Source organism: Dactylosporangium sp. NPDC050688, assembly GCF_040654515.1.
Lineage (GTDB): Bacteria > Actinomycetota > Actinomycetes > Mycobacteriales > Micromonosporaceae > Dactylosporangium.
In genome coordinates, this window is record NZ_JBFAIC010000032.1 from 56090 (window position 1) to 113760 (window position 57671).

General features: G+C 69.7%; 48 protein-coding genes, 1 tRNA gene and 1 pseudogene (2 of these 50 running past the window's edge). 15 read left to right on the forward strand and 35 right to left on the reverse strand.

The annotated features are described in order from the left end of the window. The 6 genes and pseudogenes from AB0H83_RS27630 to AB0H83_RS27655 all read right to left on the reverse strand — a co-directional run. Positions 1–785: pseudogene (locus AB0H83_RS27630) on the reverse strand (serine/threonine-protein kinase); its annotated part reaches 16 nt to the left of the window's first position; the annotation flags it as partial. Between the two features lie 13 nt (positions 786–798). Then, positions 799–2319, reverse strand: coding sequence for a penicillin-binding protein 2 (locus tag AB0H83_RS27635; RefSeq protein WP_360099384.1), 1521 nt, complete (start codon positions 2317–2319; stop codon positions 799–801). Beyond that, positions 2316–3803 carry an FtsW/RodA/SpoVE family cell cycle protein gene (locus AB0H83_RS27640; protein WP_360099479.1) on the reverse strand — a complete coding sequence of 496 codons (1488 nt, stop codon included), beginning with the start codon at positions 3801–3803 and terminating at the stop codon, positions 2316–2318. The genes AB0H83_RS27635 and AB0H83_RS27640 overlap by 4 nt, the downstream gene beginning before the upstream one ends. 56 nt (positions 3804–3859) lie before the next feature. Next, the gene (locus AB0H83_RS27645; RefSeq protein WP_360099386.1) at positions 3860–5263 is read right to left on the reverse strand and encodes a BofC C-terminal domain-containing protein; all 1404 of its coding nucleotides are present in this window, start codon (positions 5261–5263) and stop codon (positions 3860–3862) included. Continuing rightward, complete coding sequence (locus AB0H83_RS27650) at positions 5260–5739, reverse strand: FHA domain-containing protein (protein ID WP_033359880.1); 480 nt, start codon at positions 5737–5739, stop codon at positions 5260–5262. Before AB0H83_RS27650 ends, AB0H83_RS27645 begins: the two co-directional genes overlap by 4 nt. Before the next feature lie 89 nt (positions 5740–5828). Then, positions 5829–6605 (reverse strand): DUF3662 and FHA domain-containing protein, encoded by a 777-nt coding sequence (locus tag AB0H83_RS27655; protein ID WP_344508403.1) that lies wholly within the window; start codon positions 6603–6605, stop codon positions 5829–5831. 159 nt (positions 6606–6764) lie between these two features. On the opposite strand from AB0H83_RS27655, the gene AB0H83_RS27660 reads away from it, so the two are divergent. The 3 genes from AB0H83_RS27660 (at position 6765) to AB0H83_RS27670 (ending at position 9138) form a co-directional block, all read left to right on the forward strand. Next, positions 6765–6850, forward strand: a tRNA-Leu gene (locus AB0H83_RS27660). Between the two features lie 405 nt (positions 6851–7255). Continuing rightward, positions 7256–8329, forward strand: a complete 1074-nt coding sequence (locus tag AB0H83_RS27665; RefSeq protein ID WP_360099389.1) for an NAD-dependent epimerase/dehydratase family protein — start codon at positions 7256–7258, stop codon at positions 8327–8329. A gap of 2 nt (positions 8330–8331) precedes the next feature. Next, entirely contained in the window at positions 8332–9138 is an 807-nt protein-coding gene (locus AB0H83_RS27670) for a WecB/TagA/CpsF family glycosyltransferase (protein ID WP_360099481.1), read from the forward strand. Positions 9139–9239: 101 nt separating this feature from the next. On the opposite strand, the gene AB0H83_RS27675 is transcribed toward AB0H83_RS27670, so the two are convergent. The 5 genes from AB0H83_RS27675 to AB0H83_RS27695 all read right to left on the reverse strand — a co-directional run bounded on the left by AB0H83_RS27675 (position 9240) and on the right by AB0H83_RS27695 (position 12502). After that, a complete protein-coding gene (locus tag AB0H83_RS27675) occupies positions 9240–9512 on the reverse strand; it encodes a hypothetical protein (protein ID WP_360099391.1) in 273 nt (90 codons plus the stop codon). Positions 9513–9659: 147 nt separating this feature from the next. After that, positions 9660–10628, reverse strand: coding sequence for an adenosine deaminase (gene add / locus AB0H83_RS27680; protein ID WP_360099393.1), 969 nt, complete (start codon positions 10626–10628; stop codon positions 9660–9662). Between the two features lie 136 nt (positions 10629–10764). Beyond that, positions 10765–11274, reverse strand: coding sequence for a hypothetical protein (locus tag AB0H83_RS27685; RefSeq protein ID WP_360099395.1), 510 nt, complete (start codon positions 11272–11274; stop codon positions 10765–10767). 152 nt (positions 11275–11426) lie between these two features. Beyond that, a complete protein-coding gene (locus AB0H83_RS27690) occupies positions 11427–11654 on the reverse strand; it encodes a DUF397 domain-containing protein (RefSeq protein WP_360099397.1) in 228 nt (75 codons plus the stop codon). After that, a complete protein-coding gene (locus AB0H83_RS27695; RefSeq protein WP_360099399.1) occupies positions 11654–12502 on the reverse strand; it encodes a helix-turn-helix transcriptional regulator in 849 nt (282 codons plus the stop codon). The genes AB0H83_RS27690 and AB0H83_RS27695 overlap by 1 nt, the downstream gene beginning before the upstream one ends. A gap of 350 nt (positions 12503–12852) precedes the next feature. Here AB0H83_RS27695 and AB0H83_RS27700 point away from each other — a divergent pair, with 350 nt between their 5' ends. Then, positions 12853–13113 carry a hypothetical protein gene (locus tag AB0H83_RS27700; protein ID WP_360099401.1) on the forward strand — a complete coding sequence of 87 codons (261 nt, stop codon included), beginning with the start codon at positions 12853–12855 and terminating at the stop codon, positions 13111–13113. 43 nt (positions 13114–13156) lie between these two features. On the opposite strand, the gene AB0H83_RS27705 is transcribed toward AB0H83_RS27700, so the two are convergent. Next, positions 13157–14014, reverse strand: coding sequence for a PASTA domain-containing protein (locus AB0H83_RS27705; protein WP_360099403.1), 858 nt, complete (start codon positions 14012–14014; stop codon positions 13157–13159). A 151-nt stretch (positions 14015–14165) separates the two neighbouring features. Here AB0H83_RS27705 and AB0H83_RS27710 point away from each other — a divergent pair, with 151 nt between their 5' ends. Next, entirely contained in the window at positions 14166–15662 is a 1497-nt protein-coding gene (locus tag AB0H83_RS27710; RefSeq protein WP_360099405.1) for a hypothetical protein, read from the forward strand. A gap of 375 nt (positions 15663–16037) precedes the next feature. On the opposite strand, the gene AB0H83_RS27715 is transcribed toward AB0H83_RS27710, so the two are convergent. After that, on the reverse strand, positions 16038–17513 hold the full coding sequence (locus AB0H83_RS27715; RefSeq protein ID WP_360099407.1) for a glutamate--cysteine ligase: 1476 nt from the start codon (positions 17511–17513) through the stop codon (positions 16038–16040). 278 nt (positions 17514–17791) lie between these two features. Beyond that, on the reverse strand, positions 17792–18370 hold the full coding sequence (locus AB0H83_RS27720) for a YceI family protein (RefSeq protein ID WP_360099409.1): 579 nt from the start codon (positions 18368–18370) through the stop codon (positions 17792–17794). A 96-nt stretch (positions 18371–18466) separates the two neighbouring features. On the opposite strand from AB0H83_RS27720, the gene AB0H83_RS27725 reads away from it, so the two are divergent. Further along, positions 18467–18949, forward strand: coding sequence for a MarR family winged helix-turn-helix transcriptional regulator (locus tag AB0H83_RS27725; protein ID WP_360099411.1), 483 nt, complete (start codon positions 18467–18469; stop codon positions 18947–18949). A 242-nt stretch (positions 18950–19191) separates the two neighbouring features. Here the strand turns inward: AB0H83_RS27725 and AB0H83_RS27730 are convergent, their stop codons facing one another. The 12 genes from AB0H83_RS27730 to AB0H83_RS27785 form a co-directional block, all read right to left on the reverse strand. Then, on the reverse strand, positions 19192–21543 hold the full coding sequence (locus tag AB0H83_RS27730) for a helix-turn-helix domain-containing protein (RefSeq protein WP_360099413.1): 2352 nt from the start codon (positions 21541–21543) through the stop codon (positions 19192–19194). Positions 21544–21607: 64 nt separating this feature from the next. Then, positions 21608–23896 (reverse strand): MMPL family transporter, encoded by a 2289-nt coding sequence (locus AB0H83_RS27735; RefSeq protein WP_360099415.1) that lies wholly within the window; start codon positions 23894–23896, stop codon positions 21608–21610. Positions 23897–23944: 48 nt separating this feature from the next. Continuing rightward, complete coding sequence (locus AB0H83_RS27740) at positions 23945–25102, reverse strand: acyl-CoA dehydrogenase family protein (protein WP_360099417.1); 1158 nt, start codon at positions 25100–25102, stop codon at positions 23945–23947. Between the two features lie 12 nt (positions 25103–25114). Continuing rightward, positions 25115–26617, reverse strand: coding sequence for an acyl-CoA carboxylase subunit beta (locus AB0H83_RS27745; RefSeq protein ID WP_360099419.1), 1503 nt, complete (start codon positions 26615–26617; stop codon positions 25115–25117). A 163-nt stretch (positions 26618–26780) separates the two neighbouring features. Then, positions 26781–28301, reverse strand: a complete 1521-nt coding sequence (locus AB0H83_RS27750; protein ID WP_360099421.1) for a chaplin family protein — start codon at positions 28299–28301, stop codon at positions 26781–26783. A gap of 236 nt (positions 28302–28537) precedes the next feature. Then, positions 28538–29527 (reverse strand): hypothetical protein, encoded by a 990-nt coding sequence (locus tag AB0H83_RS27755; RefSeq protein ID WP_360099423.1) that lies wholly within the window; start codon positions 29525–29527, stop codon positions 28538–28540. A gap of 134 nt (positions 29528–29661) precedes the next feature. Next, complete coding sequence (locus tag AB0H83_RS27760) at positions 29662–30555, reverse strand: hydroxymethylglutaryl-CoA lyase (protein WP_360099425.1); 894 nt, start codon at positions 30553–30555, stop codon at positions 29662–29664. Continuing rightward, complete coding sequence (locus tag AB0H83_RS27765) at positions 30552–31904, reverse strand: biotin carboxylase N-terminal domain-containing protein (protein WP_360099427.1); 1353 nt, start codon at positions 31902–31904, stop codon at positions 30552–30554. Before AB0H83_RS27765 ends, AB0H83_RS27760 begins: the two co-directional genes overlap by 4 nt. 81 nt (positions 31905–31985) lie before the next feature. Beyond that, positions 31986–32609: a TetR/AcrR family transcriptional regulator gene (locus AB0H83_RS27770; protein ID WP_360099429.1), complete on the reverse strand. Its 624-nt coding sequence runs from the start codon at positions 32607–32609 to the stop codon at positions 31986–31988. 52 nt (positions 32610–32661) lie between these two features. After that, positions 32662–35460, reverse strand: coding sequence for a hypothetical protein (locus tag AB0H83_RS27775; RefSeq protein WP_360099431.1), 2799 nt, complete (start codon positions 35458–35460; stop codon positions 32662–32664). Next, positions 35450–37237, reverse strand: coding sequence for an HSP90 family protein (locus AB0H83_RS27780; RefSeq protein ID WP_360099433.1), 1788 nt, complete (start codon positions 37235–37237; stop codon positions 35450–35452). Before AB0H83_RS27780 ends, AB0H83_RS27775 begins: the two co-directional genes overlap by 11 nt. Positions 37238–37280: 43 nt before the next feature. Beyond that, positions 37281–38498, reverse strand: a complete 1218-nt coding sequence (locus tag AB0H83_RS27785; RefSeq protein ID WP_360099435.1) for a hypothetical protein — start codon at positions 38496–38498, stop codon at positions 37281–37283. Positions 38499–38559: 61 nt separating this feature from the next. On the opposite strand from AB0H83_RS27785, the gene AB0H83_RS27790 reads away from it, so the two are divergent. The 3 genes from AB0H83_RS27790 to AB0H83_RS27800 all read left to right on the forward strand — a co-directional run bounded on the left by AB0H83_RS27790 (position 38560) and on the right by AB0H83_RS27800 (position 42987). After that, the gene (locus AB0H83_RS27790; protein WP_360099437.1) at positions 38560–39447 is read left to right on the forward strand and encodes an ADP-ribosylglycohydrolase family protein; all 888 of its coding nucleotides are present in this window, start codon (positions 38560–38562) and stop codon (positions 39445–39447) included. A 149-nt stretch (positions 39448–39596) separates the two neighbouring features. Beyond that, complete coding sequence (locus AB0H83_RS27795) at positions 39597–42047, forward strand: glycosyltransferase (RefSeq protein ID WP_360099439.1); 2451 nt, start codon at positions 39597–39599, stop codon at positions 42045–42047. Further along, positions 42037–42987: a hypothetical protein gene (locus tag AB0H83_RS27800; protein WP_360099441.1), complete on the forward strand. Its 951-nt coding sequence runs from the start codon at positions 42037–42039 to the stop codon at positions 42985–42987. The genes AB0H83_RS27795 and AB0H83_RS27800 overlap by 11 nt, the downstream gene beginning before the upstream one ends. 59 nt (positions 42988–43046) lie before the next feature. Here the strand turns inward: AB0H83_RS27800 and AB0H83_RS27805 are convergent, their stop codons facing one another. Next, positions 43047–43904 carry a sulfurtransferase gene (locus AB0H83_RS27805; protein WP_360099443.1) on the reverse strand — a complete coding sequence of 286 codons (858 nt, stop codon included), beginning with the start codon at positions 43902–43904 and terminating at the stop codon, positions 43047–43049. Positions 43905–43908: 4 nt separating this feature from the next. Continuing rightward, positions 43909–44676: an SGNH/GDSL hydrolase family protein gene (locus tag AB0H83_RS27810; RefSeq protein WP_360099445.1), complete on the reverse strand. Its 768-nt coding sequence runs from the start codon at positions 44674–44676 to the stop codon at positions 43909–43911. 150 nt (positions 44677–44826) lie between these two features. Here AB0H83_RS27810 and AB0H83_RS27815 point away from each other — a divergent pair, with 150 nt between their 5' ends. Together AB0H83_RS27815 and AB0H83_RS27820 are read left to right on the forward strand one after the other, a co-directional pair. Then, positions 44827–45252 (forward strand): CBS domain-containing protein, encoded by a 426-nt coding sequence (locus AB0H83_RS27815; protein ID WP_360099447.1) that lies wholly within the window; start codon positions 44827–44829, stop codon positions 45250–45252. 31 nt (positions 45253–45283) lie between these two features. After that, positions 45284–45697: a SufE family protein gene (locus AB0H83_RS27820; protein ID WP_360099483.1), complete on the forward strand. Its 414-nt coding sequence runs from the start codon at positions 45284–45286 to the stop codon at positions 45695–45697. A 6-nt stretch (positions 45698–45703) separates the two neighbouring features. Here AB0H83_RS27820 and AB0H83_RS27825 read toward each other — a convergent pair whose 3' ends face one another. After that, on the reverse strand, positions 45704–47107 hold the full coding sequence (locus AB0H83_RS27825; RefSeq protein WP_360099449.1) for a VWA domain-containing protein: 1404 nt from the start codon (positions 47105–47107) through the stop codon (positions 45704–45706). Positions 47108–47746: 639 nt separating this feature from the next. Here AB0H83_RS27825 and AB0H83_RS27830 point away from each other — a divergent pair. Beyond that, the gene (locus AB0H83_RS27830) at positions 47747–48592 is read left to right on the forward strand and encodes a hypothetical protein (protein ID WP_360099451.1); all 846 of its coding nucleotides are present in this window, start codon (positions 47747–47749) and stop codon (positions 48590–48592) included. A gap of 18 nt (positions 48593–48610) precedes the next feature. On the opposite strand, the gene AB0H83_RS27835 is transcribed toward AB0H83_RS27830, so the two are convergent. Further along, positions 48611–49138, reverse strand: coding sequence for a tetratricopeptide repeat protein (locus tag AB0H83_RS27835; RefSeq protein WP_360099453.1), 528 nt, complete (start codon positions 49136–49138; stop codon positions 48611–48613). Here AB0H83_RS27835 and AB0H83_RS27840 point away from each other — a divergent pair. From AB0H83_RS27840 to AB0H83_RS27850, 3 genes are all read left to right on the forward strand, one after another. Then, on the forward strand, positions 49128–49889 hold the full coding sequence (locus AB0H83_RS27840; RefSeq protein ID WP_360099455.1) for an arginase family protein: 762 nt from the start codon (positions 49128–49130) through the stop codon (positions 49887–49889). The two genes, AB0H83_RS27835 and AB0H83_RS27840, sit on opposite strands and share 11 nt — an antisense overlap. A 91-nt stretch (positions 49890–49980) precedes the next feature. Continuing rightward, positions 49981–51687 carry a VWA domain-containing protein gene (locus AB0H83_RS27845; protein ID WP_360099457.1) on the forward strand — a complete coding sequence of 569 codons (1707 nt, stop codon included), beginning with the start codon at positions 49981–49983 and terminating at the stop codon, positions 51685–51687. Beyond that, entirely contained in the window at positions 51687–52202 is a 516-nt protein-coding gene (locus AB0H83_RS27850; RefSeq protein WP_360099485.1) for a YbaK/EbsC family protein, read from the forward strand. The genes AB0H83_RS27845 and AB0H83_RS27850 overlap by 1 nt, the downstream gene beginning before the upstream one ends. An 89-nt stretch (positions 52203–52291) precedes the next feature. On the opposite strand, the gene AB0H83_RS27855 is transcribed toward AB0H83_RS27850, so the two are convergent. From AB0H83_RS27855 to AB0H83_RS27875, 5 genes are all read right to left on the reverse strand, one after another. Beyond that, positions 52292–52468: a hypothetical protein gene (locus tag AB0H83_RS27855; protein ID WP_360099459.1), complete on the reverse strand. Its 177-nt coding sequence runs from the start codon at positions 52466–52468 to the stop codon at positions 52292–52294. Positions 52469–53025: 557 nt separating this feature from the next. Next, positions 53026–53274, reverse strand: coding sequence for a DUF2188 domain-containing protein (locus AB0H83_RS27860; RefSeq protein WP_360099487.1), 249 nt, complete (start codon positions 53272–53274; stop codon positions 53026–53028). 860 nt (positions 53275–54134) lie between these two features. Then, entirely contained in the window at positions 54135–56099 is a 1965-nt protein-coding gene (locus tag AB0H83_RS27865; RefSeq protein ID WP_360099461.1) for a DUF3732 domain-containing protein, read from the reverse strand. Further along, on the reverse strand, positions 56096–56617 hold the full coding sequence (locus AB0H83_RS27870) for a three component ABC system middle component (protein WP_360099489.1): 522 nt from the start codon (positions 56615–56617) through the stop codon (positions 56096–56098). Before AB0H83_RS27870 ends, AB0H83_RS27865 begins: the two co-directional genes overlap by 4 nt. Positions 56618–56625: 8 nt before the next feature. Next, positions 56626–57671: the 3' portion of an ABC-three component system protein gene (locus AB0H83_RS27875; protein ID WP_360099463.1), read on the reverse strand. Its footprint extends 157 nt past the window's final position; 1046 of the gene's 1203 nt are visible here — the last part of the coding sequence; its start codon lies beyond the right edge, outside the window — the gene reads right to left on this strand; the stop codon is at positions 56626–56628.

Genomic DNA, 57671 nt, shown 5'->3' on the forward strand with positions numbered 1-57671 from the left:
GCGAGGGCGGCCGCGCTGGGCCAGCGCGCCGACGGGTCCTTGGCCATCGCGCGCTCGACGAGCTGCGCGATCGGCGGCGGGATGTCGGCGGGCAGCGGCGGCGGCATGTCCCGCACGTGCCGCATCGCGATCTGCAGCGGGTTGTCGCCCTCGAACGGCCGCTGGCCGGACAGGCACTGATAGGCGACCACGCCGAGGGCATAGACGTCGGACAGCGGCGTGGCCTGCGCGCCGGAGGCCTGCTCCGGCGAGATGTACGACGCGGTGCCGAGCACCGATCCGGCGGCTGTGAGTTGTGCCACAGCAGCCGATCGGGCGATGCCGAAGTCGGTGAGGACGAGCGTGCCGTTGGGCCGCACCAGCAGGTTGCCGGGCTTCACGTCGCGGTGGACGATGCCCTTCTCGTGCGCGGCGTGCAGCGCGTCGGCGGCCTGGGCGACCAGCGCCATCGCCCGCGCCGGGGTGAGCCGGCCGACCCGGGACAGGGTGCGGGAGAGCGCGTCGCCCTCCACGTACTCCATGATCAGGAATGCGGTGCCGTTCTCGCTGCCGTAGTCATAGATGTCCACCACGCCGGGGTGGTTGATGGTGGCCATCGTGCGCGCCTCGCCGCGGAAGCGCTCGGCGAAGCCGGGCTCCTCCAGCAGTGCGGGCAGCAGCACCTTGATCGCGACCGTGCGCCCGAGCACCTCGTCGGTGCCCCGCCACACGTCACCCATCCCACCGCCGGCGATGCGCTCGTCCAGGCGGTAGCGCCCACCCAACGTGGTGCCGGCGCTCAACATGTCGCGCACCTCATTATTTGATGCCCTTTTCGTCCGCGTATGCCTTCATGACCAGGCCGGCAATGCGAGCCGCCTCCGCGCTGCCGCCCTTGCCAGCGTTCTCGAGGAAGACCGCGACCGAAACGACCGGCTTACCGTCCTTCATTGCGAAGCCGATGAACCAGCCGTGGTCCCCGGCATCGTCACCGTCCTCCGCCGTTCCGGTCTTACCACCCACCTGCAAACCCGGGACGGCAGCGCTGCGGCCCGTGCCGTCACGGGAGGTGACGACGCTGAACATCATCTGCTGCAGGTTGGCGGCCACGTCGCCACTGATCGGGCGGCGCAGCTCCTTCGGGTCGGTGCGGTCGGCGTTGGACAGGTCGGCGTTCTGCAGACGGTCGACAATGTAGGGCTGCATCTCGCGCCCGCCGTTGGCCACCGTCGCCGCAATCATGGCGCCTTGCAGCGGAGACATCTTCACTTCCCGCTGTCCGATGCTCGACTGAGCAACGGCCGGCGGGTCGACGACGTTGTTGGCGCCTGCGGTCATCGGGCCGGTGTGGCTCGCCGCGACGTTGCAGTAGTTCTTGTCCTGGTCCTCGATGAAGCGCGGCTCGGTCTCGAAGCCGAACGCCTGCGCCATCGCCTTGAGCCTCTCGGCGCCGATGCGCTCCACGCCCATCCGGGCGAAGACGGTGTTGCACGAGACGGTGAGCGCCTGCTTGAGCGTGAGCTGCTCGGGGCAGATGCCTTCGTGGGCGTTCTTGATGCGGAACGAGGAGGTCTGCGGCGGCTGGTAGAACTCGCCGCCCTGCACGGTCGCGTCGGGCGTCAGCGACGAGTCGACGGACATCGCCGCCGCCGCGGTGATGATCTTGAAGGTCGAACCGGGCGGGTAGATCTCCTGCACCGCACGGTTGAGCATCGGCTTGGCCGGGTCACTGTCGAGTTTCTTGTAGTTGGCCCCGGCCGCGTTGATGTCGTGGGTACTCAGCAGGTTGGGGTCGTAGCTCGGCAGCGACACCTCGGCGAGCACGGCGCCGGTCTCCGGGTTGAGGGCGACGACCGCGCCGCTCTTCACCTTCAGCTTGTTGTTGCCCAGCTGGGTGTACGCGGCCTCCTGCGTCGCCTGCGACAGCGTCAGCAGCACGTTGCCGCCGGCCGGGTCCTTGCCCGTGAACAGCCCGGCGATCCGGTCGGCGGCCTGCTTGTCGGAGGTGCCGACCAGGAAGTCGTTGTTGAGCTTCTCGAGGGCGGTCGCGCCGAGGTTCACCGGCTTGAAGCCGACGACGTGCGCGTACTTGTCCTTGAGCGGGTACGTGCGGAGGAACTTCAGCGTGTCGCCGGTCTCCTGCGAGTCGGCGATCGCGATGCCCTGCGCGTTGATGATCTTGCCGCGGGCACGTTCGTACTCGCTGGCCTGGACCCGTCCGTTACGCGGGTGCGTCCGGTAGTCGTCGGCCTTGACCACCTGGCGGTAGTTCAGATTCACGAACAGCATCGCGAACAGCACCAGCGCCACGACGCCGACCCGGCGCAGTGGGGCGTTCATCGCACGACCTCCGTGGGAAGCTCTTGGATCTGGACCGGCGCGCCGCCCCCACCACCGGTGGACACCCCGCCGAGCCCGATCGACGGCGCACCGCCGGCCGGGCGCCGCGACGCGTCGGAGATGCGCAGCAGCAGGCCGATCAGCAGCCAGTTGGCCACCAGCGACGAGCCACCCGCCGAAAGGAACGGCGTGGTCTGCCCGGTCAGCGGGATGAGCTGGCTGATGCCACCCACAATGACGAACACCTGCAACCCCAGCGTGAACGCGAGGCCACCGGCGAACAGCTTGCCGAACGAGTCCCGCACGTTGATCGCGGCCCGCAGGCCCCGCTCGACCAGCAGCAGGTAGGTCACCAGCAGGGCGGTCAGGCCGAAGAGCCCGATCTCCTCGCCGAGGCCGGAGAAGATGAAGTCGGTGCGGACCTCGGGCACCTTGGTCGGCTGACCGGCGCCCGGCCCGGCCCCGGTCAGGCCGCCGGTGCCGAGCCCGAGCAGCGACTGGACCAGCTGGTAGCCCTTGTTGTCCGCGTCGGCGAACGGGTCGAGCCAGGTGGTCGCGCGCTCGGAGAAGTTCAGGAACGGCCCGCCGACGGTCTTGCCGAGGAAGTACGCGAGGAACGCGCCGCCGAGGAAGAAGCCCAGACCGATGATCAGCCAGCTGACCCGTACGGTGGCGATGTACAGCGTGACGACGAACATCCCGAAGTACATCAGCGAGGTGCCGAGGTCCTTCTCGAAGATGAGGACCATCAGCGACAGCAGCCAGACCAACACGACCGGGCCCAGGTCGCGGCCGCGCGGGAAGTCGATGCCGAGGAACCGCTTGCTCGCCATCGACAGCACCTCGCGCTTGCGCACCAGGTAGTAGGCGAAGAAGACGAGCAGGCAGATCTTGGCGAACTCGCCCGGCTGGATCGAGAAGCCGGGGAACTTGATCCACAGCTTGGCGCCGTTGATCGAGGAGAACCGCGCCGGCAGGACTGCCGGGATCAGCACCAGCACGATGCCAGCAAGGCCCAGCGTGTACGCGTACCGCGACAGCGACCGGTGATCGCGCACGATCAGCATCAGGATGATCGCGCCGATGATGGCGGCCGCGGTCCAGCCGAGCTGGCGGAAGCCGTCGCCGCCGAAGACGCTCAGGTCGGCGCGCAGCGGTGCCTTGGTGCGGGCCAGGTCCAGCCGCCGGAGGAACGCCACGCCGATGCCGTTGATCAGGGCGACCGTCGGCAGGATCACCGGATCGGCGTACGGCGCCAGGAAGCGGATCGCGAGGTGCGCGACCGCGAAGATGACCGCGAGGATCGCGATCTGGACCCAGAAGTCGGGCGTGACCTCGCCGATCGCGTTCCCCTCGACGACCGCCGCGTAGACGACCAGGATGGCGGCGACGAACAGCAGCAGCCCCAGCTCGACGTTGCGTCGGGTGTGCGGCCGCGGCGCACCAGCCCCGCCACCCGGGTCGGTGGGTGACGGGGAAGGGATGGCTGTTGCGGTCACAGCAGAATTCCTCTTGGCCTCGCGGTCAGGGTCATCTCAGATCAGCAGCTGGCGGTCGGGTCGGGGGTCTCGGGCGCCATCGTCGGCGGCGCCTCGGTGCTCGCCGGCGCGGACGTCGGTGCCGCGGAGCCGTTGAGCGTCACGCCGGGCGCTGCCGCGCTGGTCGCGCTCACGCTCGGGTCGGCCGACGGGTCACCGGTCGGGCACGCCTGCTTCCGCGACGGGTTGTCGGGGTCGGTCAGCGCCGCCAGCTTGTCCTTGGCCTGGTCCAGGCTGTCCACCTGGATGCCCTGCCGGACGGTGCTCTGCGCCGCCGGGGTCAGGTCGTCGAGCTTGAGCTCGCTCGACTCGTAGACCTCGGACAGCTCGATCCAGGCAATCTTGCCGGGAACACCCTTGAAGATCGCGACGGTGCCGTCGTCCGTGGCGCCCACGTAGTAGCGGGACTGGGTGACGCTCCAGCCGTACCAGAGACCGCCGCCGAGCACGCCGAGCAGCACCACGAGCAGGAGCACGGTGCGCACGGGGTGACGCTTGGGCCGGGCGGCGTCGTCCCGAGCGTTGGTCGCGGTGCGCGCCCGGGCCTCCTCGTCGGGCTCCGGCACCGGCGGGCGCGGCGCGGCGAGCGCGGCACCCCGGGCCGAGGACATCGACTGGTCGGCCGAGGTGGCCATGCCGCGGTCCTGGGCGGCCGCACCGCCGACGATCGGCCGCTCCTCGACGATGTCCTCGTCGGTGACGTCGGCGACGATCACGGTGATGTTGTCGGGACCGCCACCGCGCAGCGCGAGCTCGATGAGCCGGCCGGCGCACTGGTTGGGATCGACGTACTCCCGCAGGGTCGACTCGATCGTCTCCGCGCTGACCACGCCGGAGAGCCCGTCGCTGCAGAGCAGATAGCGGTCGCCCGTCTTGACCTGGCGCACCGAATACTCGGGGTCCGCGTCGCGGCCGTCGAGAGCCCGGGTGAGCAGCGAACGCTGGGGATGACTGTTGGCCTCCTCCAGGCTGATCCGGCCCTCGTCGACGAGCATCTGGACGTAGGTGTCGTCCTTGGTCACCTGGGCGAACTCCCCGTCACGCACGATGTACGCGCGGGAGTCGCCGATGTGGACCATGCCCATCTTGCTGCCGGAGAACAGCATGGCGGTGAGGGTGGTGCCCATGCCTTCCATGGCCGGGTTTTCCTCGACAGCGTCCCGGATCTGCTGGTTCGCCAGGTCGACGGCGCCGCGAAGCGTGTCGATCATGGCATTTCCGGGTACATCTTCGTCGAGCGGCGCCATGGTGGCGATGACGATGTTGCTGGCGACGTCACCGGCGGCCATGCCGCCCATGCCGTCGGCCACGGCAAGCAGCCGCGGTCCGGCATATACGGAGTCCTGGTTGCCACTCCGAATCAGACCGCGGTCGCTGCGGGCCGCATAGCGCAAGGTGAGGGTCATGGCCGTAACTCGAGTGAAGTGCGGCCGATGCGAATCGGCACGCCGAGGGGGACGGGGGTAGGGGCGCCGACCTTGGTCTTGTCGAGGTAGGTGCCGTTGGTGGAGCCGAGATCCTCGAGGTACCACTGGCCGGCGCGGGGCACGAGGCGGGCGTGCTTCGCCGAGGCGTAGTCGTCGGTGATCACCAGAGTCGAATCTTCGGCCCGGCCGATCGTGATCGGCGCTTCGCCGAGCGTGATCCGGGTGCCCGCCAGCGAACCGGCGGTGACGAACAACTGGTGGGCGGTCTTGCCGCGCTTCACCTTCGCAGGACGGCCAGGAGCCGTCGCCGCACCAACCCCCCGGGGTGCGGCGACGATCCGGCTCGACCGGGAGCCCGCGAACAGGTCCCGCCGGATCACTCCCACGACCGTGAACACGAAGATCCACAGCAGCACGAGCAACCCGTAGCGGGCGACCGTAATGACAAATTCCATCTACGACCTATCAGGGGCCTGCTGAAGGCCCGGTCGAGCAGGTGCACTCATCCAGATCCGCCTAACGTCGACCACGTGGTGCAGGAACTTCAGCCATCCACGCGGTAGGTGAGCGTGGTCGTGCCGAGCTGGATCATGTCACCGGGATTCAGCGCGACCGCGGAGACGCGTTGACCGTTGACCATCGTGCCGTTCGTCGAGCCGAGATCGGTGAGCACCACCTGCGCACCGTCAAAGTCGAGTCGCGCGTGACGACGCGAGATGCCGACATCTGGCAGGCGCATGTTGGCCTGGTCGCCCCGGCCGATCACGGTCGAGCCGATCGACAGAGGGTAGCTGCGCCCGTCGCCGGACACCAGTCGTACGTTCCGAGCCGGCCCACCGGGCCCACCGGGACCCGGCCCATAGCCACCACCCTGGTTGTATCCGCCGTACGGGTCGGGCGCGGCCTGCGGGGCCACCTCGCCGCCCGTGTAGACCTCGGCGGTCACCCGGAACATGCCGGTGTCGAGGCCGTCACCCCGCTCGATCTCGACGATCACGTCGCCGTAGACGGTCCACCCCTGCTCGCCGATGAACTCCGCCTGCGACTGGGCGAGCTCCTGGGCGAGCGCGGCGGCATACGGCGCCAGCCGACTGTGGTCATAGGGCGAAAGGTCGATCACGTAGCGATTCGGCACGAGCGTGCGCCCGCCAGCCAAGATCGCCTTGTGGGCTTCCGCCTCTCGTTGCATGGCGTTGAGGATCTCCACGGGGTGGACGACCCCCTTGAAGACCTTTGCGAAGGCCCCCTCGACCAGGCCCTCTAGGCGCTTCTCGAAGCGCTGCAGCACACTCACCGGTTCCTCCTCGGGTTCCGAGGTCATGATGGTATCCGGACGTCGCACGCCCTGTTGCAACCTGACCGGTCAGCCCGTGCTACTCTTCCGTGGCGCCCAGGGAAGCGTAGTACCTACCCGGTCATTCCGCCGAGTTTGGACACGCTACGCTGGGCACTGCCAGGCGATGAGTTCGCTCATCACCAAGGGGAAGTGGCGGAATGGCAGACGCGCACGGTTCAGGTCCGTGTGCCCGAAAGGGCGTGGGGGTTCAACTCCCCCCTTCCCCACCACATTGGACGCTCCCTGCTCACGCTGCGGGGAGCGTTCGCCGTTGATGTGGCGGCATCACCCGCGCAAGGCTTCGCCTCGCTCCCCAGTGGGGGCCTGCGGCCACCCACACCCCCTGCTCGGGCTTCGGCTTCGCCTCGCCCTTGGCGGGGCTGTGCCCCGTGCCCCGATCTTCCCGCTCGGCCTGGCGGCTTCGGCTTCGCCTCGCCCTTTCGGGGCTGCGCCCGGGCCCCGACCTTCCCGCTCGGCCCGGTGGCTTTGGCTTCGCCTCGCCTTTGTCGGGGCTGCGCCCCGGGCCCCGATCAGTCTCGGCCGCCCTCTCTGCGGGCCGGGCTGCGGTCGGGAAGGTGACTGTGGGTTGAGGGTATGCTCGGCCGGACCTGCTGGAGCCGCAAGGAGTTCTTCTCGTGAGCGTCGTCATCGTCACCGGCTCGGCCGGGCTGATCGGGTCTGAGGCCGTTCGGCATTTTGCCTCGTTGGGGCTGGATGTCGTGGGCATCGACAACGACATGCGGAAGCAGTTCTTCGGGGCTGAGGCATCGACCGCGTGGAACGTGGTCGGGCTTGCGAGCGACCTCGGGGATGCCTACACGCACCACGACGTGGACATCCGCGACCGGGACGCGCTGGCAGCGATCTTCAAGCGGTACGGCAAGGACGTGGCGCTGGTCGTGCACACGGCGGCGCAGCCGAGCCACGACTGGGCGGTGCGGGACCCGTTCACCGACTTCGACGTGAACGCGGGCGGCACGCTCAACATGCTGCAGAACGTGCGGGAGCACTGCATCGAGGCGCCGTTCATCCACTGCTCGACCAACAAGGTCTACGGCGACCGGCCCAACAGCCTGCCGCTGGTCGAGCAGGAGACCCGGTGGGAGATCGAGGCGGGTCACCCGTACGAGAACGGCATCAAGGAGGACATGTCGATCGACGCGTGCCTGCACTCGGTGTTCGGGGCCTCCAAGGTCGCCGCGGACGTCATGGTCCAGGAGTACGGTCGCTACTTCGACATGAAGACCGCCTGCTTCCGGGGCGGGACGCTGACCGGGCCGGCGCACTCGGCCACCGAGCTGCACGGCTTCCTCGGGTACGTGATGCGGTGCGCGATGGAGCGCCGGACGTACAAGATCTTCGGCTACAAGGGCAAGATGGTGCGCGACGCGATCCACTCGCACGACGTGGTCGCCGCGTTCGAGGCCTTCTACCGCAACCCCCGCTCCGCGGCGGTCTACAACCTGGGCGGCGGCCGGCACTCCAACACCTCGCACCTGGAGGTGTTCTCGCTGGCCCAGCAGATCACCGGCAACGAGATGGTCACCGAGTACCACGAAGCCAACCGGGTCGGCGACCACCAGTGGTGGATCGGGTCCAACGAACGCTTCCAGCAGGACTACCCGGACTGGAAGCAGGTCTACGACGTGCCGATGATCTGTCAGGAGATCTACGAGGCCAACGTCGACAAGTGGACCCCGGAAGCCTGACCGTGATCGACCAGGGCAAGCGGAACGTCCTCGGCGTGCAGGTCAGCGCCGTCGACTATGACAGCGCCGTCGACAAGGTCATGAGCGCCGCCCGGGAGGGCCGGCCGCTCGCGGTGACCGCGCTCGCCGTGCACGGCGTCATGACCGGCGTGCAGGACAGGGCGCACGGCGCCCGGCTCAACGCGTTCGATCTGGTCACGCCCGACGGCCAGCCGGTGCGCTGGGCGCTCAACCTGCTGCACCGGGCCCGCCTCGCCGACCGGGTCTACGGCCCGGAGCTCACGCTGCGGGTCCTGCGGGCCAGCGCCGAGCAGGGGCTGCCGGTGTACCTGTACGGCTCGACCCAGCAGACGCTGGAGCTGCTGGTGAGCAAGCTGCACGAGCGGTTCCCGGCGCTGAAGATCGCCGGCATGGAGCCGTCGAAGTTCCGTGCGGCGCAGCCGGGCGAGCCCGAGGAGATCGCCGCGCGGATCCGCGACTCCGGAGCGCGCGTGGTCATGGTCGGCCTCGGCTGCCCCCGCCAGGAGATCTTCGTGTACGGCATGCGCCACCTCGTGGACGCGCCGATGCTGGCGGTGGGCGCGGCGTTCGACTATCACGCCGGTGGGTTGAAGAACCCGCCCCCGTGGATGCAGAAGTACGCCCTGGAATGGCTGTGGCGGCTCGGCCTGGAGCCCAAGCGGCTCTGGCGCCGCTACATCCTGCTCAACCCGGCGTACCTGGCCCGGCTCGGCGCGCAGAAGACGCGCCTGTGGCGGGCGACCCCGCCGCCGCCGGCGACCGAACCGCTGACGACGTTCGCGGTCTGAGCGGCCCCGCTCCGGTCCTCGACGGGCCTGGCGCGACGCACTGACCCGTACGCATGGTTGCAGCCGGTCCCTTCCGGGGAGCCGGCTGCAGACGTATGAGGTCAGCGACCGCTGATCGCGTCGACCTTGACGGCGCGGCGCTTGAACGTGCCCCGCTTGTCCAGCGCGCGCTCGGCCGGCACCAGCATGAGGGCCAGCGGCGCAGCGATGTACCAGCGGTCGAGCATCACGTACGCAACGATGTTCATGACGACGCCGAATGCGTACAGGGCGATCAGCCAGTCGACGCGCTTCTCGCCGATGCCCCTTTTGTGGTAGGCGTCGAGCACGCCGAATGCGCCGATGCTGAGGGCCAGGAGGCCGCCGCCACTCATCAATGCGAACATCAGATCTGACACGTCACTCACCCTTGCCTCCGCGCACCATCAGCGAACCTGCCCAAAGCTAAGCGGACATTTCAAGATCGACCATCAACTTTGCGACACCGACCTCGGCTGAACGTAGCCCCACTAATCGGACATTCAGCCGATATCACTGATCTTGCTTGCCAGTTCTGCGCGAGTGGTGTCGTCGCAGGCGGCGCCCGCGACGCCGGCCAGGTAGGCCTCCCTCGCACCAAGACCGAGATCGGCAGCCACCCGGTGCTCTTGAGCCAGATCCGTGTTGAACATGGCCGGGTCGTCGGTGTTGACCGTGCACGGCACACCGGCCGCCAGCAGCGCGGGAAGCGGATGCTCGGCCAGTGACGGCACCGACCGGGTCCGCACGTTCGAGGTCGGGCACACGTCCAGGACCAGCCCGCGGTCGACGATCTCCGCCAGTACACCGGCATCCTCGACGGCACGGATGCCGTGGCGCAACCGGTGCGGTGCGAAGGTCAGGATCTCGCGGACGGACTCTGCGCCGGCCGACTCGCCGGCATGCGGCACGACCGCCAGTCCGCCGTCGCGGGCGATCTCGAACGCCTTGGCATAGGCCAGCGCGGGGCCGGCCTGCTCGTTGCCGCCCAGGCCCAGGCCGACGATGCCGCGGTCGGCGTAGCGGACGCTCCACCGTGCGACCTCCTCGGCCAGGTCCGCCGGCATGCCGCGGTAGAGGTCCGGGGTCAGCCGGACGGTCAGCCCGTGCCGCTCCTGCGCCTCGACGATGCCGTCGGTGTAGCCCTCGTACAGGTCTTCCCAGGCGACGCCGCGCTGGGCCCGTTCACCGGGGGAGAAGATCGCCTCGAGGTACACCGCGCCGTGCGACGCCGCCACGCCGGCGTAGTCGGCCACGATCTGCCGGAAGTCGGCCGCGGTGCGCAGGCAGTTCGTGGTCAGGATCCAGACCTCGACGAACTTCTTGAAGTCGGTGAACTCGTAGAGCCTCTGCACGCCTTCGACGGTGTCGACCGGCAGCGGCAGGTCGTTTCGGCGGGCGATCTCCAGCAGGGTCGCGGGCGGGATCGCCCCCTCGAGGTGCACGTGCAGCTCGATCTTGGGGAAGCTCATGCGTTCAAAATAGCGACGGGCTCCGGCCGCGCATACGCGCACCGGAGCCCGTCCGACCTCCCCAGGCCGAGTCTCCCTGCGTTTCTACGCCATGGGATTCGACCTGTCGACAGGCGAGCTGGTGCGCGTTCGCGGACTATTTCAGCCCGCGCGCCTCCTGCGAATAGATGAGCTCCAGGATTGAGCGGGCCGCCTCGAACCAGCGGTCCAGCCACTCCTGCTGCGGCATCGTGCCCTTGGGCGGCAGCTCCAGCAGCAGCCCGCGCAGCAGCGGGTGGTCCGCCATCGAGCCGCTCGGGCCGTCCAGCCAGGAGTCCTGCAGTACGCCGGAGCGGCCGAACATCGGCTCGGTCAGCGGGCTGAGGTCCGCCACCAGCGACGACTCGGGCAGCTTCGGCGGCGTCAGGGACGCGGCGATGGGCGAGCTGTCCAGCGGCATGGACGCGCGGTCCAGCGGCGAGGAGGGACGATCCAGCGGCGAGGACGGGCGGTCCAGCGGTGTGCCGTTGCGCGGCGACAGGTCGTCGATCGGCCCGTCGCCGATGACGTCCCGGCGCCCGCCCGGGCGGTAGCTTCCGAGCTGCCCGGAGAAACGGTCGTCGGTCTTCGACGATCCGTTGCCGAAGTTGTCGGGGCCATTGTTCATCGGATACAAGCCTCATCTGACTCGGGTGTGTGCGGGGTCTGTCGTCGGAAAGTGCCTGAGCGCTCACCGAATACAACGAGGACCGGCCCGGTCCGCAACGGCGGTACCACCGTCGCGGGCCGGGCCGGTCGATTGCAGACCTGGCGTGTCACTTACGCGAGATCGAATTCCCCGTCCTTGGTACCGCCGACGAATGCCAGCCACTCCTCCGGGGTGAACAGCAGAACCGCCCCGCCCTTGTCCTTCGAGTCACGGAGCGCCACAGCCCCGCCGACGAATGCGACCTCGACGCAGTTGTCCGAGTACGGACCGCTCCGGGTGCTCTTGCGCCAGTTCGCACCCTCGAGGTTCACGCTGAAGCCCTTGGCCTCGATTTCCACTACAGCTCCTTTGTCAGTTTCACAATCATTGATACTGACTCGTCCGGACGGAGTGCATTGGCGCGCAAGTAGTCAAAGATGAATCCGTAGCGCTGAAGCTCGTCGTCCTTCTCGAGAAAGAGACCGCCGGCCGCATTCGACGCGAACACGAAGTTTTGCCCGGCAGACTCGTCGTACAGCAACATCGTGAATGTCCCGTCCATCCCGGCATGTGCACCGGCGGAGAAGGGCAGGACCTGGAGGGTCACATTCGGCCACCCGGCCGCCAGGCTCAGATGCTCAAGCTGGCGGCGCATGACCGCTCTTCCGCCGACCGGGCGGCGCAGCACAGCCTCGTCCAGCACCACCCAGAGATCGATCGGGTCATCCTGAGTGACCAACGACTGGCGGCTCATACGGACACGGACGCGTTTTTCCACTTCCGTGACGCTGATGTCGGGGCGGGCCGCATGGATCATGGCCTGCGCGTACTCCTCGGTCTGGAGCAGACCGGGCACGACGAGCGCCTCGTAGGAGCGGATGTGGTCGGCGGCCGCCTCAAGGCCGACGTAGGCACCGGTGAGCACGTCGCCGTAGAGCTGCCACCAACCCTTCTGGCGCGCCTCCCTGGCGATCTTCAGCAGCTGGTCGGCGTATTCCGGCTCGACCTGGTAGATGTCCAGCATGTCGCGCACGTCGCGCGGCGTGACACCGGTCTGTCCCGTTTCGATCCGGGAGATCTTGGAACCGGAGCATTCCAGCCGCTCCGCGACATGATCAATGGTCACGTGCGCCGCCTCGCGGAGCCGGCGCAATTCCATCCCGAGCTGCCTGCGTCGCAGCGTCGGGCTGCCTCGTCGACTTGCCACGCGTCGCACCTCCGCCGGGCCACGTAATTCGGATACGTATAGATCAGCGCAGCATCATGAAGCAGCGCAACCCGGCTCCGGCCCGACATTTTCGCCACGACCCGAGCGGTTCGCCACTTGAGGGCGGCTCACTCATGCGTGCGATGGAATTTTCGTCTTGCAAGTTGCAATGGTTCCTGTCCTCGGGCAATCTGTCGGTGTGGCGGCGGTTACGGTCTGTTCATCTTCGAGCCATCGAGACGACCCGTTCTACCTCCGCGGACGCAGCGACAAACGATCGAGCCGATCGGCGGTTACGGCCTGGCCGTGACCGACCTTCCCCATGCCGGCGGATGACGGGAGTCTGAACTGTGTTACCGAAGACCGGTGACGTGCTGCGCGTGACCAAGGCCGCGAGTGTGCAGTTTGTCCAGCCGATGCTGTTCCGGGTGATCCGGGTGCACGACTGGCAGACGTACGACGGATGGGCGTGGCTGGACGGTTACCAGCTCAACGCCATGGGCGACGCGGTCGAGCGCCGGTCGATCTTCGTCCAGCTGCAGGGACTGCAGCCAGGATTCCTCAAGAGCACCCACCGGGCCACCGCCGCCCGCATCCCGGTCTCCGCCTGACCGGCGGACCCCCTCACCAACCTGTCGATCTCAGCCACCGCGATCAGTCCGCCGACGGTGACACCGAGTTCTTGGACGGTGCCGCCGTCGGCGCGGTCGCGACGTACAGCGTGACGGTCTCGCCGGCGTCGACCATCTCGCCCGGACCCGGGTCGGACTCGAGCACCTCGCCGGGCTGGACGGAGCCGTCGGCGCGGCGGACCACCTTCACCTCGAGCCCGAGCTGCTGCAGCTTGATCGTCGCCTGTGCCAGGGTGTTGCCGCGCAGCGGCGGGATCGTGGCGCTCGCCGGGGGTGCCGCCGTCGTCGCCGAGGGCTCGGCGGACGTGGGTGGCGCACTCGTCGGTGGGGGTGTCGGCGACGGTACGGCGGTGCTGCTCGTCTCCACGCCCGGCAGCTGGTCCGAGGGTGCGTTTTCCCCGTCGGCGGTGGCCTGGTAGATCAGGTAGAGCCCGAAGCTGAGGGCGCCGACCAGCACCAGCGCCACAACGCCGACGATCACCGGCGTGAACCACGACCTTCCCTGGTACGGGTCCTCCTCCACCCACTCCTCCGGCGCCGGCTGGCGCAGGGCCGGGTCACCCGGTTGGGGGACATTGGCCCGGGCCGACCACCGGGGCGGCTCGTCGTGGCCGAGCGGACCGCCGATCCTCGTCGCGCCGCTGTCGTCCGGGCGCAGGGGCGAAGTGCCGCCGCCGATCCTGGTCGCGTCCGGATCGGTGGGCCCGGTCGGCCCGATTTTGGTCGCATCCGGGTCCACCGGAGGATTCCCCGGTCCGATCCGGGTGGCGTCGGGGTCGTCCGGCCGCCGGCCCGCCGGCCCGATCCCGGTCGCGTCGGGGTCGTTTCCCGAGGACGGCGGTCGATCGAACGGAGCGGTGGCGTCCGGCTCGTCAGGCATAGCTTCCAGTTCACCATCTTGTCCGACATGTCGCCTGCTGGTGCACAGTTTGCCCGCCTCAGGTCCACCCTCCGCGACGGCCTCAGACACTGCGTGACGTTCCTGCGACATCGACTCGCCCGGGTGGACGGCTGGGCGTACGCTGCGCGGCATGGCCGCACGAAGCTGGGCAACCTCAATATTCACCGCGATCGGTGTCGCGGCGGGCGCGGGTGCCGCGCAGCTCGGGCTCGGCTACGGCCTGGGCATCATCTCCTGGCAGCCGACCGGTAACAGCGCGACCGTCTGGGTCAGCAGTCTCGCCTGGGTGGCGTGGCTCGCGGCGTCCTCGACGATCATCGGCGCGCTGTGCGCGGACCGGCTCAGCCCGGCCGACACCCCGGTGGCGGGTGACGCATCGACGCCCGCGGCGCACGCGTTGACCGCCGCCTGGCGGATCGTGATCGCGTTGTCCGCCGCGGTCGGCGCCCTGATCATCGTGCCGCTGGTCGCCGTGCCGTCGCGCACGCCCCGGCCCGACAACGTCGCGCCCTACTTCACCGCCGGCGGCTATGCCATCGCCGGCATCATCGTCGGCCTGCTCATCGCGGTCGGCGCGCTCGCCGCGCGGGCGATCGCCGCCAACGTCATCGCCTCGTCGGCGTGGCTGTGGATCCTCGCGGTCGTCGCGGTCGCCGACGTGGTCCGCGCCGACGGCAACCTCGCCACCGCCGCCCAGCTCGGCACCTGGCAGTTCACCGACGCGACCTGGATCCGCGGCATGGTCAACCTGCCGGGCGCGTTGCTCATGCTCGCCATCGCCCTGGTCATCGGCGCGCTCGCGGCATGGCCCGCCGGCCGGCGCGGCGACAACCGGGTCGGCGTCGCGGTCTCCGGCGCGGCCGGTCCGCTGCTCGTCGCCCTCGCGTACTTCCTGGCCGCCCCGGCGGTGGGCGAGCGCGACCAGCAGCTGTCGGCGTTCGTCATTGCGCCCTACGCGGTGCTCGCCGGTCTCGCCGGCTCGGTCATCGTGTCGGCGATCGGCCCGCGAGGCTCCCGCGCGCAGGCCCGGGCCGCCCGCAAGGCCGCCGTGGCGGAGCGGGAGGCGCGCGCCGCCTCCGACATCGCCGACTGGACGCAGGCGCTGGCCGACGCGGACGCCGCCGAGGCCCGCCGCCGCGCCGAGACGGGCGAGCAGCCCGACGGCGACGACCCGTGGGCCGCCGCGCCCGACCGCTCCGCCGAGCCGGTCACCATCGGCGCGGGCAGCAAACCGCCCGTCACCCCGGGCAAGGCGGCCGCCGCCACGGGCAAGGCACCGGCCGCCACCGGCAAGGCGGCCACGTCCAGCGGCAAGGCGAGCGCCACCGGCAAGAGCGCCGACCTCGACTCGGCGAAGGACCTGGAGTCCGACGCATACGCACCGGCCCGCGCTTACGGCGGCGAGTCCTCCGGCCGGACCTACGCGTCGGAGTCGGCGAACCGCGCGTACGCCGAGGACACCGTCAGCGAGGAGTCCGACACCCAGCCTGCGAGGTCGTCGTCGCCCGCCCGTGGCTCGGTCGAGCCGCTGTGGCCGTCGGACGCCGCGACGGAGACGCCGACCGAGCCGGCCAAGCCCGCCCCCGGCAGGGGCCGCGGCCGTGGTCGTGGCAGGTCGGGCGAGTAAGTGCGCTGACCACGAACGTTCCCGGGCGTTGGCGTTGTGCCAGGGCTGGTGGGCGTGGATCGCTGTGCCCGGGCGCTCGTCTGCGTATCACTGCCCGGGGCGTCGGGCTGCCGCGCCGCAGGTCGCGGCGAGTGGCCGGCCCCGTCGCGGCCGCGACCGGCTCACTTGTGATCTTGCCCGGTTGATCGAAGTCGCGCTGCGGTCAGCCAGACGACCGGGACGCGACTTCGATCATCGCGGTGGTCCGGCCGGCGGGACGGCCGGTGATCCGGCTGGCGGGACGGCCGGTGATCCGGCTGGCGGGACGGCCGGTGATCCGGCTGGCGGGACGGCGATCACCGGATGCCGCACGGGTAAAGCTGCCGCGCGCCGGGATCAGACCGGCCAGGTGTGGACGGGCTCGTTGGCGTGCAGGCCGGCGCTGTAGCGCTGCAGCATCTCCCGCAGCGCCGAGCGGCGGTCGAGATGGTGCCTGGCCTGCAGGTCGTTGACCGTGTCCGTCTGCCAGGCGGCGCCGTTGCGGCCGGTGCGGCACCGGCCCTCGATCACGCCGAGCAGGCGGTCCCGGGTGCCTGGGTGCACGCCGAAGCGGTCGAGTCCGGCCGACGCCAGGGGCAGCAGCTCGTCCAGTACCAGATTCGCAACTTGCACCTCGCCGCGCTCCGGCCACCAGAGACGGGCATCGAGTCCTTCGCGGGCGGCGGTGTGAAAATTCTCCTCGGCCGCGGAGAAGGTCATCTGCGTCCACATCGGACGATCCTGCTGGACGAGCTCGCCGACGAGCCCGAAGTAGAACGCGGCGTTGGCGACCTGGTCCACGACGGTCGGGCCGGCGGGCAGCACCCGGTTCTCGACGCGCAGGTGCGGCCGGCCGTTCATGATGTCGTAGACCGGCCGGTTCCACCGGTAGATGGTGCCGTTGTGCAGCCGCAGCTCACCGAGGTGCGGGACGCCGCCGGCCTCCAGGACCGCGACCGGGTCCTCGTCGTCGGTGATGGGCAGCAGCGGCGGGAAGTAGCGGACGTTCTCCTCGAACAGGTCGAAGATCGAGGTGATCCAGCGCTCGCCGAACCACACCCGTGGCCGCACCCCCTGCGCCTTGAGCTCCTCGGGCCGGGTGTCGGTGGCCTGCTCGAACAGGGCGATGCGGGTCTCCGCCCAGAGCCGCTTGCCGAAGAGGTACGGCGAGTTCGCGCCGACCGCGACCTGGACGCCGGCGATCGCCTGGGACGCGTTCCAGTACATCGCGAAATCCTCGGGCGCGACCTGCAGGTGGAACTGGACGCTGGTGCACGCGGACTCGGCGGCGATCGAGTCGGACTCGGCCTCCAGCCGCTCCTGGCCGCGGATGTCCAGCGCGATGTCCTCGCCGCGCGCGTTGATGATCTGCTCGTTGAGCAGCTGATACCGCGGGTTGTCGGACAGGTTGGCCAGCACCGTGTGCTCCTGGCGCAGCGTCGGCAGTATCCCGATGAGCACCAGCTGGGCGTCGGACTTGCGGGCCCGCTCGTCGGCGTGGACGAGGCTGGCGAGGACCTCCCGCTCGTACACGTCGAGGCCGTCGCCCTCGATCACCCGCGGCGCGACGTTGATCTCGAGGTTGAACTGGCCGAGCTCGGTCTGGAACGAGGGATCCGCCAGGTCGGCGAGCACCTCGGCGTTGCGCATGGCGGGCTGCGCGTCGGGGTCGATCAGGTTGAGCTCGATCTCGAGCCCCGTCATCGGACGGTCGGAGTCGAAGTGGAAGTCGTTGAGCATCAGGGCGAAGACATCAAGACATCGGCGGACTTTGTACCGATATCGGGCCCGATCCTCACGCGAGAAGGCCCCCCGGATGACGTCTTGCCCCATTTGCGTTTCCCCAAATCCCCGGCCGACCCCGTGGACCCTCCACGTTAAGAGGGGCCGGGATGTACCGCTAGGGACAAAACGGGCGCAACCTCAGCCTACGGTGAGCAAAACCTTGCAGAGGGTGGGAGATTTCGCCCACCCTCTGCACGATGGTCAAACTCTGGCATAAGCCGCTATCGGCGCGGATTCCGATCTTCCGCATGGCGCGCATATCGCGTGCCATCGCTGGCGTGTCGCGCGGCGGGCCGGCTAGCGGGCTCTCGCCCGCCGGGGCCGGCTCAGGCCTGGCGCACACCCTCGGCGCCGATCTCGATCTTGATCTTCTTGCCGACGAGCACGCCGCCGGTCTCGAGCGCCTGGTTCCAGGTGATGCCGAACTCCTCGCGGTCGATCTCGGTGGTCGCGCTGAAGCCGATGACCTCCTGACCCCACGGGCTCTTCGCGTGGCCCTCGAACTCGACGTCGAGCTCGACCTCGCGGGTGACGTCGCGGATCGTCAGGTCGCCGACGAGCTTGAACTCGCCGCCGTCGAAGCCGACCACGCGGGCGCTCTTGAAGGTCACCGACGGCCAGCGCTCCACGTCGAGGAAGTCGGCGCCCTTCAGGTGGCCGTCACGGTCGGCCACGCCGGTGTCGATGCTGGCAGCGTCGATCTGGACCTCGACGTGCGACTGCAGCGGGTCCTCGGCGATGACGATGGTGCCGCTGGCCTTGGTGAAGCCGCCGCGCACCTTGCTCACCATGAGGTGCTTGGCGATGAAGCCGACGCGGGTGTGGGTCGGGTCGAGGTCGAACTTGCCCGGCGTGGGGATGGTGACGCCGTTGAACTCGCGGGTGTTGGCGGCCGGTGCGGTCATGATGCCCTCCACATGTGCTGCAACGAAGATGATTGCAGCAGCAAATATACGCCAGGCAGACTCTCGTTTGTCAAGCTCTTCTGTTAGGATGTACCTGTGAGCGACGAGATGCTGGACGATCCGCGAATCACTGCCATGGGCCTGTTCGTCGAGGCATTCACCGGCGTGCACGCGCGGCTCGCCGTCCAGCTGGCCGAGCACGGGCTCGGCAACGTCGACTTCGAGGTGCTGGTCAGGCTCTCCCGTTCGCCCGGCGGCGAGCTGCGGATGACCGACCTCGCGGCGCAGACCGGCCTGTCGACGAGCGGCGTCACGCGGGTCGTCGACCGCCTCGAGCGCGACGGGCTGGCGACCCGCCGCGCCTGCCCGACGGACCGGCGCGGCTCGTTCACCGTGGTGACGCCGGCCGGCGTGGCCAAGATGCACGCGGTCCTGCCGGACCACCTCGCGCTGATCGAGGAGTGGTTCACCGGGCGGCTGTCACCACAGGAGCTGGAGGCGCTGCTGTCCAGCCTCCGCACGATCCGGGACGCGGTCCGGCCCGGCGCCACATCCGGCGCCGCGGCGCCCGCCCGCTGAGCGACCGAACCGGGAAACAGGGGAACGCTACCGGCAGGATCACCGGCAGCTTCCGCCGGTGCATGGCAATGAATGGCGTGCAAAGCCGCATTCCGGGTGAACGGCTTCGTTACTGTCCGGCCCGGGGAGGCACCGCACCACGGGGACCGGCACGGACGAAGCAGGTGGGGCGGCAACACGCGCCCGGGGGGTCTTCGTCCGTGCCCTCAACAACACGGACCGCCCAGCCAGTCACCCGCCGATCAGGCGCCTTCCAGCAGCGCACGCTCGCGCGGCAGGAGCGTCAGCCGGCCCCTGGCACAGATGCCGTCCAGGTCATCGAGGGCCCGCGCGCGGATCGCCGGCTCCGCGCTCGCGGCCAGCCCGGTGAGCGCCTCCAGCACGTCCCGGATGTCGTCGCGGCCGGCGAGCTGGTTGGCCGCCGCCTCGAACGCGGTCGCCGCCGCCGGCCGGTCACCCCGGGCCAGCGCCAGGTAGCCGCCGATCATCGCCGACGTACCGGCGCTGCCGGGCAGCTCGGCCAGCTCGACCAGGACGTCGGCCGCGTCCTGGAGCCGGCCCGACTCGGCGAGCGCCTGGCCGAGCGTGCCCAGCGCGCGGACGCGGTGCGTCGGGTCGCCGATCTCCGCCGACGCGGCCGCGGCGCGGCGGGCCAGGTCGATCGCCTCGTCGAAGCGGCCGTCCAGGCGGGCGACCTCGGCGAGGTTGGCGAGGGCGAGGGCGTGGACGCGGGCGTCGCCGGCCTCGACGGCGCGGCGTCCGGCGCCGGCCAGCCGGCGGGCCGCCGTGGCCAGGTCGCCGGCCCGGATGTCGTGCCACGCCAGGTTGTTTTGTGACACGGCGATCTCTCGCACCCGCCCGGTACGGATCGCCAGGCCGAGCAGCGCCTCGCTGTGCCGGCGTGACTCGTCAGGGCCGCCGACCGCCTGCCAGATCCCGGCGAGCACGCCGCGGGCGGCCAGCTCACCGGACATGTCACCGTGGGCCACGAGCATCTCGAGCGCGGCCTCGGTGGGCCACAGCTCCGCGAAGCCGCGCCCGTGCGCCATGGCGAGCATCCCGGCCGCGACCTGGGCGTTCGCCCTGACCAGCGGGTCGCAGCCGGCAGTACGCGGGTCGTCGAGCAACCGCCGCAGCAACTGGTGCGCCTCGACGTCGCGGCCGCGCAGCCGGCACCAGCGCGGGATGGCACCGGCGAGGCGCAGCGCCGTCACCGGGTCGCGGACTGAGGCGTAGCGCAGCGCAGCACGGATGTCACTGTTGAGGTAGTCGAGCCGGGACACGGCGGCGCCGCTGGCCGGCCCGGTGAGGTCGGCCGCGAGCCGGGCCGCGAACCTGGTGATGACCTGGGCGTGCCGGAGCCGGACGGCGCGCAGCTCGCCGTGCTCGACGCAGCGCTCGGCGGCGAAGTCGCGGACCACGTCCAGCAGGCGGAAGCGCAGGTCGCCCGGGCCGCGGACGCTGACCAGGCCGAGCCCGACGAGCCGGTCGAGCACCGCCTCGGCGTCGAACCCGAGCAGCGCCTCGGCCAGCTCGAGCGACCAGCGGCTGCGGAACATCCCGAGCCGGCGCAGAGCGGCCTGCTCGGGCTCGTCCAGCAGGTGGTAGCTCGCCGCGACGGCGTCGCGGAGCCGTTGCCCGTCGGGGTCGGTGGCGGCGAGGTCGAGGACGCGGTTGCCGTACCGGGACAGCAGCTCGGGCAGCTCCAGCACGCGCCCGCGGGCGGCGGCGAGCTCGATCGCGAGCGGCAGGCCGTCGAGGCGCCGGACCAGCTCGGCGACGGCGGGGATCTCCGCGTCCGGCACCGGCTCCCGGCGGACCTGCCGGAGCCGGTCGAGGAAGAGGGCGACGGCCGGCGCACGGCGTACCTCTGCCGGCGGACCCAACGCGTGGGGCAGCTCCAGCGGCTCGACCCGCCAGTCGACGGCGCCGGGCACCACGCCGGCGAGCGGGCGCCGGCTGGTGACGAGGATCTTGACCTGTGGCGCCCGGTCGCGCAGCCAGGTGATCGCCTTGACCGCGCTGCGATGGGAGCGGTCGATCCCGTCGAGCACGAGCAGCGCCGGGCGGTCGGGCAGCTCCTCGGCGCGGGCGACCCCGAACACCGCGGCGACCGCGGCGAACACGTCGTTGGGCTGCGACACGTCGGTGATCGTCACGGAGACCGCGGTGCTGGCGACCCGGTGCGCGACGGCGTGCGCGAGGCCGGTCTTGCCGACGCCGGCGAGGCCGACGAGCACGACCAGGTCGGTGCGCTCCAGCAGGTCGAGCAGCTCGGCGATGTCGGCGCCGCGGCCGATCAGCGCCGGCGCGGTGGGCAGCGGCAGTGTCGCGGGGGTCACGGTGCCGGTCCCGGCGAGGAAGTCCTCCCGGTCCACGCCGACCAGGTCCAGCGCGTCGGCGAGCAGCGTGAGGGTGCCCCGCTGCGGTCGCGCGACCCGGCCGCGTTCCAGCTCGCGGAGGGTACGCACCCCCAGCCCGGCCCGGCCGGCCAGCTCGTCCTGGGTCAGTCCCCGCGCCAGGCGGCGGGTCCGCAACGTGGCGGCGAACCCTGCCCCGGCGCCCCGCGGATCATGATCCGCAACTGGAGACATGTTGAGGAAGGGTACTTATCGGAGCCGTCCCGAAGAAGCCGGGCGTCGGAACCACGACGCTTATCTATAAGATTTCCGTGGGCGGTGGGTCCGTCTTCGGCTTGCCGCTGAGCGCGGGCACCTCGACGGTCAGTTCCTCCGACGATCGTGGTGCGGGCACCTCGACCGTCAACTCGTCGGCGGGCGAGGTCGACGCGGGCTTCTCCTTCGCGGTCTTGCCGGCCGGGGCCTTGGGCGACGCGGCCTTCTTCCGCGGCGCCGCCGCCGGGGCCGCGGCGCGCGTGGCGCCCAGCGGGGCGAGGAACTTCGGCGCCCACCAGTTCCAGTTGTCCAGCATCGTCATCAGCGCCGGCAGCAGCAGCCCACGCACCACGGTCACGTCGATGATCACGGCGACCGTCATGCCGACGCCGATCTCCTTGACCGCGACCAGCCCGCCGACCGTGAAGCCGAGGAACACGATGACGATGCAGATCGCCGCCGCGGTCACGACCGGTCCGGACTTCGTGATGCCGCGCAGGACCGCCCGGTTGGTGTCGGGGCGCTGGTCGTACTCCTCCTTGATGCGCGACAGAAGGAACACCTCGTAGTCCATCGAGAGGCCGAAGATGAACACGAACAGCAGCACCGGGGTGGTCAGGTCGATGCCGTCCCAGGAGTCGAAGAAGAGCGGCAGCTGCCCCCAGCCCCACTGGAACACCACGACCAGGATGCCGAGGGTGGCGATCAGGGTCAGCAGGTTCATCAGGACGGCCTTGAGCGGGATGACCACGGAGCCGGTGAGCAGGAAGAGCACCACGACGGTCACGACGAGCACGATGAGCGCCGCGATCGGCAGCCGCCGCGCGAGGGAGTCCTGGTAGTCGATCACCTCGGCGCTCGGGCCGGTGACCCACTTCGGGAACGGAGTCGGCATGGCCCGCAGCTTGCGCACCAGGTCGAGCGACTCCTGCCCGCCGACCTCGCCCTTCGGGGTCAGGTCGAGGACCGTCCAGCCCTTGGGCACGTCGGGCCGGACCTCCTGGCGGAAGACCTGCGCGTTGAGCTGGTTGTTGATCTGGTTCATGAACATGCGGACGTCGGCGCGCTCGGGGCCCGCCTGCACCAGCACCACGACGTCTTCGGGGTGGTTGTTGTTGAACTTCTGCTGCAGCGCGTCGTACGCCTGCCGCGCCTCGTTGCTGTGCGGCAGCGCCCGCGCGTCGGAGTTGGCGAAGTTCGCCCCGAGCAGCGGCGCGGCCAGCACCAGCAGCCCGACGGTCACACCGAGGGCGACCGGCCCCGGCGACTGCTGCGCCTTCGCCGCGAGCCTCGCCAGCAGATCCGTCTTGAAGGTGAACCGCCCCTCGCCGGCCACCGGAATCTTGTCCTTGGCGAGCGACAGCAGCGCCGGTACCAGCGTCAACGCGGCTACGGTCGCCAGCACGACGACGGCGGCCCCGCCGAGCGCGACGGCGGCGAGCAGCGGCTCGGCGAACACCGTCAGCCCCGCCAGGGTCGCCGCGACCGCGATGCCGGAGATCGCGACCGCCCGGCCGGACCGGGCGACCGCCTCGACAAGCGCCTCGGTCGGCTCGCGCAGCAGCCGCTCCTCGCGGAACCGGGCGACGATCAGCAGCGAGTAGTCGACGGCGAGCCCGATGCCGAGCAGGGTCACGACGTTGAGGGAGTACTCGCTCACCTTGGTCACGAAGCTGAGCCCGAGCAGGAGCAGCAGCGAGCCGGACACCCCGACCAGCGCCACGGCGAGCGGCAGTCCGGCGGCGATCACCCCACCGAAGATCAGCACCAGCACGATGAGCAGCGCCACCAGCGCGATGCTCTCGCCGATCGCCAGGTCGCGCACCGACTGCTCGCCGAACGCCCGCTCGGCGAGCTTCGTGCCGCCGACCGTGACCTTCGGCGCCTCGATCAGCTTCAGGCGCGCCTTGACCTTGTCCTCGAGCTGCTCGCGGGCGTCCTCGCCGAGCTTCGGGTCGAGCTCGACGCGCACCGTCGAGCTCATGTTGTCGGCGCCGATCTGACCGCCGGGGCCGTTGTAGAGGTCGTTGACCTCCTTGACCCCGGCCATGGCCTTGATCTCCTGGCTCGCCTTGGTGACGCTGGCGTTGAGCCCCGGGTCGTAGACGTCCTTGCCCTCGATGACGGCGATCACCATCGAGCCCTCGGGGGCGAGCTCGTCGATGCGCTGCTGGGCGACGGCCGACTCACTGTCGGCGCGGCTGGTGCTCGTGGTGGTGAGCCGGTCGAACAACCCGCCACCGAACACCGCGCCCGCCACGGTCACTGCCAGCCACAGGCCGATGACAGGCCAGCGGTGGCGGTCCATGAGCGTGCCCAGTTTCGCGAACATCGGAGTATGCAAGCACGACGCCCGCGCCGCACGATATCCCCCGTGTCGCTAGAGACCCAGCGACCGGGAGATGATCATGCGTTGGACCTCTGAGGTGCCCTCGCCGATCTCCAGGATCTTGGCGTCCCGCCACATGCGGGCGACCGGGGTCTCGTTCATGAAGCCGTAGCCGCCGTGGACCTGGGTCGCCTCGCGGGCGTTGGTGACCGCCGCGTCGCTGGCCTGCAGCTTGGCGATGGCCGCCTGGCGCTTGAACTCGCGGCCGTTGACCAGGCGCGACGCGGCGTCGTAGTAGGCCAGGCGGGCGGTGTGCGCCCGGGCCTCCATGTCGGCGAGCTTGAACTGGATCGCCTGGTACTCGCCGATCGACTTGCCGAACGCGCGGCGCTGCTTGGCATAGGCGACCGACTCGTCGACGCAGCCTTGGGCGAGGCCCACGCCGAGCGCCGCGAACGCGACCCGGCCCTCGTCGAGGATCTGCAGGAACTGGGCATAGCCGCGGCCGCGCTCGCCGAGCAGGTTGGCGGCCGGCACGCGGACGTCGTCGAAGCTCAGCTCGTGCGTGTCGGAGGCGCACCAGCCGACCTTCGAGTAGCCGGGCTGGACGGTGAAGCCCGGGGTGCCGCTCGGCACGATGATCGCCGAGAGCTCCTTGGAGCCGTCGGGGTTGACGCCGGTGACGGCGGTGACGGTGACCAGGGCGGTGATGTCGGTGCCGGAGTTGGTGATGAAGGCCTTCGAGCCGTTGATCACCCATTCGCCGGTGGCCTTGTCGAGCACCGCCCGGGTCTGGGTGCCGCCGGCGTCGGAGCCGGCGCCGGGCTCGGTGAGACCGAAGGCGGCCAGGGCCTCGCCGGAGACGAGCCGCGGCAGCCACCGGGCCTTCTGCTCGTCGGTGCCGAAGCGGTAGATCGGCATGGCGCCCAGGGAGATGCCGGCCTCCAGGGTGACCGCGACCGAGGAGTCGACGCGCGCCAGCTCCTCCAAGGCGACGCAGAGGGCGAGGTAGTCGCCGCCCATGCCGCCGTGATGCTCGGGGAAGGGCAGCCCGAAAAGGCCCATCTTGCCCATCTGGCGCACAATGTCGTACGGGAACGCGTGCCGCTCGTAGTAGTCGCCGATGACGGGTGCGACGACGTCGTTGGCGAACTCGCGGACGCTGAGGCGGAGAGCCTCGAGATCCTCGCCGAGGGTGAAGTCGACCATGACAGGTGCCTCTCAGACGGGCGTCACGCCGTGGCGACGGCGCGAGAATTGACGGTTCTTACCGGTGGCGGCGGCGAAGCGGCGGGTCAGCTCGTCGCGCAGCGCGGCCGGCTCGACGACCGTGTCGACGACCAGTTCGCTGGCCAGGCGCATGATGTCGATGTCGCGCTCGTACTCGGCGCGCTTCTCCGCGACGAACGCGGCGCGGGCCTCGTCGTCGGCCAGGGCGGCGATTTTGTTCGCGTACACCGCGTTGACCGCGGCCTCAGCGCCCATGACGGCGATCTTGGCGGTAGGCAGCGCAATGGTGGCGTCGGGCTCGAAACCCGGGCCGGCCATCGCGTACAGGCCGGCGCCGTAGGCCTTGCGGACCACGACACAGATCTTGGGCACGGTCGCCTCGGAGATCGCGGTGATCATCTTGGCGCCGTGCCGGATAATGCCCTGCTTCTCCACCGCCGAGCCGACCATGAAGCCGGGCACGTCGGCGAGGAACAGCAGCGGCACGTTGAACGCGTCGCAGAGCTGCACGAAGCGGGTCGCCTTGTCGGCGGAGTCGACGAAGAGCACGCCGCCCTTGAACATCGAGTTGTTGGCCACGACGCCGACCGGCTTGCCGTCGATGCGGGCGAACCCGGTGGTGAGCTCGCGCGCCCACAGCGCCTGGATCTCGAAGAACGAGCCCTCGTCGACGAGCCCCTTGACGAACCGGCGCATGTCGAAGGCCTGGCGCTCGCTGGCAGGGATCTCGGGCAGGCCCGTGGCGTCGGCCGCGGCGGCGACCGGTGCGGGCATCGTCCAGTTGGACGGCAGGTACGACAGGTACCGCCGGACCGTCTCGATCGCGTCGGCCTCGGTCTTGCACAGGAAGTGCCCGACGCCGGACTCCGCGCAGTGCACCCGGGCGCCGCCCATGGCCTCGAGGGTGGTCTTCTCACCCGTGACCATCTCGACCATGCGGTCGGAGCCGAGGTACATCGAGGCGTTGCCCTCGACCATCGCGACGACGTCGCAGAAGGCGGGGATGTAGGCGCCGCCGGCGGCCGACGGGCCGAACAGGGCGCACGCCTGCGGGATGCTGCCGCTGGCGCGGACCTGGGTGTGGAAGATCCGCCCGGCGCCACGCCGCCCCGGGAAGAGGTCGACCTGGTCGGTGATCCGGGCGCCGGCCGAGTCCACCAGATACACCATGGGGACGCCGGTGTCGTAGGCCTTCTCGATGATCCGGATGATCTTCTCGACGGTCCGGGCGCCCCAGGAGCCGGCCTTGACCGTCGAGTCGTTGGCCATCAGGCAGACCGGCCGGCCGTCGACGGCCGCGGTGCCGGTGATGACGCCATCCGCCGGGAGGCCTTCGGCCATGACGTTGGCGAACATGCCGTCCTCGACGAAGGTCCCCTCGTCGACGAGCAGCGCGACCCGCTCCCGGGCAAAGAGCTTCCCCCGGGCGGCGTTGGCCTTGTGGTACTTCTCCGCACCGCCGGCCTCGACGCGCTTCCGAAGACCCTCCACCATGGTGCGACCTCCGCAACAGCTACCTGAACGATCGTTATGCCTAACGATCGTTCAGGTTAGCCGAAGCGGAGGTCAAGTACCAATGGCTCGTCGGGCACGGGTCGGTGTGTACCCGGCGTCGGCCTGGGTCCCCCTGCGGATCAGAGGGACCCCAGTACCGCTGTCAGCAGGAGTACGCGACCGCGCCGCCCTGGCTGGACGCCTGCGAGAAGCCGAACAGGCTGATCGCGTTGCCGCTGATGTTGATCGGCACCTGCAGCGTGGTGTCGAACTGATTGCCGTTCAGCAGGCCCGCGTTGTAGCCCGTGGTCCAGTCGCTGCAGGAGTTCTTGACGGCCGTGGCGCCGCCGTTGCTCCAGCCGCCGCCGTTGCCGTTGCCGTGCCCGGACCCGTTGCCGGACCCGTTGCCGGACCCGTTGCCGTAACCGCCGTTGTTCTGGCCGTTGCCGTAACCGCCGTTGTTGTTGCCGTTGCCGTTGCCGTAGCCGCCGTTGTTGGCGGTGCCGGTGCCGGCGCCGTTGCCGCGGCCGTGCTCCTTCTTGGTCTTGACCTTGCCGTGCGACGCCGAGGCGCCGTGCGAGCTCATGTTGCTGGCGTTGCCCGCGGCATTGCCGTACGCGTTGCTGTTGCCGTTGCCGCCGTTGCCGTAGCCGCCGTCATTGTCGGCGTCGCCGTAGCCACCGTTGCTGTCAGCGTCGTCGTCGCCGTAGCCGCCGTTGCCGCCGCCGTTGCCGCCGCCGTTGCCGTGGTGGCCGTGCCCGTGGCCGTTGCCGTTGCCCTGGCCGTTGCCGCCGCCGTCACCGTCGACGGCGACCGCGCCGCCGCCACAGGAGGCGCTGGAGAAGCCGAGCACCGCGATCGAGTTGCCGCAGACGTTGACCGGCACTTGCAGCGTGGTGTCGAACTGGTTGCCGTTGAGCAGGCCCGCGTTGTAGCCGGTGGTCCAGTCCTCGGTGGTCGCGCTCTCGGTGGAGGCGCTCTCACCCTTGACCGCCCAGGCGCCGCCGGCGCTCTGCGCGCTGGAGAAGCCGAGCAGGCTGATCGCGTTGCCGCTCAGGTTGACCGGCACCTGCAGCGTGGTGTCGAACTGGTTGCCGTTGAGCAGACCGGCGTTGTAGCCCGAGGTCCAGTCCTCGGTGCGGTTCCCGGTGCCCTCGGTGTAGCCGCCGTTGTTGCTGCCGGCGCCGTAGCCACCGTTGCTGTTGCCGCCACCGTTGCCACCGCCGTGGCCGTGACCGCGGCCGTGCCCGTTGCCCCGGCCGTTGCCGCCGCCCCAGCCGTCACCGTCGACGGCGACCGCGCCGCCCTGGCTCGACGCGTTGGAGAAGCCCAGGACGCTGATCGCGTTGCCGCTGACGTTGACCGGCACCTGGAGGGTGGTGTCGAACTGGTTGCCGTTGGCGACACCGGCGTTGTACCCGGTGGTCCAGTCCTCGGTCGTCGCGCTTTCGGTGTCGATCGCCGTGGCGCCACCGCCGCAGGACGCGTCGGCGAAGCCGAGCACCGCGATCGAGTTGCCGCAGACGTTGATCGGCAGCTGGAGGGTCGTGTCGAACTGATTGCCGTTGAGCAGGCCGGCGTTGTAGCCAGTCGTCCAGTCGGCGTGCGCGGCCCCGCCCGAGATGAGCAGGAAGCCCGCGGAAAGCACGCCCACGTTGAGCGACTTACGAACCCACGTCTTCATGGTGAAAGTGAGACCCTTCGGTAGGTGTTTCTGTTCAGTGCTGCTTGCGTGGGCGCGGATCGGAGCCGCGAAACCTGCGTGCGGGCAGGGCTCTGCCCGGCTCCGCCCTGTCGACGTGCGCCCGGATGGTGCGTGTTCGGTGTTGCGGGATGCCGCGATGTGGTCGATGCGGGTCTACGGACCCTGGCTGGCTCCGGCTCGGCCCGCTTCGCGTCGCGTCGGCTGGCCGGCTGGCCTCAGTCGGGTGAGACTGTCGGCCTCTCGGCTGCGAGCAGCCGCAGCTCGGCGTCGTCGACCGCGTCCGGCCGGAAGGTGAGCACCTTCGTGCCGGCCGGTGCGGCGGGCAGCATGGCGGCGGCGCCACCGTCGTGGTTGAGACCCGCGGCGGTGCCCGGGGCTCCCGAGGTGGTGCCGGCCACCGGCGCCGGGACGGGCGCCGGGCGGGGCAGCAGCGGCACGTGGCGCGTGCCCTGCGCATCAGTCCGGTCCGCGACCGGCTTCACGTGCGTGGCGTCGCCGGCGTCGAGCCGGTCGAGCTGGTCCGAGGCACGTGACACGACGACGCGCGTCGAGTCGACGCCGGCACCGGAGGTGCCGGTCGCCGCGGCCGCGACGTCGCCTGTTGACCCGACGCCGACCGGCTCGGCCTGGACGGCCGGCTCCTGCGTCTGCGTCTTGCGGGCGTTCTTGATGCCGGCTTTTGCCGGCCTCTTGGTGCGTGAGTTCGTGGCACTCGACGCGTTCACCGTCGTCAAGCGGGACATCGTGACGGATGCCGGAGTGGCGGCTTGGTCGGCCGCCTTGTCCGTGACCCTGTCGGTGGTGGCCAGGACGGTGCCCGCCACCGGTCGCAGGACGGTCAGCACCGTCCCGGTGAGCAGGTCAGGCTTCGACTCGTGCTTCGCCGTGCCGGAGGGCACACCGGTGGGCCCGATGTGACCGCCGGAGGCGCCGTGACGGTTGCCGCCGGCACCGAGGTCGAGCAGGTCGAGTCCTACGCCGCCGCCCCCGGTGACCAGGTTGGTCACCGGGCCGAGCAGGGACGCCCCGGACGCGAAACCGTCGGAGCCCGACGACTCGGAGGCTTGCGCCGCCGACGCCGACGCCGACAGCAGCCAGGCCACGCCGGCGAAGCCGGCGATGATCAGACCCTTGACGGCGAGACGGGCAGCGGACCGGGCACGGCGGGCCGTGCGCGGGTTGCGCTCGCTCCTCGACCGGGCCATGTCCGCCTCTCAGTACGGGCTCAATGTCGGGCTTGTCGCCCTACATGTGACTGTTTCCGTACTGAGCAACGAACCGCCCCGGCCGGGGACACGCCACTATCCCGGCGAATCGGACACAACTGGGGCAGCGGGCGTCAGAAAGGGATGCGCGGACCGGCCTTGAGCACGCCCGACGGCAGCTCCCGCCCGACGATCTCCTGGGCCGTCGCGGCCGCCTCGATCAGCGCCTTGAGGTCGATGCCGGTCTCGTAGCCCATGTCGTGCAGCAGGTGCACGACCTCCTCGGTGGCGACGTTGCCGGTGGCGCCCGGCGCGTACGGGCAGCCGCCGAGCCCGCCGACGCTCGCGTCGAACTCGGTGATCCCCAGCCGCATCGCGGTGAGGATGTTGGCCAGCGCCGCGCCGCGGGTGTTGTGGAAGTGCAGCAGCAGCGGTACGTCGGGGTGGCGGTCGCGCACGAGCCCGACCACGTCCTGCACCCGGCGCGGCGTCGCCATCCCGGTCGTGTCGCCGAACGCCACCCGGTCGGCGCCGTCGGCGATCACCCGGTCCACGATGCCGGCCACGCGCCGGGGGTCGATGTCACCCTCGAACGGGCACCCGAAGCTGGTCGAGATGATCACCTCGGCGATGGCGCCGGCGGCGTGCAGCAGCGCGATCAGGGCGGCGATGTCATCGAGCGACTCGCCGGTCGACCGGTTGACGTTGCGCTGGTTGTGCGTCTCGGACGCCGAGACGACGACCTCGATCTCGCCGAAGCCGGCCTTGAGCGCCCGCTCGGCGCCGCGTGAGTTGGGCACCAGCGCGGAGTAGCGGACCGCGGGGTTCTTGTGCGCGGCCGCCCACACCTCGTCGGCGTCGGCCATCTGCGGGATCGCCTTCGGGTGGACGAACGAGACCGCCTCGATCCGGCCGACCCCGGTCGCCGACAGTGCGTCGAGCAGCCGGATCTTGGCCGCGGCGGGGACCGGGTCCTCGTTCTGCAGGCCGTCGCGGGGTCCGACCTCGCGGATGGAAATGAAGCTCAACGCGCACCTCCCTGGCGCATGCGGCCCACGATGCCGGTGTCGTAGTCACCCGAGACGAACTCGGCGTTGTCGAGCAGTTCGGCGAAGAACGGCAGGTTGACCTTCGGCCCGGCGACCTCGAACCCGGCGACCGCGGCCCGCAGCCTGGCCAGCGCCTCGGCGCGGTCGGTGCCGTGCACGACGAGCTTCGCCATCAGCGAGTCGTAGCTGGGCGTGACGACGGTGCCCGGCCCGTACCCCGCGTCGACGCGCACCCCTTCGCCGGTCGGCTCGACCCAGGACGTGATCGCCCCGGGGCCGGGCAGGAAGCGCTTCGGGTCCTCGGCATTGACCCGCACCTCGATGGCGTGCCCGGTGACCCGCAGCGCGTCGGGGTCGAAGCTCGGCTCCAGGCCGGAGGCGACCCGCAGCTGCTGCTCGACCAGGTCGATGCCGAACACGGCCTCGGTGACCGGGTGCTCGACCTGCAGCCGGGTGTTCATCTCCAGGAAGAAGAACTGCCCGGAGGTCGGGTCGAACAGGCACTCGACGGTGCCGGCGTTGCGGTAGTCGACGGCCTGGCCGGCCCGCACGGCGGCGGCGAGCAGGTCGGCGCGCTGCTGCGGGTCGAGGGCCGGCGACGGCGTCTCCTCGACGAGCTTCTGGTTGCGGCGCTGCACCGAGCACTCGCGCTCGCCGAGCGCGACGACCCGGCCGTCGGCGAGGCCGAGGATCTGCACCTCGATGTGGCGGACCCGGGGGAAGTAGCGCTCGATGAGCACCGAGCCGTCGCCGAACATCCGCTCGGCGAAGGCACGGACCTTCTCGTACTCCGTGCGCAGGGCGGCCTCGTCGGCGGCGACGGCCATGCCCATGCCTCCGCCACCGGCGGCGGCCTTCACCATCACCGGGTAGCCGATCCCGGCCGCGGCGGCGACGGCGTCGTCGGCCGTGGTGGCGGGGTCGGTCGTGCCCGGCGCCACCGGCACGCCGGCGGCGGCCATCAGGTTGCGCGCGTTGATCTTGTCGCCCATCGCGGCGATCGCCTCGGGGCCGGGGCCGACCCAGATGAGACCCTGCTCGACGACGGCGGCGGCGAACGCCGCGTTCTCCGACAGGAACCCGTAGCCGGGGTGGATCGCGTCCGCGCCGGTCGACTTCGCCGCGGCCAGGATCGCCTCGGTGTTGCGGTACGACTGGGCCGGGTTGGCCGGGCCGATCAGCACCGCCTCGTCGGCCTCGCTGACGAAGGGCAGCGCGGCGTCGGCTTCCGAGTACACCGCGATGGTGCGGATCCCCAGCCTGCGCGCGGTGCGGATGATCCGCCGGGCGATCTCCCCGCGATTGGCGACGAGCAGAGCACTCAACATGCGGAGCGTCTCCTGTGGATAACTCTGTGAGTTTGAACGTGACCAGGTTGTGGATAACGCCGGGACGTCACCCGGAAGGGGTCATCCCTGCAGCGCGGAGAGGGTCGCCGCGCGCAGCAGCTCCGCGCGCCGGACCCGGTCGACCTCGCCGCCGAAGAACGGCGTGGAGTTCATGAGGCCGAAGGCGGCGTGCGCGAGGACCCGGGCCTCCCCCGCGTCCAGCTCGCTGCGCAGCACGGTGAGCGTGTTGACCCACTCCTCGACGTAGAGGCGCTGGAGGCGGCGGATCTGCCGCCGCGGCTCCTCGGGCAGCCGGTCGAGCTCGTGCAGGTGCAGGGCGATGACCGCCGGGTTGGCCAGGGCGAACTCGACGTGGAAGTCCACCAGCGTGGCCAGCGCCGCGGCCGGGTCGTCGGACGCCTCGGCGGTGCGGGCCTTCCCGCCGGCGAGCAGCTGCTCGCTGACCGGGATGAGGGCGGCCGCCAGCATCGCCTCCTTGCCGGCGAAGTGGTGGTAGAGCGCCGGGCCGGTCACGCCTGCCGCCGCACCGATGTCGTCCATCGACACGCCGTGGTAGCCACGGGTCGCGAACAGGCCCACGGCGATCTCGAGGATCTCCTCGCGCCGTGAGCGGCGGCGCTGTCCGGCGGGGCCGGCGCCGCGGGTCTGTGCAGGTGGGCGGACGGCCGATTGTTCCAGCGTCATGGGCAAAGCCTAACCTCGTGTCAAGACATGTGCTGAACGGTCGTTAAGTTCATCACTGTTCAAGATGGCGCCGGCGGATCTCCGCGGCCTCCGCCGGGCGGTCCAGCGCCTCCAGGGCCTCGGCCAGCATCCAGGCCGCATTCTGCCCGGCCTGGGAGCCGGTGGGCGCCGCACCGAGCACCGAGCGCAGCAGCGGCTCTGCCGGCGCCGGCTCACCGGAGCGCATGAGCAGCTCAGCGTGCAGCAGGTCCGCCTCCAGGGCCTCGCCGAACGCGCCGATGTCGCGCAGCGCGCCAGCCGCACCCGCGACCCGCGCCAGGGCCTCGCTGCCCTGGCCGGCGCCGAGGTGCACCCGGGCCGCGTCGCAGTCGAGCATCGCCCGGTGCCACACCAGCCAGGCCTCGGACGCATCCACCGTCGACGTCAACGACCGGACGAGGGCGTCGGCTTCGGCCAGCGCCGTGAGCGACTCCTCCACGCTACCTGCCCAACGCAGCGCGAGCGCCCGCATCCGGCGGTTGTACAGCTCGGCCTGGACCACCCCGGCGGCCTCGAACGCCGCGGCCGCCGCGGCGAACCGCTCGGCCGCCTGCGCGTCACGGTCGGCGCGGTAGAGCAGCTGGGCCGCCTCCTGCAGCATCCGGCCCCGGGCCTGCAGGTTGTCGAACCCGTCGAGGTTGCTCGCGAGCGTCTCCAGCAGCGCCAGCGCCTGGTCGGGCTCGTCGAGCTCCCGGTAGACCCGCGACAGCAGATACCGGGTGCGGTCGGCGTGGTCCTGGGCGCCGATGCGGTCCAGCACGTCGATCGCGCTCTCCGCCGCCTCCGCCGCGTCGAGCGGCTGACCGGCCTGCTCGTAGGCGCTGGCCAGGTCGAAGCGCAGGATCGCCGCGGGGGCGTCCTCGCCGTGCGCGACGTGGTCGGCGATCGCCTCGACCAGGTCGTCGACCGCCTCGACCGGCCGGCCGCCGGCGAGCCTGGCCCGGGCCCGGCCGACCAGCGCCGACAGCCGCGGGTCGCGCTCGACGGCGGCACTGAGCGCGGCGTCGAACGCCGCCACCGCGTCGTCGAACCGCTCCAGGTTGGCCAGCGCGTGGCCGTGGATCAGCGCCGCGAGGGCGACCGGCGGCGGGTCGCCGAGCCGGCCGTACTGCTCGCGACAGTCGGCCGCGGCGGCCGCGGCCTCCTCGAACCGCTCCAGCACCAGCAGGCACCGGGCCCGGCGGCCGGCCAGCTCCGCGCGCAGCGCCGGCCGGGCCGGCTCCTCGGCGAGGGCGGCGTCGACCGCGGCCAGCGCCTCGTCGAGCCGGTCGAGCGCCAGCAGCGGATACTCCAGGCGCAGCCGTGCCTCGGCGCGCACGTCGGCGTCGCCGACCGCCAGGATCCGCTCGGTGACCCCGGTGAGCTGGGCCAGGACCTCCTCCTGCCGGTCCTCGGCGTCCGGGGCGAGGACCGCGCGGGCCTCGGCGACCAGCGCGGCCAGCTCGTTGCCGAGCACGCGGTGCCCGGCGGCGGCCTCCCGGAAGGCGGCCTCGGCCCGCTCCGGCTCCTGGTCGACGCCCGCCATCCGGCCGCGGCCCTCGACGCGCCGCACCGCGAGCGGAAACGGCGGCCCCGGGTGCAGCTCGTCGAAGCGCTGCCACGCGGCCCGGGCCTCGGTGAAGCGATACTCGTCGAACAGCTCCTCGGCGCGGTCGAGCAGCTGCGCCGCGTCGGTCGGCAGCGGCCGCGGCGCCGGGGCGGGCGTGGCCACCGTGCCGGTCGCGCCGGACCGCAGCGTGCGGGCGACGGCGCTGAGCGGCAGGTGCTCCACGATCGGCTCCGCCTGCAGCCGCGCCTCGATGAGCCGGCCGATGTTGGGCGTGCCGTTGCGCGCGTCGAACCGCGCCGCCAGGGCCCGCGCCCGCTCGGCGAGCCGCTCGCCGAGCCGCGGCGCCGGCTCGTCGCCGACCAGCACGTCGTCGCCCAGCCGGCCGAGCAGCAGCGCCGCCGCGGCGGAGAACCACATGTCGGCCTGCGGGTGCGGCGCCTTGTCGAGCCAGCTCAGGTGCCGCTCGACGATCTCCAGGCCGCGGGCCTCGTTGCCGGTCCGCGCGCAGAACACCACGTGCTCGCCGATGCGCTGCAGGTCGGCGAGGTTGCCGCGGAGGCTGCGGTAGGCCCGGCGGTGCGCGTCGGCGGCCTCGCTGAGCCGGCCGGTGCGCAGATACGGCACCAGCAGCGACGTCAGGATCGACTGGGGCTGCTCGGCGCAGGTGAGGTGGCCGGCCAGCACCGGCTGGGCGAGTGCGACCGCCGCCTCGTCGTCGCCGGTCGACACCAGGTGATACACCTTCGACGTGGGGTCGCAGCCGACGCAGTCGGAGTTCTCGTCGCGGGGCGCCGCGCACCACTTCTCATACCACTCGCCGGCGGCCGGGTCGCCCACGTGCGCGGCCACGGCGTGCCGGTAGGAATAGACGGCCTGCAGGCTGTGCCCGCCGGCGCGGAAGCGGCGCTCCATGTCGTCGAGCACGTCATAGGTGCGCCCGAGCGGCACCTCGGGAAACTTCAGCAGCCCCGACACCATGTATTTGAACTGCCACAGCAGCAGGCTCTCGGTGTGGCGGTCGAAGCGGTCGGGGTGGGCGTCATACTCCGCCCGGCACCAGGAGAACGTCACGAACGACTTCGCGGTCTCCCCGCCGTGCACATATGCCGTCGTGGCCTGCATCCGGGCGGCGAAGCGCAGCTCGTCGAAGCCGCCGGCGTCGGCGTGCTGCACGATCTGCTCGACCAGCGCGATCTGCCCGCTGCCGTAGGGCATGTGATCGGCCTCGCGCAGCAGCCCCCACAGCTCGCCTTCACTTTTCATGCGTGACCGCCTTGTTGAGCAGACCCAGGAATGAGCTGTTGAGCAGCGCGGCGTCGGCCGGCCGCAGCGGATGGTGGCCGAGCAGCAGCGCCTGGCCATACAACCCCTCGACGGCGAGCCGCACCAGGTCCTCGTCGGCCAGCTCGCTGACCCGCCGCACCAGCGGGTTTCGATGGTTGAGCACCAGCTGGGGCCGGTCCTCGTCGTCGGTGCGGGCGAGCGCGTCGAGGACGTCGGCCCACACCTCGTCGACCCGCTCGCGGGTCGCCCGCAGCTCCGCGGCGAACGCGGCCGAGCGGTTGACCAGATACATCGCCGGCAGGCCGGCCGGGTCGAACGCCCGCAGGACCACCTCGCAGCCGAGCCGGTCCATGGCCCGCTGTGCCCGCGCCACGAACGGCCGTTTCGCCAGCTCCAGCCCCGGCTCGAGCGCGTCGAAGTGCGTGGTCAGGTCGCTGGGCTCGACCCGCTCGATGAGCGCGCCCGGCTCGACCAGCGGCAGCCGCTCGATGAGCTGCGCGTCATAGACATAACCGGCGTTGACCACGGGCATGCCCTGCGCCGCGGCGACCGCCCCGATCTGGCGGAACTCGTCGACCTGCACCGTGTAGCGCACCAGGCCGTGCTGGGCCCGGAAGTCGGCGAGGGTCATCCGGCCGGTGTTGGTCTCCATCGGCCACCAGCGCTCGACCAGGCGCAGCATCTCGTCGTCGTGGACGGCGAGCGCCTTGACCCCGAGGTGGTGGATCTCCAGGAACTCCGTCAGCCGCCGCGGGTCGCGGGTGGAGAGCCGGACCAGCCAGCCGCGCAGCTGGTCGCCGAGCGCCTCGCGGGTCGACTCGAGCAGCTGGTCCTCGTAGAGCGCTTCGCGGCTCGCGGTCGGGCGCAACTCGCCGGCGTCGAACACGCAACGGGCGAAGAACGCCCACTCGGGCAGCACCCCCTCGGCGCCCTCGGCGAGCAGCATCCGCTTGAGGTAGACCCGGTGGCCAGCACGGGCCGCGGGATTGGCCGGCGTAGGCAGCACGAACGCGACCCCGGTCAGCCCGGCCTCGGGCACCGCCAGGTCGACGACGTCGAACGGGGTGAACCCGAAGACCTCCTGGCAGTGCGCGACCAGCCGCTGCCGCCGGTCGTCGCCGCCGGGGCGCCAGGGCAGGCCGTCGCCGGTGATCGTGATGTCGCCGACCTCGACGGTCACCGGCAGCAGCGAGCCATAGAGCGTGGCGAGCTCGACGACGGTGCGCCGCAGCAGCCACTGGTCGGCGTCGCGCCGGGGCACCAGGGTCACGGTGGTGCCGACCTGCAGCCGGTCCTCGCCCGCGGGCGCGACGCTGTAGCGACCGTCGGCAAAGCCGCGCCACAGCACCGTCGGGCTGCCCTCTGCCCTGGTCAGCACGCGGATCTCGTCGGCGACCAGGAAGCAGGAGAGCAGGCCGATGCCGAACTGGCCGAGGAAGTCGTGCCTGGCGAAGCCGAAGTCGTCGCGCTTGGAGCTGCGCCCGATCGTGGCCAGGAACTGGTGGACCTGCTCCTCGGTGAGCCCAATGCCGGTGTCGGACACGCGCAGCGTGCCGTCACCCGTCAGGTCCGGCGGGTCGATGCGCACTTTGGCGGGCACCGGCGGATCCCCGGGGCCGGCGGCGGCGCGCCGCGCGGAGATCGCGTCGACGGCATTCTGAAGCAGCTCGCGCACATAGACGCGAGGGCTCGCATAGAGGTGGTGACTGAGCAGGTCCACGACCCCGCGCAGGTCCACCTGGAACGTCCGATCCACGGGCGCACGCTACCGCGCCCCACCGACATTATCCGTCCCGTTCTCACCCGATGACGCGCTCGACCGCGGTGAGGCCGGGCACCTTGACGGTCGCGGTCCTCGCGCCGGTCGACGGATCCAGCCGGTGCACGCCGTCGGGCTGCCCCACGTACAGGTGCGTGCCCGACACCGCGACGCCCTTCGCCTCGCCGGGCAGGGACCAGGTGCCCCGCACCTCCTTGGTCCCGACGTCGAAGACGTGCACCTGCCGGCCCGCCGCCAGGTACGCGGCCGACCCGGACACCGCCAGCCGGGCCCCGCCCGCCACCGGCGGGAACGCCTGCTCATGGACGACCACCAACGCGTCGGCGTTGATGACCGCGAGCACCCCCTTGCCGGCGTCGGCGACCCAGACCTCGTCGGCGTGCTGCGCGATCGTCAGGCCCGCCACCGCCCCGGTACCGAACGACGGCGGCAGGTCGACGCAGACCGCCCACCCGTCGGCCACGCTGAGCGTGTGCACGAACGCGTGCACGTCGGGCTTGCCGTCGCGCGCCCCGGGCTGCAGCAGGTCCCGTACGTGCTGGTGGTCCGGCTGATGGCTGTACAGCGTGAAGAGCCGCTCCCGCCTGGCGTCGAAGACGGCCTGCCGGCCCTCGCCCCGCATCTCCTCCTCGGCACCCTCGGGCACCAGCACCTTCACCCCGGCGTTCTCACCCGGCAGGTTCAGGGCGTTGAGCTGCCCCGCGGCCAGGTCGAGGACCCGCACCCGGTAGTGGTCTGGGTGCTCCGGCGGCAGCATGTCGAGCACGAACAGGCTCGTACCGGCGGAGGAGAACGCTTCGGGTTGGACGAACCCCGGCAGCGTGAGCCGGTGCCGCTCGCCCGCGGGGCCGGCGACGACGATCGTGGTCTCCCGCCGCCCCGCCGGATCGCCGTCGACGAGCGCGACGAGCCCCGCGTCCGGCGCGACGGCCGCCAGCCGCCCCGCGCCCCGCACGGTGGTCTGGGCGACGACGTCGCCGGTGGCCGCGTTGCGGGTGACGACCCGCGACGCGCCCGACTCCGCGACGGTACTCAGGAGCCGGCGGCCGTCGGCGGTGGCGAGGGCGGCGGACGGCGCCACGACCCGGCGGCCGGTGCCGGACTCCACCACGGTCAGGCCGTCGGCGACGGCGACGGCGAGCAGCTCACCGGGCTCGACCCGGCTCGACCGTCCGTCCGACCCGCAGGACGCCACAAGGACGATGCCACCCAGGCCAAGCAGTTCACGACGCTTCATGTCCAGCACGAGCCACGATCCGCGAGCATCGTTCCCGGCGGTCATCGACTATTTTCGGCAGGTGGATCTCCGCGCCGCAGTCGACAGCCTGACCGGACTCTCCGTTGGTGACGCACTCGGCGCACCCTTCGAGATGCACCCGCCGTTCGAGGACGGCGCGGTGTTCGCCCCGCCACCGGCGCCGTGGCGCTGGACCGACGACACCGAGATGGCCTGCACCCTGCTGGAGGGGATCCGCCGGGACGGCCGGGTCGACCAGCACTGGCTGGCGGCCGCGTTCGCGCAGCGGTGGAGCGCCGACCGGGGCTACGGCCGCGGCTCGGTCTCGCTGCTGTCCAGCATCCGCGACGGGGTGCCGTGGCAGACCGCGTCCGCCGCGCTCTTCTCCGGCCGGGGCTCGGCCGGCAACGGCGCGGCGATGCGCGTCGCGCCACTCGGGGCGTTCTTCGCCGACGACCCGGACGTCGCGGTCCGGCAGGCGGCGCTGTCGGCGGAGGTCACCCACCGGCACCCGGAGGGGATCTCGGGCGCCGTGGCGGTGGCGCTCGCGTCGTCGCTGACCGCCCGGCACACCCCGCGCGAGTCGCTGCTGCGCATGGTGCTCAACCAGCTGCCGCCGTCCGACGTCCGCGACGGCATCGGACGGGCCGTGCGGATGTCGGAGAAGGCCGATCCCCGGGACGTCGCCGCGGACCTCGGCAACGGTTCACACGCATTGGCGCAGGACACTGTGCCGTTCGCGCTCTGGGTGGCCGCGACGCATCTCGACGATTACCCAAGGGCGATGGAGGCGTGTGTACAGGCGGGGGGCGACACCGATTCGATGTGCGCGATCGCGGGCGGGATCATCGCGGCGCACACCGGGATCGGCGAGGACCCCGCGCGCGGCACGATCGGGGTGCCGCCGCTGTGGATCGAGCACCGTGAACCCTTGCCCACGTGGAGCTAAATACTCTACGTGACAACTGAACGATATTTCACCCAAACGATCATGCCCGGCAAGGTTTCCCGAAAGGGGGACTGAGCAGCACATTCGCCCCAGACCCTCATCCGGGCGTATCAAGGTTTTTTGGCGGGCCCCGGGGTAACAATGTGCTCATGTCACACCCTGCCGCGACCTATCGCCTCGGTATCGTGTCGACCTATCTGCCTCGCCGTTGCGGGCTCGCGACGTACACCGCGGATCTGCGCGAGGCACTTGGTGTCGCCACCGACGATCTGGAAACAGTCGTCGTGGCCATCGACCGTGACGGGCACAGCTACGGTGACGAGGTCGTCGTCACCATCAACCAGGACCGCATCGAGGACTACTCCGCCGCCGCCCGCGCACTGCGTGAGGCCGGCGTGCAGGTCGTGCTGATCCAGCACGAGTACGGGATCTTCGGCGGCACCGACGGCTCACACCTGCTCGAGTTGACCCGCGCGCTCAACGCGTGCGGCATTCCTTACCTGCTGACGCTGCACACCGTGCTGTCGCGTCCCTCGCCCGGTCAGGCCGCGACGCTGCGCGCGTTGTGCGCCAGGGCGGCGAGGGTCACGGTCTTCACCGAAACCGCCCGCCGGGTCGCGATCCGCACCGGCGTGGCCGCCGGTCACCAGCTGATCGTGGTCCCGCACGGCGCGCCCGAGGCGATGCGCCAGCCGCCGGACCCGGCGACACTGCGCACCGAGCTGCGCGAGCTGCTCGCTACGGTCGCCGACAAGCCGACCCTCACCACGTTCGGCCTGCTCAGCGAGGGCAAGGGCATCGACATCGCGATCGACGCGCTGGCCGCGGTGGTGAAGGAGCACCCCGAGACGCAGTACATCGTGGCGGGCGCGACCCATCCGGAGATCAAGCGGCGCGACGGCGAGGTCTACCGCGAGGGCCTGCAGGCGCGGGTCCAGATGCTGGGGCTCACCGACAACGTGCACTTCGTCGACGCCTTCCTCAAGCTGGACGAGCTGTCGGCGATCCTGCACGCCAGCACGCTGTTCGTGACGCCGTACCGGTCCCCGGAGCAGATCTGTTCGGGCGCGCTGACGTTCGCGCTCGGCGCGGGCCTGCCGGCGGTGTCCACGTCGTACAGCTACGCCGAGGACATGCTCGCCGGCGGCGCCGGCCGGGTGGTGCCCTGCGGTGACGACGCGGCGCTCGCGGTCGAGATCACCGACCTGCTCACCGACACGCGGGCGCTCGCGGCGGCGAAGTCGGTGGCCGAGGCCTGCGCGGCGTGGCTGCCCTGGCCGGCGGTCGCCGCCCGGGAGGCCGAGCTGGTCGCCGACGTGGTGCGCCAGACGCAGGCGGCCACGGCCCGCCCCGGTCACTCGACCGCGGCCGCGCCGGTGCTCAACCTCGCGCACCTGGACCGCCTCACCGACGAGATCGGCATCATCCAGTTCTCCCGCGGATCCAGCCCGGAGCTGGAGTCGGGGTACTGCGTCGACGACGTCGCCCGGCTCGCGATCGTCGCGGCGGACCTGCTCGCGATCGGCATCGACAGCAAGCAGACCGCGCTGGCGACGCGCTGGCTGCGCCAGTCGGTGCGGTTCCTGACCGCCGCGTACGACCCGTCCGGCGCGATGCACAACGTGCTGAGCTACGGCGGCACCTGGCAGGACTGGCCGCACCAGGGCGACCACGTGGGCCGGGCGGTGTGGGCCCTCGGCGTGCTGGTCGGCACGCCGGCCGTGCCCGACGACATCCGGCGGCCGGCGGCGGCGCTGCTCGACGATCTGGGCCCGCGCACCCATCAGCTGCCCGAAATCGGGCTGCGGGCCGCCGCGTACGCGCTGATCGGCCTGGCCCGCGCGGGCCGCAGCGAGCAGGCGGCGCCGCTGCTGCGCACGCTGGACGAGGCGCTGCTGACGACGTCGGCGGTGGACCCGTCGTGGCGCTGGTTCGAGCCGGAGCTGACCTACGACAACGCCCGGCTGCCGCAGGCGATGCTGCTCGGCGCCGCGCTGCTGGAGGACGACGCCGCGGCGGCCCGCGCGATCGCGGCGCTCGACTGGTACGCCCAGCACGTCGGCCTCGCGGACGGCACCCTGCGCTGCGTCGGCAACCGCTGGCACCGGCGGGGCGAGTCGGCGGCGGTCTGGCTCGCCGACGACGGCGACGAGCAGCCGCTGGACGCGGCCGCGATCACCGAGGCGATGGTCGACGCCTGGCACTACACGGCGGACCCGACCTCGGCGCGGCTGGCCGGGTGGGGCTACTCCTGGTTCCTGGGGCGGAACCGGGCCGGCGCGCGGCTCTACGTCGACGCCTCGGGCTCCTGCCATGACGGTCTGTCCGCTACCGAGCCGAATGGGAACCAGGGCGCCGAATCCACGCTAGCCTATTACCAAGCGCTGCTCAGCCTGCTCAAGGCCGGTTTGGCCGCTCTGCCCCATCCGGTGGTCGCCACGACGCCGGTGCCGACGTCGCTGCCGGTCACCGGTCCGTCCCGGCCGACACCGAACAAGGCACAGACGGGCACCCGGGCCGTCGGACGGGCCTCGGCCGGCTTCAGCGCGACCGCACAGCCGCCCCGCTCGCGCACCACGGAGGGCCCCGATGCACTTTGACGCGGAGCTGTTTCACCGGGAACCGACGAACCCCCTGCTGACCGCCAGGGACTGGCCCTATCCGATCAACAGTGTGTTCAACCCGGGCGCCTGCCTGCACAACGGGGACACGGTCCTGCTGTGCAGGATCGAGGACAGGCGCGGCATCTCCCACCTGACCGCAGCCCGCAGCAAGGACGGCCGCACCAACTGGGTCGTGGACGCCAAGCCGCTCATCGCCGACGACCCCACCGACCAGCACAGCTGCTGGGGCGTCGAGGATCCGCGGATCACGTACGTGGACGCGCTGGGCGGCTACGTGATCGCGTACACCGCGTACGGGCCGGGCGGTCCCTGCGTGGCGCTCGCCCGCACCGAGGACTTCGAGTCGGTGGAGCCGCTCGGGATCGTCATGCCGCCCGAGGACAAGAACGCCTCGCTGCTGCCCCGCAAGATCGACGGGCAATACGTGCTCTTCCACCGGCCGGTGTCGGTGCTCTCCGCGCGCGCCGACGTGTGGCTGTCGAAGTCGGTCGACCTACAGGCGTGGACGACGCCCGAGCCGGTCATGCAGGCCCGCTCCGGGCCCTGGTGGGACGCGACCCGGATCGGCATGGGCCCGCCGCCGATCGAGACGCCGCACGGCTGGCTCTGCGTGTACCACGGCGTCAAGCAGATGGTCGCGACGTCGCTGTACCGCGTCGGCCTGATCATGCTCGACCTGGACGATCCCACGAAGATCATCCGGCGGACGCCGAGCTGGGTGCTGGGGCCCGACGCCGAGTACGAGCGGGTCGGCGACGTGCCCAACGTCGTCTTTCCCACCGGCCTCGTCCACGACGAGGCACGCGACGAGCTGCGGCTGTACTACGGCGCCGCGGACCTGTGCGTCGCGATGGCGAGCGCCCGCTTCTCCGAGGTGGTCGACTACCTGGTCAGCCTGCCGCCCGAGAACGAGTGACGTGTCGCACCGGCATGGTGGACGGCGGCCCCCTGCAGTGAGCCGCCGTCCGTTTGTCGCTACTTCGGGCTGGTGCCTTTAACGACCGGCACCCGCACGAGGTTGCCCCACTCGGTCCACGAACCGTCGTAGTTGCGGACGCGCTGGTATCCGAGCAGGTGGGTCAGCACGAACCAGGTGTGCGAGGACCGCTCGCCGATGCGGCAGTAGGCGATGATGTCGTCGTCCGGCGCCAGCCCCAGCTCGTCGGCGTAGATCCTGCGCAGCTCCTCGACCGGCTTGAACGTGCCGTCCTCCTGCGTGGCCTGCTTCCACGGCTTGCTGACGGCGCCCGGAATGTGCCCGCCGCGCAGCGCGCCCTCCTGCGGGTAGTCGGGCATGTGCAGCAGCTCGCCGCTGTATTCGCCGGGCGAGCGTACGTCCACCAGCGGCCGCTCCGCGGCGATGTGCGCCAGCACGTCCTCGCGGAACGCCCGGATCTCGGTGTCGTCCCTGGTCGGCACCGGGTAGGTGGTCTTCGGCCGGTCCGGCACGTCCTTGGTGACGGGCCGGCCCTCGGCGATCCACTTCGCCCGGCCGCCGTCGAGGATGCGCAGGTCGCGGTGGCCGAACAGGGAGAACACCCACAGCGCGTAGGTCGCCCACCAGTTGAAGTTGTCGCCGTAGAACACGATCGTGTCGTCGGGTTTGATGCCCTTGGCCTCGCACAGGGCGGCGAACTCCGCCGCGGCGAGGTAGTCGCGGGTGACCTGGTCGTTGAGCTCCGTGTGCCAGTCGACCTTCACCGCACCGGGGATGTGGCCGGTGCCGTACAGCAGCACGTCCTCGTCGGACTCGACGACGACGAGGTTGTCCGTGTCTCCGGTTTCCAGTCGCTCAGCCAGCCATTGCGTGGTGACGAGCTTTGTCGCAGCCATGATTTCAATCTAGCGGCGCAAGCTCCGGCCGCTTGGCGGTCACCATGTCTCCGGACGACTTTCCGGTCAGCCGCCGCTTCACCCACGGCGCCAGGTGCTGGGTCGCCCAGCGGGCGTCGGCCGCCTTCCGCGACATCCACGACAGGTCCTCCGGCGGCGGCGGCGCGGCCAGCCACAACGGGTCGCAGGTCACGCCGAGTGCGGTCAGCACGTGCCCGGCGACGCGGCGGTGCCCGGCCGGCGACAGGTGCAGCCGGTCGATCCCCCACAGCCGCGGGTTGGCGAACTCGATGTCATCCCACAAATTCACCACATGCGCGCCGCGCTTCGCCCCGATGCTGTCGATCGCGACATTGAGCGCGTCCACCCGCGGGCGCAGGATCTTGCCACCCGGCATCCGCCCGGTCAGGTCGGCCCAGCGGAACAGGATCACGTCCGCGCCGGTCGCCCGGAGCCGCTCGATCGTCTTGTCGAACCGTGCGACCAGCGGCTCGGGGTCAAACCCGCGCCGCAGCGCATCGTTCCCGCCGCCGGCGAAGCTGATCAGGTCGGGCTTCATGGCCGTGGCGAGCGGCACCTGCTCGGCGACGATGTTGTCGAACAGCCGCCCGCGCACGGCGAGGTTGGCGTAACGGAATTCCGGCTGGTCCGCCGCGAGGCACCCGGCGACCAGGTCGGCCCAGCCGCGGTAGCCCTTGCCGTCAGGTCTTGGATCGTCCATGCCCTCGGTGAAGCTGTCACCGACCGCCACATAGCTCGTCCACCCCGCCACCGCACAACCTCCCCGTGGTCTGCTGCTGCCTGCTTCGCATCCTTTCAGGGCGCCTGGAGCGTTGGAAGCGACTTTGCCGCACGCCACACCGGGGTTCAGTCCTTCGGCCCGGGGGTAACAAAGCGGTATCGAGCCGCAGGGAGGACGACCATGACGATGCAGACCGTTCGTGACGTGATGACCACCAACGTGGTATATCTCCCCAGCGAGACCACGCTCGCCGAGGCCGCCCGTACCATGCGCGAGCAGGACATCGGCGATGTCGTCGTGGCCGACGGTCCCGGCCTCACCGGCGTCGTCACCGACCGGGACATCGTCGTGCGCGCGGTCGCCGAGCGCTGTGACCCCGCCGCCACGACCCTGGGCGAGATCGTCACGCGCGACCTCGTCACCGTCCGGCCCGAGGACTCCATCCACACCGCGGCGCTGCTGATGCGGGACCAGGCCGTGCGCCGGGTCCTGGTCTGCGACGACGCGCAGGGGTTGGTCGGCATCGTGTCCATCGGCGACCTGGCCGAGGAGATCGACCCCGACTCGGTCCTCGGCGGCATCAGCAAGGCAGCGCCGAACAATTAGATTCGTGGCCCGCTAGATTTGAGTTGTGGGAATGCCTGACAAGCTCGCCGTCATCGTCGAGGAGTTCGCCTCCGCGCCGCGCGACGTGGTGCTGGAGATGATGCTTGAGTACGCCGATGCGGTGAAGCCGCTGCCGGCGTCGTTCGACGGTCACGCGGGCATGGAGCAGGTGCCCGAGTGCCAGACGCCGTTCTTCCTCAAGGCCGTCGTCACCCCGCAGGACCACGTGGAGCTGTATTTCGACTGTCCGCCGGAGGCGCCGACGACGCGCGCCTTCGCGGGCATTCTCAGTGAGGGGCTCGACGGCGCGACCACCGCCGAGGTCCTCGCCGTGCCGTCCGACCTGTACCAGCGCATGGGCCTGGCGGCGGCGATCAGCCCGCTGCGCGTGCGGGGCGGGACCGCGATCCTGAACCGCCTGCAGCGCCAGGTCCGGGAGGCCTGACCTCGGCTACTGACGCAGGATGCCCAGCCGGCGCACCTCCGGGATCCACGCCGGAAACTCCTGCAGCAGCCGGTCGTAGAGCTCGGCGTCGCTGACCGTCGAGATGTCGTCGACGGCGAAGAAGCCGACGTTGTCCACGACCCGCCCCTCCATCCGGTCGAAGCGCTCCAGGATGCCGTAGTTGCTGCGCCCGAGCCCGATGAACTGCCAGAAGATCGGCTCCTGCGCGGCGGCCCGCAGCTGCCGTTCGATCTCGTCGTTGCGGTGTACGCCACCGTCGGAGAAGAACAGCACGAGCGTCGGGTCCGGCGCCGGGTTCGCGGCGATCCAGCGGCGGATCTGGCCGATGACGACCGGCTCGTTGTTGCCGACCCCCACCCGTGCGGGGCGGGCCTTCACGTGCGTCGGGAGCCACCGCGGCAGGTCGGCAATGACCAGGTCCGGCAGTTGCTTGGCCCGGTCCGCGAACGCCCACACCTGCATCGTGCCGTCGTCGTCGAGCTGGGCCGCGACGGCGGCCATCCGCTCCACCGCCTGCAGGACCACGCCGCGCTTGTACAGGCCGCCCATCGACCCTGACGCGTCGAGCACCACCAGGACCCTGGCCTGGATGCCGGCGGCGCCGCGCTTGGCGAGCGAGACGAGGACCTGCTGTTTGCGCAGGTTGAGCCGGTGCCGATCGGCGGCGGGAAGCCGGTCCTCGCCCTTGGTGAACCGTACCGCCGGCGGGGCTGCTCCTTGCGGGGCTGTTGCGGGCGGGGCCGCTGGCGGTGGCGGTACCGGCGGTCCTGCGTACGGGGCTGCCGGCGGGGCCGCCGGCGGGGCTGCCGGCGGGGCTGCTGCGTGTGGGGCGGCTGCGTGTGGGGCGGCTGCCGCTGGAGTGTCCTCGACGGAGATGCCGAATGCCGTCGCCAGCCCGGCCAGCCCGGTGTCCCACCCCTGCCCGACCGCGCGGAACTTCCAGGCGCCCTGCCGCCGGTACAGCTCACCGACGACGAACGCGGTCTCCGACGCGGCGCGCATGTCGGTGAACCGGACCAGCTCACCCCCGCCCGCGGTGTCGTAGACCGTGGCGTGCAGCCCCGGCACCCGGCCGAACGAGCCACCGTCCGCGGACGCGGCCACCACGACCCGGTCGACCCCCGGCTCGACGGCGCTCAGGTTGACCGTCACCGCGTCGTACGCCCAACCGCCCGCCTGCTGCTTGCCCTCATGGACGACGGAGCCGCTCGGGTGCTTCGGCTGGTTGTAGAACACCATGTCGTTGTCGCCCCGCACCCTGCCCCCGGCATCGACCAGCAACGCCGTGCAGTCCACGTCGGGCACCCCCGCCCCCGGCTGCCACCCGACGACAACGCGAACGGTCGTGGCCTGAACGGCGGTGTTCCCGCCTTTCCCGAGCAGCGTCACGGTGACTCCCTTACGAACGGTCCCCGCCAGCGTCTCACCCCAGCCCACCCCGGTCCGTCGGAAACCTACCGTTCACGTGCAACAACATGATCGCTGGTTTGCGGCGTAGCGCACGCTCACGCCGTGCCGTCCAGGATCGCGTAGCAAGTGTGCGGATGTGCGCCATCCCGACGGCCAGGTCACCGACGGCCGCGGCGAGCTGGGCGGTCGCTGCTAAGCCCACAGGCTGGCGGCGGGGGCCGCCAAGCGTGGTCGCGGACGTCGTCCCTGCTTACGCGGGCATCCCCCGTGAACTCGCCGCCGAGGTGCGGCGCCGGTACCCCAACGATCCGCACGTAGGGAAGTACACATGAGCCGGGAACGCTCGGAGCCTCATCGGACCTCAAGATCTGTCCCGTTCTGCTCAGTGCTTCGCTGCGCTGCCCGCCACCGGCCCAGCAGGAGGCCCGCGACGAGCGCGATGAGCCCGGCGATCCACAGCGACGTGCTCGTCCCCAGGCCACGTCACTGATCACGGCCGCAGTCGATCACACTCGGCACCTTCCCCGTGCTACATCCGTTCCGCCTGGCTGGTCAGATCGTCAGCGACGTGACCGAAGGACCTATGCTTGTTCGTACATCTCGGTACAGTGCCGCCTCATGAGTTGGTACGGCACGCTCGTGCTCGCAAAGCCCGGCAAGGGCTCACTTTCGGCGTGCGAGGAGGTGCGGCGGGCGTTCGGGTCGCGGTTCGTCACGCCGAGCGTGATGCGGGTGTTCGGCAACAAGCTGGGGCTGTACGACCTGGGCGACGGCTGGCAGCGGGTCGGGGTGCGGCTGGTCAACAGGCAGCGGTTGCGGCTGGCCGGGGGTGTCCAGGACGTGGCCGCCGGGACCGGGGCACCGGCGCTGGCGGCGTGGGTGTTCGAAAGCACGTGTGTACATCTGGAGGCTCGCACCCCCGCGGGGGTGGCGGTGTCCGTGCACCTGCCCAACAGCGACGAGAGCTGCGGATACCAGCATCCGGAGGGCCGGCCGGGACGGGTCGAACCACGCAGGGCCGTCGAGGCGCTCGAGGCCTGGGCCCACGAGGCCGGGCGTACGCCGGCGCCGGACATCATCTCGGCCGTCCTCGACGGCACCTGGGACGGATCGCCGTTCGTGGAGGACTGCGTGCTGGCGTTGTTCGCCGCGCTCGGCTTCCCCTCCGGGCGGGAGGTCCTGCCGGTGGTCGACCCGGACGACCCGGCGTTCGGTGACTACGCCCTCTGGAGCCACTTCGCCAACAACAGTGCCGGCAACCTGGTCCGCGCCGCGGAGATGGGCTGGGTGCTGGGTCCCGAGTTCGACGTGACCCCGATGGAACAGGACTATTTGCGCTTCGAGGAGCTGGTCTGGAGCTCGGTCTACGGCGGCGGGCTGAGCCGCGACGAGCTGATCGCCGAGTACCACAAGCTCGCGTCGCGGTGGCCGGACCCGAAGGCGAGCCGCCAGCGGCGCGACTGACACCTACAGAGTCCGTCATCACCTACCCAGGGCGGCCAGACCGCCGCGGGCAGTGAGGGCGGCGACGCCGCCCTTCTGATGGCGGTCGTAGGAGGCGATGCACTGCCGGTACAGGGCCCTCGCCTCGGCGGCGCGGCCGGTCATGCGGTATGCGTCGGCGAGGTTGTGCTGCACGTTGGCGAGGGCGTCCGGGTCGGGCCCCGCGGCCGAATGGTCGGCGAGGACCTGCTCCAGAAGCCGTACGCCCCGTCGAGGCGGCCGGCTTCGAGGTGCACGATGGCGAGGCTCACCCCGGAATAGGCGGTCTCGGCGTGGCCGGCACCGAAGACGCGTTGCCGATCGGTGTAGGTGCGGTCGAGCAGCGCGCCGGCCTCGTCCAGCCGGCCGAGGTTGAGTTTTACCGGTCCCGGACGGCCCGGACAGGACGGTGACCGGCGTGACCTGCCGTGCGTTGCGGCCCAGTTCCGGCCAGTCGATCTTCAGGTCTCGCCGCACCCAGAAGGCCGGCCGGAGAGCGGGCGGGGGAAAATGGGACATGACCACCATCTACGTGCCCTACCACCTTGATGAGCGCCTCGACGGGCTGGTCGACGAGCCGGCGGACGTCACCGTTGCCGTCGAGTTTCCCGAAGATACTGACATCTGGGGTCGGCTGGTGGTGCTGTACGACCGGCTCGCCGACGAGGTCCGTCGGGCCGAGTCGCCGGTCGTGATCTCCGGGGACTGCACCACCGCGCTGGGGACGGTGGCGGGCCTGCAGCGCGGCGGCGTGGACCCGGCGGTCGTGTGGTTCGACGCGCACGGCGACGTGCAGACCCTCGAGACGACCACCTCGGGGTACATCGGCGGGATGCCGTTGCGGGTGCTGGTGGGGTACCGGCCGGAGCTCATCGCGGACCGGCTCGGACTCCGGGCGCTCGACGAGGAGCGCGCGGTGCTGGTCGACGCCCGGGACCTCGACCCCGCCGAGGAGGACTACCTACGGACGTCGGGGATCCGGCGGTACCAGCTGCAAAATCTGGAACTGCCCGACGGGCCGCTGGTCGTCCACGTGGACCTCGACGTCGTGGACGCCGGCGACCTGCCGGGCCTGCTGTTCCCGGTGCCGGGTGGCCCGTCGATGGGTGACGTTCTGGCGAAGGTACAGGAGATCATCGCCACCGGGCGGGTCGTCGCAGTTGACCTCGCGTGCACGTGGCGACCTGGCAACGGCGCGGAGGCCCGCGGGTTCATCCAAACGGTCTGCAAAGGATTCCGAAAGGATCCTAATAAGTTCCGGACCCAACGTGATCATTGAAGTGCGGAGTGTACTCGTGTCGCGCGAACTTGCGTGACGAATACCCAAACGCGGGACCCATTTACCTCATATCTAGGGAATATTGGTACCCGTGAGAGGACGGCACGCAGCGGCGGACCTGAGGAGTAACGGGTTCGTCGCACTCGCCGCCGGCATGATCCTTCCCCTCGTCGTCATCGGTGCCGTCTACGGCGGCTACCAGGTGATGTCGACGGCGGGATGCTCGGGCACGGTGCGGCTCTCAGTCGCGGCGAGCCCGGAGATCGCGCCGGCCATCAAGGATGCCGCAGCCCGGTGGATCAAGACCGAGCCGCGGGTCGACCACGAGTGTGTCGCGGTCGATGTGGTCGCCGTGGGCGCGTCCGAGGTCGCCGCGGCGATCGCCGGCGAGCACGGCGTCACCATCAACACGCTCGGGCAGGCCGACGGCAAGACGCAGGTGCCGCACGTATGGATCCCGGACTCCTCGATCTGGCTGCAGCGCATGCGCGCTGCTCGTGAGGACCTGGTGCCACTGGCCGCGCCGTCGCTGGCGCGCAGTCCGATAGTGCTGGCGGTGCCGGAGCCGACGGCGCAGTCACTCGGCTGGCTGGAGAACAAGCTCACCTGGAAGCAGGTGCTGCAGCAGATCGTCGGCGACACCCGGATCACGGCCGGCATCGTCGACCCCAACCGTGATGCCGTCGGCGTCTCCACGATGGTGGCGATGGCTTCGGTCCGCGACCAGTTCGGCCCCGAGGGCGACGCGCTGACCGTAGGCGCGATCAAGGCGCTGACCTCGGGCAAGTCGGAGCAGCAGTCCGGGCTGATGGCCAGGTTCCCCCGCGACGCCGACCCGCGGACGCTCTCGACCGCGGTCACCCTGGCGCCGCTGTCGGAGCAGGCACTGCACGCGTACAACGCGACCGGGCCGGCGGTGCCGCTCATCGCCGTCTACCCCGACCCGGCGCCGATCGCGCTGGACTACCCGTTCGCCGCGATGCCGCGGCTGTCGCCCAACCGGGCCGCCGCCGCGGAGCAGTTCCGGTCGGTGCTGTCCGGCCCGGCGTTTCGCAACCTGCTCGCCACGCACCAGCTGCGTGCCAACGATGGCACCGTCGGCACCGGCATGACGCTCGGGCCCAGCGCCGCGAGCAGTAGCGCCGTCACCCCCGTACCGGATCCCAAGGTCATCAATGCGGCGCTGCAGATGTGGATCGAAATCACCCAGCCGTCACGGATGCTGGCGGTCATCGACGTCTCCGCGGCGATGAAGCAGACCGTCCCGTCCGCCGGCGGCCTGAGCAAGCAACAGATCGCTGTCCAGGCCGCATTGGGCGGCCTGGACATGTTCCCCGAGAGCTGGGCCGTCGGGCTCTGGTCGTTCTCGACCGGACACCAGCAGCTGGTGCCGATCGGCCCGCTGAACACCCAGCGCGACCAGCTCCGCGGCGCGCTGGGCACGCTGAAGCCCAACCCCAAGGGCGGCAGCGGACTGTACGACACGGTGTTCGCGGCGTACCTGTCCGTGCAGCAGGGCTGGGACGCGACTCGGGGCAACTCGGTCGTGGTGATCACCGGCGGGCGCAATAATGATGCGGGCGGCATGTCGCTCGACACGCTCGTCAGCTCGTTGAAGAAGGCGGAGAACAAGGACCAGCCGGTGCAGATCATCATCATCGGCGTCGGCTCCGAGGTGAACCAGGGCGAGATGCAGAAGATCGTGGACGCCACCGGTGGCGCCGTCTTCGTCGCGGAGGACCCGTCGAAGATCGGAGACATTTTCATGAAGGCGCTCGCTCTGGACGACGGCCGTTGATCGGGAAGCTCGAAACGGTGCCGGCCCTGTCGGCCACCGACCTGCTGGCCACCCCCGTCGCCGCCGCGGTGCACGACCCGGACATCCTGGTCGCACCCATCGACCCCACGCTCGCCGACACCGCTGAGTTCTGCACGGCGTACGACGTCGGCCTCGACCAGTCGGCCAACTGCGTCGTCGTGGCCGGCAAGCGTGACGGAGCGGTCCGCTACGCGGCCTGCGTGATCCTCGCGACCACCCGCGCCGACGTGAACGGCGTCGTGCGCAAGCGGCTCGACGTGCGCAAGGCCAGCTTCGCACCCATGGACGACGCGGTTTCGCTGACCGGGATGGAGTACGGCGGCATCACCCCCATCGGCCTCCCACCCGACTGGCCCGTCCTCATCGACTCCAGAGTCGTCGACGTGCCGCTGGTCATTGTGGGCAGCGGCCTGCGCCGCAGCAAGATCGTGCTCCCGGGCGCCGCGCTGACCCGCCTCGTCGCCGCCGAGGTCATCACCGACCTGGCCCGCTGACCACCGCCAGGGTGCCTTGGGCAAGCAGGCCTGAACCCGGTAACGCGTCCGCGACGCGAGACATCAGACGCGTTACCGGATTCGCCGTGCTACGGCCGTTTGAACTGCGTCGACAGCTGCGCGGCCGGCATCGGGACGGAGGCCACCTGGCTGCCGGTCACCGCCGCCGACGCCGGGTACAGGTAGAAGGTCCCTACCACGTCCACGACCACGTCGCAGTAGCCGCCAGCGTTGAAGACGTTGAACTTGTCGTCCGCGCCGATCATGGTCTGCACCGCGTTCGGCACGATCGACCCGGCCGTCGGGTTCAGGTTGGAGGTGCTCGGCCTTGCGGCTCCGCTGGCAGGCTGGTCCTGAAGGCAGTCAACGTCCGATTGCAGACCGGGCGGATCGTCGTCTCCGACGTCGACTCAAGTGCCCCGGAGCGAACTTGAGGGGGGTGTGGGTGGAGCAAAGCTCCCCCACTGGGGAGCAGCCGAAGGCTGCGCGAAGCATGCTGACGCCACCAAGGCGAGCAGGCCGCAGGCCTGCAAGCAGGGTGTGCCGATTGGTGGAAGCGAGGGGACTCGAACCCCTAAGCCGCGGGCGTGCTCGGAGATCACCCAAACCGGGCGGATCATGCGCCTGGGCTGCGCGAACCTTGTCGTTGCTTGTGGACCTTTGACAGCGCTTCTCAATCTCATTTGGTCCGGATTTGGTCCCGATGATCTTGGATCCGACAGCGAGGGAGTCAACGGGAGTGCTCGTCGACCAAGGTCTTGAGAACCGGAAGGGCCGAGGCTGCATCACGGGGATACAGCCTCGACCCTCGTACAGCCACCGCCTACTTGCGGTCGCGAGGCGGGTTCGGGTCGTTGCCCGGAGGCACCGTGTCGGAATCACGGATGTTGCCGTCGCGGCCATGGATCACGACCTCACCACCGCCGAGGTTACCGACGATCGTGCGGGCCTTGTCGATCGCGGCGGCCTGAGTGTTCTCGTGGCCGCTGCGTCGCTGGGCATCCGGAGCAACGACGTCCCAACCACCATTGGCGTTGGGAACGACGTGCCTTTCTTGACGCGCCACCTGCATCACCTCTACTCCGAGCTGGACACTTTCGGCCCTCAAGATGCAGAGGCACCTGTCCGGAGAGCCCGGACCGGTGTAGGGTCGCCGTCTGCGCAGCCAACGCTGGGAGACCCCGGCCGAAGTGTCGACCCAGGTCGCCTTCGACCGGGGTCTTTCCATGCTCGCAGCACAGAGTAACGGCGCTTTGAGCCGGATGCCAACGGTGTAACTTATCCACAGGTTATGGTTTTCCCTGCACAGGCACCCCACAGGTTTAGCCGTTCGCACACAGGTTCGTCCACAGATATTCTTTGGACTCTGTGGATAACTACAAAACGTGACCCTGGCTCGCGTCGCCTCCTGAGCCCCGCCGTGTACCCGTCGTCCACCCGCCCGGGAACAGGTTGGCGCCGGGGCTGCCCGCGTGAGTACGGACCGCGACGGCCGCGACCACGCTTGGCGGCCCCGGCGCCGGCCTGTTGGCTTCGCCTGGATGACGGGGATGCGGTGGGGCGTCCCTCCGGAACCCAGAGGCCCCCGGCTGGAGGCCCCGCCAGAGGCAGAGAGCGCGGCTGTCGACGGAGTTGGCAGGGAGCGCAGCGACCGGTGTCCGCGGGGAGCGGCGGCCTGTAACTCAACGAAGCTTGGAACAGAAGCATGCTGAACCTCGACGGGCGGCGCCTGGTCCTGACCGTATATGCACCCCGCGGCTTGCTCGCGGCGTCCCGGCCGAGCGGGCTTACGGCGCCGGCGCGAAGCGGCCGGCGCAGCTGCACGCCGAGTCGGGTCACCGCGAGCGGGCTGCGCCGTAGGCGCCTTGATCTAGTACAGCCAAATTCGGCAACAGTTCTCACCACCAGAGAACAGTGCGAGCACGCTGTCGATCACTCATCCTCAGTTGGCAGCGAATCCTCTTCCAGAATCCAGTCACGCGGAATTAGCGCCTCGTCGGAATTCCTCCACCGGTGAACAACCGACTTTTGGAACCACTCCTCTTCAAGGTCGGCGTGATCCATCATCATGACTTGAATCTGCGGCGCAAAGTCTTCGACTAGATCGAGAACGAGTCTCAGAATCCGACCAAGTGACTGCCTATCGTCATCTTCAAGCGTCTCCTCGTCAGGCTTCACATCTGGGGGAAAGTACACTTGTGAGGGCTGGTCGAGAATCAAAAATCGAGGAACAGGGCGATGCTGATTCACGAACCATTCATGCAATGCAACAAAAAGCGAGATATGATATCCAAGCCAGTTCTCGCCACTTCCAATCTGCGCCAGCGTAATCGGGCCGTCCAAAGTGTCGGCAACCACGGTAAGGCGCCTAACGTCTAGCCTGATCGGCGAGTCGGAGTGTTCAAGCGCGATTGATCGCGCCTTCAACTCTAGAGAGTGTCCGATGCGGGACAATATGCTTTCCAAGCGATCCTGAGCGTGAGACGAGTCCAGCTGCGCCTCGAGTTCGTCGATTTCTTCAACGATCAAATCCCGCGAACGTGCTGTTTGCGTTACGCTTGGCATCAATGCCTGACTGTCGAGGTAAAGGCCTATTCTCCCCTGAACCACTGCCATGCGGATAGCGTCCTCGCGGGCAAACGACAGCTGCGCGCGAGATGCCGAGATCGCGTCAATCTGCTCTTGGTTGGCGCGAAGAGTGTCCTTCAGATTCTGCAGCTCAAGTACTCGCTCCCGTTCGAACGCATCCAACTCCGGCTCAGCCGCCTGGACTGTAGTGATCTTTGATTCCAGGGCGCGCAGAGATCTCGCTAGATCGATCGCATGGACTGCCGTACTGTACAACTGCGAATCACAAATTGGGCAGACTTCGACCGACAGCTCGGATGGAATTCGCAGTAGGCCGATCGAACGAAGCCGCGCCCTGCGTTCAGCAGCTTCGTCAGCAAACTCTCGTCTCTCAGCTTGGATGCGCCGAAGCTCGTGTACTTCGGACCTAATCAAACTAAATCTAGATCGAAGTACATCACGTTCTTCGAGCAATGAATTGTATGCGTCAACCTCTGGCAGACCGCCGATTTGGACGGGAGAACTATCGCGCACTTCGCTTAGCAAAGCTAGAGCGCTTTCGTGAGTAAGGTCAGTCAGGTCTTCGAGTTGGAGAATTCCCACGTTCACTGCCTCGGCAACCAGTGCTCGTGCCTGTCCGGATGCATCTCGAATAGCAGCGTACTCGGCAGCCTTCCTGTCGTATGCCCTAAGCTCGCGACGAAGTTCCGCAAGCTTGTTGCGTTTTGCGACAAAATCTCGATCTTGTGCGCCCAGGAAGTACGGAATCGTGTCACGTATTGCCTGCGGCCGGAACTCGTCCGCCTGCGAATGGAACAGTACACTGCGACTGGCAATTTCATCCTGCGCCTGAAGTACGAAGAATAGCGCGTGGCGAATCGTCGCAGCTAAAGGATTCCTGGAACCGGAATCAGGGACATTTAAGTTTTCTTCGATACCACAGAAGCGGTTGAGGAAATCGCGAGCACCTGCAAGTGTAGAGTTGAAGTCGAGAGAATCAAGCGGTGGCGCGTCAGCCGCTAGTTCGCCTACGCTTATGTGATAACGAGTTGAGGAGGATCGTCCGGACTCAGGCGCGGGACGGACCAAAAGCGCCTCTCGTCCTCCTCCCACGATCCGTAGCCCATACGCAGATACCGTACGCCTGATGACACCCGCAGGAATCGAAAATCCCGAGCTACCAAGGCAATAATCGATGATGTTGATGATCGAACTCTTGCCAGTCTGCGATCTACCCGTAATGATGTTTAGTCTTCCGGTGTCAAAGGACAAGGTCCGAACTCGCCCATTGACGCCGTACAAGTAGATCGCAGATATCTGGAACGTCATGGCCGCACCCCGATGAGTCCGAAGATCGATGCTGCGTCGCCGCTTTTAGACAGCCACCGCCCTAGAAACAGAGCTGACCGCTGGACGCTGACGACATCAGCGCTGTCGCCGTCAATTGCGGCTCGAGGCCTTCCGTTACCCAACACTAAAGAAGCCGGACTTTTGAGCGTACATACGCGCGTGCCAAGTGCAAATAGCAAACCTGACCGCAGAAGTGGGGACAGTTGCTGTACGCTCGGAGGAAATTGCGCGCGAACGTCTGGGTTTCTTTGCACCCAGTCCACATACTTTGCGCTCACATTTCCCGGCAGCTGACCACGAGTTGGCGCATGAAGGCACAAGCCCACCGCCAGGAACGCGATGGGCAGGGGCATATCATCGTCTGATTCTTTGTTCCATCCTTGTATTGTGCGCGCATAGAGAAGCGATATGAATGCGGGATTAAACAATGCCGCTTCTTCTTCAGAGACACCGGCTGGGCGGCGTGGAGACGGGTTCGGTTCGCGTGTGGGCTCCATAACCTGCCTCACGATCCGTCAGGATCGGTGACGCCGTCCAAAAGCGTAAGGTAATCAGGATGCCATCCAACTTGTTTCTGATCGGCAAGATGCTGAAACGATCCTCTGATAACAAATGGCTGATGGCAACCATCGCGAATTACCAGATGCGTCATGTCTTCGACACGCCTGTACAGTATCTCCGCCGCCTTAACCCGGGCCTCAGGATCATCAACATCTGCTAAGTCATCCAGCATGCGGTCGAAATTGATTTCCCACTCTTCCCGCAACCTGTTGTCATAACTATCCAATTCGCCCACCAGCAGGACCTGATTCCGAGCCCAGCGCGATCGTTGAGTGGATGCGCGGATATAATCTCTAGCTGCGGAATTTAGCCGGCTTTGCCGCGACCCGATGAGCTTGAGCTGTTTGATAAAAATATGCCTGTCGAAGCCCGTTGACGGTGGTGACATCGACTCGATGTCCGGATCGACCCTAAGCTGATCTGGTCGGAACCGTTCCTTGATAGAGGTGAACATCGCATCGAAGTCGACGCCGTCAATCATAGCGCCTGGCGTCTGGAGGCAAGAAAGGCATTGCTCGAACCACCATCCCTCCAGATCCCTGATGAAATCCGGGGTCTGCCTCCTAGCGACACCTACCGCCAGTCGTGCGGAATTTTCAAGCTGCTTTCGAAGTTCGAAAATGTTGGGTGATTCGCATAGGACCTCGCACGCTCCAAGCATTGCAAGCTTCTGCGGTCGATCAAGTTTTAGGTACTCCGCGTAGAGCTTCTGCTGGTTCTGATTCTTCGACTTTACCGCGGCTAGGTCGAGCAGTCGGATGGCCTCTTCCGGATTCCGATTGGGATCACCATATGGGAGTAGGAAAGAAGCAGCAGATCCAGCGGGAACCTCGGCGGTGGTAACCAGAAGAAGCCTCGTTGATGGCGTTTCAATAGTCTTCTTAAGGATACCGATCGACCAAATACGCAATGTCTTCCAGAGGTCGCTGCTGGAGTCAGTCAGCTTGGTCCCGGGCGCCCTCTGCTTCAGTTGCGTGAGATCTCTTATCG

Bases quoted from the DNA above. Each gene is read 5' to 3' on its own strand.
- AB0H83_RS27830 (WP_360099451.1), top strand. From the start codon at position 47,747: ATGAGTTGGTACGGCACGCTCGTGCTCGCAAAGCCCGGCAAGGGCTCA.
- AB0H83_RS27840 (WP_360099455.1), top strand. From the start codon at position 49,128: ATGACCACCATCTACGTGCCCTACCACCTTGATGAGCGCCTCGACGGG.
- AB0H83_RS27795 (WP_360099439.1), top strand. From the start codon at position 39,597: ATGTCACACCCTGCCGCGACCTATCGCCTCGGTATCGTGTCGACCTAT.
- AB0H83_RS27800 (WP_360099441.1), top strand. From the start codon at position 42,037: ATGCACTTTGACGCGGAGCTGTTTCACCGGGAACCGACGAACCCCCTG.
- AB0H83_RS27835 (WP_360099453.1), bottom strand. From the start codon at position 49,138: ATGGTGGTCATGTCCCATTTTCCCCCGCCCGCTCTCCGGCCGGCCTTC.
- AB0H83_RS27855 (WP_360099459.1), bottom strand. From the start codon at position 52,468: ATGATCGGCGCGGACGACAAGTTCAACGTCTTCAACGCTGGCGGCTAC.
- AB0H83_RS27705 (WP_360099403.1), bottom strand. From the start codon at position 14,014: ATGCCTGACGAGCCGGACGCCACCGCTCCGTTCGATCGACCGCCGTCC.
- AB0H83_RS27765 (WP_360099427.1), bottom strand. From the start codon at position 31,904: ATGTTGAGTGCTCTGCTCGTCGCCAATCGCGGGGAGATCGCCCGGCGG.
- AB0H83_RS27770 (WP_360099429.1), bottom strand. From the start codon at position 32,609: ATGACGCTGGAACAATCGGCCGTCCGCCCACCTGCACAGACCCGCGGC.
- AB0H83_RS27745 (WP_360099419.1), bottom strand. From the start codon at position 26,617: ATGGTGGAGGGTCTTCGGAAGCGCGTCGAGGCCGGCGGTGCGGAGAAG.
- AB0H83_RS27635 (WP_360099384.1), bottom strand. From the start codon at position 2,319: ATGAACGCCCCACTGCGCCGGGTCGGCGTCGTGGCGCTGGTGCTGTTC.
- AB0H83_RS27645 (WP_360099386.1), bottom strand. From the start codon at position 5,263: ATGACCCTCACCTTGCGCTATGCGGCCCGCAGCGACCGCGGTCTGATT.
- AB0H83_RS27865 (WP_360099461.1), bottom strand. From the start codon at position 56,099: ATGACGTTCCAGATATCTGCGATCTACTTGTACGGCGTCAATGGGCGA.
- AB0H83_RS27870 (WP_360099489.1), bottom strand. From the start codon at position 56,617: ATGGAGCCCACACGCGAACCGAACCCGTCTCCACGCCGCCCAGCCGGT.
- AB0H83_RS27815 (WP_360099447.1), top strand. From the start codon at position 44,827: ATGACGATGCAGACCGTTCGTGACGTGATGACCACCAACGTGGTATAT.
- AB0H83_RS27720 (WP_360099409.1), bottom strand. From the start codon at position 18,370: ATGACCGCACCGGCCGCCAACACCCGCGAGTTCAACGGCGTCACCATC.
- AB0H83_RS27820 (WP_360099483.1), top strand. From the start codon at position 45,284: ATGCCTGACAAGCTCGCCGTCATCGTCGAGGAGTTCGCCTCCGCGCCG.
- AB0H83_RS27775 (WP_360099431.1), bottom strand. From the start codon at position 35,460: ATGAAAAGTGAAGGCGAGCTGTGGGGGCTGCTGCGCGAGGCCGATCAC.
- AB0H83_RS27785 (WP_360099435.1), bottom strand. From the start codon at position 38,498: ATGAAGCGTCGTGAACTGCTTGGCCTGGGTGGCATCGTCCTTGTGGCG.
- AB0H83_RS27710 (WP_360099405.1), top strand. From the start codon at position 14,166: ATGGCCGCACGAAGCTGGGCAACCTCAATATTCACCGCGATCGGTGTC.
- AB0H83_RS27860 (WP_360099487.1), bottom strand. From the start codon at position 53,274: ATGCAGGTGGCGCGTCAAGAAAGGCACGTCGTTCCCAACGCCAATGGT.
- AB0H83_RS27675 (WP_360099391.1), bottom strand. From the start codon at position 9,512: ATGAGTGGCGGCGGCCTCCTGGCCCTCAGCATCGGCGCATTCGGCGTG.
- AB0H83_RS27655 (WP_344508403.1), bottom strand. From the start codon at position 6,605: ATGACCTCGGAACCCGAGGAGGAACCGGTGAGTGTGCTGCAGCGCTTC.
- AB0H83_RS27685 (WP_360099395.1), bottom strand. From the start codon at position 11,274: ATGAACAATGGCCCCGACAACTTCGGCAACGGATCGTCGAAGACCGAC.
- AB0H83_RS27715 (WP_360099407.1), bottom strand. From the start codon at position 17,513: ATGGGGCAAGACGTCATCCGGGGGGCCTTCTCGCGTGAGGATCGGGCC.
- AB0H83_RS27805 (WP_360099443.1), bottom strand. From the start codon at position 43,904: ATGGCTGCGACAAAGCTCGTCACCACGCAATGGCTGGCTGAGCGACTG.
- AB0H83_RS27735 (WP_360099415.1), bottom strand. From the start codon at position 23,896: ATGTTCGCGAAACTGGGCACGCTCATGGACCGCCACCGCTGGCCTGTC.
- AB0H83_RS27750 (WP_360099421.1), bottom strand. From the start codon at position 28,301: ATGAAGACGTGGGTTCGTAAGTCGCTCAACGTGGGCGTGCTTTCCGCG.
- AB0H83_RS27650 (WP_033359880.1), bottom strand. From the start codon at position 5,739: ATGGAATTTGTCATTACGGTCGCCCGCTACGGGTTGCTCGTGCTGCTG.
- AB0H83_RS27740 (WP_360099417.1), bottom strand. From the start codon at position 25,102: ATGGTCGACTTCACCCTCGGCGAGGATCTCGAGGCTCTCCGCCTCAGC.
- AB0H83_RS27730 (WP_360099413.1), bottom strand. From the start codon at position 21,543: ATGTCTCCAGTTGCGGATCATGATCCGCGGGGCGCCGGGGCAGGGTTC.
- add (WP_360099393.1), bottom strand. From the start codon at position 10,628: ATGAGCTTCCCCAAGATCGAGCTGCACGTGCACCTCGAGGGGGCGATC.
- AB0H83_RS27755 (WP_360099423.1), bottom strand. From the start codon at position 29,527: ATGGCCCGGTCGAGGAGCGAGCGCAACCCGCGCACGGCCCGCCGTGCC.